The following is a 45,359-nucleotide window of genomic DNA, read 5'->3' on the forward strand; positions in this document are numbered from 1 at the left end:
AGGATTCAGGATTCAGGATTCAGGAAATGATGAGAGGTTGATATGAACGTATCAACCTCTTTTTTGTCTATAAAATAGAGTCATCTATAATAAACACACACCTAAAACAAAAGTCAGGTACCTTTTTATGAAAATCCTTATTTCCTCATTACTTTTGCTTTTCTCGTTCCATTCTTTTGCCGCACCAAAATCTGAGTTGTGGGACTATTGGAATATTAGTAACGAAAACAACCCAACGACAATTTCACACCAATACTGGCAACAAACACTCGACAAATACGTCGTGGCTGAAGGGGAGTACACACTTTTTGATTACGCCAATGTAACCGACGCCGATGAACGAACACTAAACAGTTATTTACGTCAAATGCGCCGTATTGATCCAAGAGAATATAAAAAAGCAGAACAATATGCGTATTGGGTGAATCTGTATAACGCCATCACCGTAAAAATTATTTTGGATAACTACCCAATTAAGTCAATAACTAAACTCGGAGGATTATTTAGCTTTGGTCCTTGGGATGAAAACGTGGTTACCGTTGCAGGTAAAACCCTAACCTTAAACGACATTGAGCATCGAATTCTTCGTCCTATTTGGAATGATCCTAGAACTCACTACGCCGTAAATTGCGCCAGCTTTGGCTGCCCTAATTTACAACAAAAAGCCTTTACCTCTAGAAACCGTGATCGTTTATTGGATAAAGCCGCAACCGAATTTATTAACAGTAAAAAAGGTCTTTATATTGGGACAGGAAAAGTGCAGCTCTCTTCTATTTATGACTGGTTTAGTGTCGATTTTGGAACCCAAGCAGAACTATTTAAACACTTAAAAAAATATCGCCCAGAATTAGAACCATTCAAAGGCGATATCAGTTATGACTACGATTGGAAGCTTAATAAACAATAATAGTGTAAATTAAAAGAAAGGGGTTATTTAATCCCTTTTGCTTTCTTAATTAAATCGTAGGCACCTTGGATTTCTTGTGCTTTTTCTTTTGCCATGTTCATCATTTCAGGTGGTAAACCTTTAGCCACTAACTTATCTGGGTGATGTTCATTCATTAATTTACGATGCGCACGTTTAATCGCTTTAGCATCAGCATCTTCACTAACCCCTAATAAATTATAAGCGTCCTTCAACTGATTCGCAGAACTTGCTTTTTGCCACTGCCCATTGCTTTGATGTGACCCACTCTGCTGACCAGAAAAACCACCGCCTTGTTGAAAACGAAAAGCGGCCTCTTGCATTTTTAAACGTTTTTCAAGTTGCGCGGCACTGAAACCAAGCTCTTCTGCAACAATGTGTAAAATATCTCTTTCACTCGGATGAATATCGCCATCCGCAAGAGCCGATGCAATTTGTAATTCCAAAAAGAACTGCAATAAATCATAACGACCACCCGTAATAGAACGGATTTTTTGTAATGTTTCTCTTAATGGAAAATTGTTTTCTTTGCCTTCAATGAACGCTTCTTGTGCTTCTTTCTTTTGAGCAGTACTTAAGTTCATACGCTCCATCATCATAGAAGCGAGCTGGATTTCTTGTGCTGTTACTTGCCCTTTTGCTTTAGCAACGTGCCCCATAACAGCAAAAGCAGCATGAAAAAACTCTGCTTGTTTCTCTGTTTGTGATGCTCCACCCGTTTGGAATGTAAAACCACTGTTTGCCATTCGTTTTGCTTTATCAAATTGATGGCCAATGAACACCCCTAAAGCAGCACCAAAGAAGCCGCCAAATAAGAATCCAAAAAAACCACCTAATATTTTGCCAAATATTTGCATTTTATATTCCAATTAATGAATTATTCTATTTTTACTCTGTCACACAATGAGCAAATGCAACCGCTTACTTTACAACCTATAATAGATGATATCGACATCTTAAGGTGGTTTGGGCATAGCTTTTGCTTTATTATAAAGGATTATCTCTATCTAGTATCTTTGAGTATATCAGCGGATTAATATAACAAACAGGAACGTCTAACTCGATGTCTTTTACCTCTCGCAGCTTACTTGCTTCATTTACTGGATGCCTTCTTTATGGATCCCCTGCCATTGCTGATGATGCAGGCCAATCCATACCTCCAGAAAACAATATTATTTTCCCTTTGAAAACTGATGCAGTGAATTCTTGTCAAGTCCCTGTAAAGATGTCAAAAGAGGAAGAAGATCAACAGCCTGTATTAATTCAAGCAGACAGTGTTGAAGCTCATAATAACTCAAAAGCCACCTATAAAGGTAATGTGCATGTCATAAAAGGACGCCAAGAAATAAAAGCGGACAATATTACATTGCACCAACAAGAAAACATCGCCATAGCCGAAGGTAATGTTGATTACTCAAGCATGGACATGAGATCAAAGTCAGATAAAGTCACAACGGATTTAAACACCGAAGACACCACGATGATCAATACATCATATAAAATGTCTTGTCAGCCTATTCGTGGTACTGCTAGCCGTGTATTAAAAACAGGGCAAGCTATTTATCAATTAGAAGATGCCTCATTTACTACCTGTCCTGCCGGTGATAAAAGTTGGCGCTTTAAAGCCAGTGATATCGAATTAGATCAATCTGATGAATGGGCAACATTCTACAATGCTCGCTTTGAAATTCTTGATGTGCCTATTTTATATCTTCCATATATAACCGTGCCCGTCGGTGATACCCGTAAAACAGGGGTGTTAATTCCAAGTGCAGGTTTAGACAGTAAAAATGGATTTGAATTATCCGTTCCAATCTATTGGAATATTGCCCCAAACTACGATGCAACAACCACCATTAATTACATGGAAAAACGTGGTACCCAATTAGAAGGGAATTTCCGTTATTTAACCGATTTTGGTTCTGGCGAAATCGATGCAGAATACCTCGGCGATGATGCGAAATACAAAGAAAAAGGCGCTCGTTGGGGAGCAAGCTGGAATCACTCAGGCATTTATAAACAAAACTGGAAATTTGAAGTTGAATACTCACAAGTCAGTGATATTACTTATTTCCAAGATTTAAACTCTAGCATTGGTACGCGTGACGAAGGTCAATTGCAGCAATCTGGTGAGGTCTCTTACCGAACTCAAGATTGGGATTTAACGATGCGTGTTCGTGATTTCCAAGTCCTTGTCGACAATAGTTATCCATACCGCTTGATGCCGCAAATGGAATTTAACTATTACGCACCTCAGTTTTATAATGAATTCGATTTCAATTTAAATAGCCATATAAGTAAATTTGAGACTGATGATCCAACAAAGCCGTCAGCCACTCGTGTTCACATGGAACCTAAATTAAGCTTACCATTAAGTGGGACTTGGTGGTCATTAACACCTGAAACGAGCTTACTTTATACTTATTACACCCAAGAATTTGACGCAACAAAAGATCCGTCACTATCTGATTTAGCGGCAGAAACTGACCGAACTATTCCAGAAGTCCGTATCAATGGTGCTATCTATTTAGACAGCACGCATAAATTCTTAGGTGAATACTTACAAACATTAGAACCGAAAATACAGTATTTATATGTACCAGAAGTCGATCAAAGTGATATTTATGGTGGTACCGGTGAAGGTGGTTACGACAGTAGTAAACTTCAGTTAGATTACTATGGTTTATTTAGAGATCGCCAATACAGTGGTGTTGATTATATTGCGGCAGCAAATCAATTCAGTATTGGGGCAACGTCTCGTTTTTATGATGATGCTTACAAAGAGCGAATGAACATCTCATTTGGTCAAATCCTATACATGAATGGATCTGGCACTTCAAATGAAGGCGATGATAAAAATTCATCGGCATGGGCGATAGAAAGTGATTTCAACTACGATGATTATCTTTTCTACCATGGTGGTATTCAATACGACTCTAATGTGGACGAGCTACAGGTTGCAAACAGCACCATAGAATACCGACACAGCAATGGTTATGTTCAGCTTAACTATCGTTATGTAAGTAAAAACTACATCGAAAGTAACGTAAACTTTCAAGATGACCTAGATAAAATAACTCAACATGGCATTTACCAAGCAGGGTTCTTAACGCAGTACAACATCAGTAATAGCTGGCAGCTCCAAGCACAATATTTTCATGATACAAAAGAAGACTACATGCTTGAAGCTCTCGTCGGTGCAACTTACCTAAGTGACTGTTGGTCATTTGGTTTAACTTATAGTGATCAGTTAATTGCACCAGAAACCTCCGGTTCTATTGGTAGTTATGAACCAGAATATGAAAGTAACTTAATGCTTTCTATTGCGATTCGAGGTTTAGGCACCAATACGGGTATTACATCAGGCACAGCAACCAATGCGTTAGGCTATGGTCGCCCATTCTATTTAAATAATTAATTATAGGGACACGAGTTAACGCTAACGGATATCGCTATCGTTAACTCTCTATACACTCTTGGATGACACTATGAAAAACTGGAAAATTCCATTTATTAGCAGTTTATTACTAATACTGACAATAAATGTACATGCCGCTCCCGTAGAGCTTGACCGCGTTATTGCCATTGTAGATGAAGGCGTTGTATTACAAAGTGATATTGAAACTTCATTAAAAACAGTAAAAATCAATGCTCAAGAAAAAGGACAACCGTTACCTGAAGAAAGCGTGCTGCGTGAACAAGTATTAGAAAAATTGATTCTTGATACCATTCAAAGTCAACAAGCGGAAAAAATGGGTATTCGTATTGACGATACTCGTTTAGAAGAAGCATTAAACAATATAGCAAAAGACAACAAAATGACCTTGGCGCAGTTACAACAAAAAGCGGCCTCTCAAGGCCTCGCTTATGCCGACTTCCGCGAACAAATTCGTAAAGAAATTGCAGCAAGTGAAGCTCGTAATGCACAAGTTCGTCGTCGTATTAATATTCTACCTCAAGAAGTAGAAAGCCTTGCTCTGTTACTTTCGGAAGAAACTCAAGCGACAGTCCAATACAAAATCAGCCATATTCAATTGCGTACTGATGGTGCCACTCAAGCAGAAAAAGAAGCTCTAGAAAAACAAGCTCAAGAACTGACTGAACGCTTAAAACAAGGCGCTGATTTTGCAACAATGGCGTACACCTATTCAAAAGGACCAAAAGCACTGCAAGGCGGTGATTGGGGTTGGATGAGAAAAGAAGAAATGCCAACGATTTTTGCTGATCAAATTACAGGTCAAGGAAAAAGCAGCATCATTGGCCCATTCCGCTCTGGTGTTGGTTTTCATATTATAAAGATTGACGATGTAAAAGGCCTAGAGACCGTTGCTGTTACTGAAGTAAACGCTCGTCATATCTTAGTTAAAACATCGGTTATAATGAGTGATGAAGGTGCAGAGCGACTATTGAACCAAATCACTTCAGATATAGCATCAGGAAAAGAAACATTTGCCGCGATGGCTCAACGTTATAGCCAAGATCCAGGTTCAGCAGCCGCAAATGGGGAATTAGGTTTCCAGACTCCAGACCTATATGTTCCAGAATTTAAACATCAAGTTGAAACTCTACCTGTTGGTCAAATAAGTAAGCCATTTAAAACAGTTCATGGTTGGCATATTGCTGAAGTATTAGAGCGTCGCCAAGTTGATAGAACTGATGCTGCGATGAAAAACAAAGCTTATCGAATTCTAATGAATCGCAAGTTTAACGAAGAGTCAGGCGCTTGGTTACAAGAAATCAGAGCGAGTGCTTATGTCGAAATCCTGCAAGATAATGATGACAGTGATGAAAATGAATAATATAAAACGCATAGCAATCACACCGGGAGAACCCGCGGGCATCGGCCCTGATCTTGTTCTTTCTATTGCTCAACAAGATTGGCCTCATCAATTGGTTATCTGTGGTAATCGAACGGCATTAGAACAAAGAGCAAAACAATTAAAGTTATCAATTAATATTGAAAACTACGATGTAAATACACCCGTAAAATCTCATCGTGCTGGGACATTAATTGTAGATAACATTGAATTAGGCACAGATGTTATTGCTGGCGAGTTAAACGAAGCGAATGGTCACTATGTATTAGAAACCCTAACGCGCGCCGCTCAAGGTAATATGGATGGTGAGTTTGATGCCGTAGTTACCGGCCCAGTACACAAAGGGGTAATTAATCGTGCAGGTGTTGCTTTTAGTGGTCATACCGAGTTCTTTGCCGAATTATCGAATACACAACAAGTTGTAATGATGCTAGCAACAGAAGGACTTCGTGTTGCGTTAGTAACTACTCACATACCTTTGGCTTATGTCGCTAAAGCAATTACTGATGACCGATTAAAACAAGTTATTCGAATCTTACATCAAGATTTAATCACTAAGTTTGGCATCACTAATCCAGCTATTTTTGTCTGTGGTTTAAACCCACATGCAGGTGAAGATGGCTGTCTTGGTCGTGAAGAAATTGATATCATTACACCCGCACTAAATGATTTACGTGAAAAAGAAAGCATGAACCTTATTGGTCCTTTGCCCGCTGACACGTTATTTCAAGATAAATACTTACAAGAAGCTGATGCCGTGCTCGCGATGTATCACGATCAAGGGCTTCCTGTGTTAAAATTTAAAGGATTTGGAAAGTCGGTGAACATTACATTAGGTTTGCCTTTTATCCGAACTTCCGTAGACCACGGTACTGCATTGGAATTAGCGGGTACTGGAAAAGCAGATGCAGGAAGCTTTATTACCGCACTTACCCATGCAATTGAACTGGTAGAAAATAAATGAGTACAAGAAATGATGTCCATTTAGGCCATAAAGCGAAGAAACGCTTTGGTCAAAACTTCTTAAACGACCCTTACGTAATCGATGGAATCGTATCTGCAATCAACCCTCTGCCAGGTCAAAACCTTGTAGAAATTGGTCCAGGTCTTGGGGCAATCACTGAGCCTGTTGGCCGTGAAATAGACAAATTTACTGTTATCGAACTTGACCGTGATTTAGCCGCTCGTTTACGTACTCACCCTGAATTGGGCAGTAAATTAACCATTTATGAAGGCGATGCAATGCGCTTCGACTTCACGCAGCTTATTCAAGAAGGCAATAAATTACGTATTTTTGGTAACTTGCCATATAACATCTCTACACCATTAATGTTCCACCTTTTTGAATTTCATAAAGACATACAAGATATGCACTTTATGCTACAAAAAGAAGTGGTTAACCGCCTAGCGGCAGGTCCAGGGACTAAAGCTTATGGCCGCCTAACAGTAATGGCTCAGTATTACTGTAAGGTAATGCCTGTACTTGAAGTGCCACCAACAGCATTTGTTCCGCCACCGAAGGTTGATTCTGCCGTCGTTCGTCTAGTGCCTTATGAGGTACTTCCGTTCCCAGCGAAGAACTTAAAATGGCTTGACCGCGTATGTCGTGAAGGCTTCAACCAACGCCGCAAAACAGTACGAAACTGTTTCAAAGCACTATTAACAAAAGAACAATTGGAAGCATTAGGTGTTAATCCTTCCCATCGTCCTGAAAACTTAACGTTAGAGCAGTTTGTTATCATGGCAAACTGGTTGAATGACAACTACCAAGCTGAATCAACAGAATCGGCTTAACTTAGTGGTTCATCATTAACGAACACAGTAAAATAAAAGGTGACTTCATTGTCACCTTTTTTCTATCTACTCCCATATTGATGAAAGGAAATATTCATGGCGACCTATTTTGTTGGCGATATTCAAGGCTGTCTAGACGAACTATTGTTGTTACTCGATCAGGTCAGCTTTGATAAAGAAAAAGATCAACTTTGGTTAACTGGAGATCTTGTTGCTCGTGGACCAAAATCTTTAGAAACTCTTCGCTTTGTAAAATCATTAGATAAATCCGCCGTGACCATTCTTGGCAATCATGATCTTCATCTGCTCGCGGTATCTCAAGGTATTTCACGCATAAAAGAAAAAGATAAAACGGCCCCTATTTTTACCGCGCCTGATAGTGAAGAATTACTTACTTGGCTACGCCATCAACCATTATTAGCGACTCACGCTCAGCATAATATTGTCATGACTCATGCTGGGATCTCTCCGCAGTGGAATATAGAAACTGCCACTGAATGCGCTCGTGAAATTGAATCTGTTTTAGTTTCTGACAAATGGGTATGGTTATTAGAAAACATGTATGAGAATCAACCTGATTTATGGCAAAGCGATCTTACTGGTATAAACCGTTATCGTTACATAATTAACGCGTTTACACGTATGCGTTTCTGTTACCCAGACGGACGTCTAGATATGGAATGCAAACAGCCACCACAAGAATTATCTTCAGACGATAAAGAAAAACTAATTCCGTGGTTTGATCTTAACTCTCGACGCCCTCTTTCTCACACTGTGATTTTTGGTCATTGGGCTGCATTGATGGGTTATGAAAACAATGGCGTAATAGCATTAGATACAGGCTGTGTCTGGGGGGAATATATGACGATGTATCGAGTCGATGATGGACAATATTTCACACAAAAGGCGATAAGCTAGAAACTATACGCTTCGCTAACTAGAGACTATAAAAGCAAAAGATAGACGGCTTCGCCTTGAGAGCGCTTCGCTATAAGACGCAACAAGTTGTTTGAGGGGTAAGAAGCTCAAAAGCGAGAGCTCCTGAAACCTGCTTTTCTCTTTGCTTTTATTCCTCAGGGCGCAGCCTCCTTAAGCGAAGCGCCCTTTAGAACGAAGTTCGTCCTACTCTTACCTTTCTAACACCACAAATTCCATATCGTACTGATTCTTTTCATCTTTCAAATACATCTCAGAATGCGTCTGGTTCCACCCCTCTCCCCAATCAGGGAATTGAGTATCTCCATCAATATCAGCATCAATAAAGGTAAGATAAAGAGTATCAGCATCAGGTAAACACGCTTTATAGATAGAGCCACCACCAATGATCATTAGTTCTTCAATATCGCCTGCTGCCGTTTTCGCATCATTGATTGAAGTAACACAAGTTACCCCCTCAATATTTAAATTCTCATCACGACTTAATACGATATTTAAACGACCCGGTAATGGACGACCAATGGATTCATAAGTTTTACGCCCCATTACGATTGGCTTCCCCATTGTCGATTTTTTAAACCACATAAAATCAGCGGGTAAATGCCATGGCATTGTATTATCAATACCAATAATTCGATTCTTCGCCATTGCCGCAATCATACTAACTTTCACTGAATTTCCTTCTCATTAATTTTATTTATACGATTGATTTTCTTCGATAAAAAAGCAAACCAGGCATCGCTAACCCAATCGCTAGTGCTGCAATCGTAAATAAGGTTTTAATTAAATTATCGATCATCAGAGCCCACAATTCAGGAGAGTATCCTAAGTGATTTATCTCAACAACCGCAATCATCGCCTTAAAAGCAAAAACACCGGGGATCATTGGAATTAATGCCGCGACAGTAAAAACTTTAGGGTGAGCTAAAAAACGATGTGACCAATGAACACCAATCATACCCACCACTGTTGCTGCACATAATGTAGCCCACTCTAATGGTGCGCCATAATGCATTAATAAAAATCGAGTTCCATGCCCAATGGCACCACCAATCGCACAATATTTTAATGCTTTCACTGGCACATTAAAAACTAAAGCAAAACCGATCGCGGGGATCATTGCAAAAAACATGTCATTCAATAAGGCGAGGAATAATTCAAAAATAGACTGCATAGTTATATTATCCATTAGTCAATCCACCCCCACACGCCGACTAAATTCATTGCACCTACAATGCCAATACTGGTCGCCAAAGTAAGTAAAGTCGCAAATGTCCAACGTGCAATACCCATATTAACGTAACCTTTCACCATATCAGCAACCGCGTTGATCAATGGAAAACCAGGAACGAGCATCAAAACAGAGGATGCCATGGCAAGAAAAGGCGTATTACCTATATGATAAATAACCGCTTGAGAAGAAATAAGCGTAGTAACAAAGGCTGTAATACCAAAGTTAAGTAAAGGATTGAAATGTCGGTGTCCGATTTCTTGACGAACAATCATGCCCAAAGAAGAGGCCAAAAATGTCATCATAAAAACAGGCCAATCTCCACCAGCTAAGCGACTAAAGCTCGCGCAAGACAATCCAATCATAACGACAACTAACCAACGATTGTAACGTTCAGGACTAATATTATTTAACTTATGAGTCGCTTCATGACGATCTAATAACCCTTTTTCGGACATAATGCATATCCGTTGTATTTCCGTTATTGCTCTCATATTAATACCGCGATCAGGCGCTCTTCTCGCCGTCGTCACGCAATGTTCATTTATTACTGTCGTTATTACCAACGAACTGGCTGATAATGATATTTCAACCTCATCAGCCCCAACTGCAATCCCTAACCGTCGGCTCACATCTGAAACTAAGCTGCTTTCAGCGCCATGCTGAAGTAACATTTGTCCTGCCTTAGCCACTAAACGTGATATTTCCCTTTGCTGTTCTTCCATTTGAATTCGCAATAAATAACTTAATATAAAATGATTCTAATCTTTTCTCTTCTTACTTTTAATGACTTAAATAAAAAAAACCGCAACAAGTGCGGTTTTTTATAATAATTGTCTTGATTAAGACTTAATCACGGGCATAGATAACGTGACCATCATCTTCTTCGTCATCCCAATCATCATCGTCGTCACCGTCTTCAGTAACCACGTTTTTACCAGACATTGCGTCTTTATGATAATCATCCCACATGAAGTCGACTTTAAGCGCCGCTTTTTCTTCATCTGTCATGATTTCTTTAGGTAACGTATCCATAAAGTCAGAAAGTTCATTACACACTTCTTGAGTACCTGTACGGCTTACCGCAGCAATTTTGAAGTGAGCGCCTTCCCAAGCTAATGCTTCAAGGATCTCTGCGATCTTCTCATCGGCTTCAGCTTCAAGTAAGAGATCCGTTTTGTTAAACAATAACCAACGAGGTTTTCCAGCTACTTTCTCACTGTATCGCTCTAACTCATCAATGATCGTTAGGGCATTTTGAACAGGATCACTGCCATCAATAGGAAGAATATCGATCACGTGAAGCAATACACGACAACGCTCAAGGTGCTTCAAGAAACGAACACCAAGACCGGCACCTTCAGCAGCACCTTCAATCAGACCAGGAATATCAGCAATAACAAAACTCTTATTACCACGAGCACGTACTACACCTAAACTAGGGATAAGCGTCGTAAACGGATAATCAGCTACTTTTGGTTTTGCTGCAGATACTGCACGAATAAACGTTGATTTACCCGCATTTGGCAAGCCAAGCATACCAACATCAGCAAGAAGAAGAAGCTCTAGACGAAGTTCACGAACTTCACCCTTTGTTCCCATTGTCTTTTGACGAGGAGCACGGTTAACTGATGATTTAAAACGAGTATTACCTAAACCATGCCAGCCGCCTTTAGCTACCATGATCTTCATACCGTGAGCCATTAGCTCTGCAACTTTCTCGCCAGTATCAATATCGATAGCGCGCGTACCAACAGGTACTTTCAATGTAATATCTTCACCACGTCGGCCAGTACTATTCGTACCACCACCATTTTTACCACGCTCAGCATCATAGAAACGGTTAAAACGGTAATCGATTAGGGTATTTAGGTTTTCATCAGCTTCTAGGTAAACATCACCACCATCGCCGCCATCGCCGCCATCAGGGCCGCCTTTAGCTACGAATTTTTCACGCCAAAAACTAACAGTACCGTTACCGCCGTCGCCTGCATCTACTTTAATTGTCGCTTCATCAACGAATTTCATTTTCTTCTCCGAGCTGTAGCGTAAATACTCTTGTCATTATTGGGTACGGTTGGCTTATTAACTGTAGACCAAAATGATATGGTGAGAGTGGATCGTCAATGATCTTTACGTTACGTAATATATCAATATAGTCACTAGGTAAGTATTCTAGCATTTAAACTCATTAGTTATACCAACCTAAAAGAAGTATAAACGACAAAATAGTTAACTGGTGACTATCCATAAATAAAAAGCCCCGCCAGGTGGCAGGGCTTTTAAAATTAGTTTTTAAAAACGATTATTCAGCGTCGATAGAAACGAATTTACGGTTTTTAGGACCTTTAACTTCAAACTTCACTTTACCTTCAGATAGAGCGAAAAGAGTATGGTCTTTACCGATGCCTACGTTAGTACCAGCGTGGAATTTAGTACCACGTTGACGAACGATGATGTTACCTGCAAGAACAGATTCGCCACCGAAACGCTTAACACCAAGACGTTTACTTTCTGAATCGCGGCCGTTACGAGTAGAACCGCCAGCTTTTTTATGTGCCATTTTTTATTCTCCTTAAATTAAGCGCTGATGCCAGTGATTCTGACTTCAGTGAACCATTGACGATGGCCCTGTTGCTTACGAGAATGCTTACGACGACGGAACTTAACGATTTTAACTTTATCGCCACGACCGTGCTGAACTACTTCCGCAGTTACTTTACCGCCAGCTACTAGAGGTGCACCAACAGTGATTTCTTCACCGTTAGCAATCATAAGAACGTTGTCGAAATCAACTGTTGCGCCAGTCTCAACGTCTAATTTTTCCAAGCGAAGAGTTTGACCTTCACTTACACGGTGTTGTTTACCACCAGATTGGAAAACAGCGTACATATTTTACTCCGCTACTTTCGCACTACCATATATTTTGTTTACTCAACAATTTAGGTGTGCGTTAAACTTGTCATCAATAGGGTCCGGATTCTACGCGAATGATTTCAATCTGACAACCCAAAAATGAAGAAAAATGATGAAAAGATCGCCGACATACTCAATAAGCAATAAGGAGGTAATTTTCGACTGTATTGCCTACCCTACTTTAGTGTATTATTTGTTTAATCACTTATTACATTTAAGCCTGACTTAGGCCCTAACCTTGCTGGAATAATAATGGATTTTAAAGCTATCCAAGCCCTCACGGCTGATGACATGGCAATCGTAAATGAAACCATCTTGGCACAACTAAATTCTGATGTTGCGCTTATCAACCAACTTGGTTTTTACATTGTAAGTGGAGGCGGTAAACGTCTGCGCCCAGTTCTTGCCATTTTATCTGCAAAAGCACTTGGATACGAAGGTAAAGACCACACAATGGCAGCCGCCTTTATTGAATTTATTCATACGGCAACATTACTTCATGATGATGTTGTTGATGAATCAGATATGCGTCGTGGTAAAGCCACTGCGAATGCTGAATTTGGTAATGCCGCTAGTGTACTTGTTGGTGACTTTATCTACACTCGTTCATTCCAAATGATGACGAGCTTAGGATCAATAAAGATCCTTAGCTTAATGAGTGAATCCGTCAATGTGATCGCAGAAGGTGAAGTGCTTCAATTAATGAACTGCAATGATCCTAATACAACTGAAGAAAGCTACATGCAAGTGATCTATTCTAAGACTGCACGTTTATTTGAAGCAGCGACGCAGATCGGCGCGATCCTAAATAATGCATCACCAGAAATAGAAACGGCTTTACAGAATTACGGTAAATATCTTGGTACCGCTTTTCAACTTATCGATGATGTCATGGATTACACCTCTGACGGCGAAGACATGGGTAAAAACGTTGGCGATGATCTCGCAGAAGGCAAACCAACACTTCCTTTATTACATGCCATGAACAACGGTAACGCTGAGCAAGCAGCAATGATCCGTCATGCTATAGAGCAAGGTAATGGACTGGATAAACTCGATCCTATTTTAGCCTGTATGAAAGAAGTGGGTTCACTAGAATATACAAAACAAAAAGCAGATGAAGAAGCGGACAAAGCAATCGCTGAACTTTCTATTATTCCAGAATCTGAATACAAAGAAGCATTAAAAGCACTTGCTCATCTTGCTGTTAAACGCAGCAAATAAGGCTTTTATATCAAGATAAAATAAAAGGGCTGATACTTTTAATAAGTATCAGCCCTTTTCTATTTAAAGATATCTACGTATGCATTAAGAATTTACTTAATAAATTCTTCGCCAATTTTAATATCCGCTTTTAACGTATCTAGCATGCTATCTAGTGCATCTTGTTCAAAAGTAGTTAATTCGCCATAGTGTTGAATCTCTTCAACACCATTTTTACCAAGAAGAATTGGTTGCGCGAAGAAACGAGCGTGTTCACCATTGCCTTCAACATACGCACATTCTACAACCCCTTTCTCACCACTAAGCGCTTTTACTAGTGATAAACCAAAGCGACATGCCGCTTGGCCCATTGAAAGTGTCGCAGAACCGCCACCGGCTTTAGCTTCCACAACTTCCGTTCCTGCATTTTGAATGCGCGGTGTTAATGCTGCCACTTCTTCAGCGGTGAACTCAACACCCTCAACTTGTGAAAGCAGAGGAAGAATCGTAACACCAGAATGCCCACCAATAACAGGAACACGGATCTCTCCTGGATTTTTACCTTTTAACTCAGCGACAAACGTCTCTGAACGGATCACATCCAGTGTGGTTACGCCAAACAATTTATTTTTATCGTATACCCCTGCTTTTTTTAATACTTCAGCAGCAATTGCCACGGTTGTATTAACAGGGTTAGTAATAATACCAATGCATGCCTTTGGACAAGTCACTGCAATTTTTTCAGCCAATGACTTAACAATACCCGCATTAATATTGAAAAGATCTGAACGATCCATTCCTGGCTTACGAGCAACACCAGCAGAAATTAAAACAACATCAGCGCCTTCAAGTGCTGGTGTTGGATCTTCTCCGCAATACCCTTTAATTGAAACTGGTGTTGGGATATGACTAAGATCCGCAGCAACCCCAGGGGTTACTGGTGCAATATCATAAAGAGCAAGATCCGAGCCGGCTGGTAATCGATTCTTAAGAAGTAATGCTAATGCTTGTCCGATGCCTCCAGCGGCGCCAATAACAGCAACTTTCATGTTCGTTCTCCTTGAGGTAGTAGAGGTATATTTTTTTATTATTAATTTATTTTCAAACTAAAAGTGACGTTATAGCAAGCTCAAATGAAATTCAATGCTATTCGCTTCGCTTTGCGACCTTACGCAATGACATACGATCCGTGCTACAAATTCTCTATCTATTATATAAATATAACATCGGTAATTATTCACAAAAACGACGTTTTGATTTGCCGATAGTTAAATATTTATGCGAGAATAGTAAGAATTATTGCAAAAAGAATCAAAACAGCATGCGAAATAATGAAAAACAAGAACGACTAGTTAAAGAATTTAAATCGATTCTAAAAGCAGAGCGATTTGGTTCCCAAGGTGAAATTGTCGATGCCCTTCGTATATCAGGTTTTGACAATATCAATCAATCAAAAGTATCTCGAATGCTCACTAAGTTCGGGGCCGTACGCACACGTAATGCAAAAATGGAAATGGTCTACTGCCTACCAATAGAGTTAGGCGTTCCAACGGTTTCTAGTTCTCTACGTGAACTGGTTATGGACGTTGATTACAACAGTGCATTAGTGGTTATCCATACCGGCCCAGGTGCTGCTCAATTAATTGCTCGTTTATTAGATTCCCTAGGAAAAGCCGAAGGTATTTTAGGCGTAGTTGCTGGTGATGATACTATTTTTATCACTCCTACGCGTAACATCGAAATTAAAACGTTATTTGATTCAGTCTGTGACCTTTTTGAATACAGCATCTAAATAAACCCTCACAAAAGATCACCTTTAATTTATAAACGTGATCTTTAGCTCTCCTCTTTTTCTTCACTCCCCCTTCAATCTAGTCATTAGATTGTTAAATAAATACGCAATATAAACAGTCAAAGCTATCAATAGTTGTTTATTTCACACTTTTGATAGTTTTTAATTAACACAGTTTTAAAATACTCGCATTAGTTTGGTATCATTCGTACGCCATTTCTGTAACAGGAAATTTAAAACACTTTGAATATGAAGTGAATAAATAATGCGTCTTACTTTCTACGATCTAATATTAAGAACGATGAACAGTAAAGAAGCAACATAATAAGGAAGGGAATAACATGGCATTGAAAAACTTAATTAAAGTAAGTGCAGTTGCAGCAGCAATGCTTGGTGCTGGCATGGGAACCGCAAGCGCTCAAGAATTTATTACAATTGGTACTGGTTCTGTCACCGGTGTTTACTACCCAACGGGTGGTGCTATTTGTAAGTTAGTGAATAAAGATCGTAAAGAGCATAATGTTCGTTGTTCTGTTGAGTCCACTGGTGGTTCAATTTATAACGTAAATACTATCCGTTCTGGTGAACTTGATTTTGGTATCGTGCAATCAGATTGGCAATACCATGGCTATAACGGCACAAGTAAATTTGAAGCTCAAGGTCCTTACAAGAAACTACGTGCAATGTTCTCTCTTCATACAGAACCTTTTAACATCATTGCTCGTTCTGATTCAGGTATCAACGACGTTTCTGATTTAGCAGGAAAACGCGTTAACATTGGTAATCCAGGCTCTGGTGACCGTGCAACAATGGGTGTTGTGATGGATGCAATGGGCTGGACAAACGACAGCTTTAAACTTGCATCGGAACTAAAAGGATCTGAGCGTTCACAAGCACTTTGTGATAATAAAATTGATGCCTTCATCTACATGGTTGGTCATCCAAATGGCTCAATCAAAGAAGCAACAACATCGTGTGATGCTAAATTAGTTCCTGCTACTGGTCCTAAGATCGATAAGATTGTTGCAGATAACCCTTATTACGCTTACACAACCGTTCCTGCTGGCATGTACCGCGGAACAGAAGGCGATGTAAATAGCTTTGGTGTTGCAGCTACGATGGTTACGACATCAGACGTATCAGATGAAGTGGCTTACAGTGTTGCAAAAGCAGTATTTGAAAACTTTAATACCTTCAAGCGTCTTCACCCTGCGTTTGCTACGCTGAAAAAAGAAGACATGGTTAAAGCGGGTATTTCTATTCCATTGCATCCTGGTGCGGTGAAATATTACAAAGAAGTTGGTCTACTAAAATAGTTCCCTTCTATACAACTCAACGTTAATTAAAAAACTGGGTTGTCTAAATCAAAGAGGCTAAATAGTCTCTTTGATTCTTCGCAACACCATCTGATCTTTTTACATAACGGACAACAATCAATAATAAAACGGATTTGAAGATCATCTCTTTTTAGCCTATACGTTGGCTTATATTCAACAATCTAATACTTAATGATTAAGTGTTAGCTTCGACCATCACTAAGGAAAAGTACATGACGCAGTCGTCTAATACGTCACAAGATGTGCAAGAAATGGTGGCCCAATCAGATACTGGTGCTCGTTCACCTGAAGGATTATCTGGCCGAATTTTATGGTTTGTTCCACTATGTTGGTCTTTATTCCAACTTTGGTATGCCTCCCCTTTACCGTTTATTTTCAATTTCGGCATACTGAATGATACTGAAGCTCGATCGGTGCATTTAGCCTTCGCCATCTTTTTAGCTTTTACTGCTTACCCTGCACTTAAAAACTCACCAAGAGATCGTATTCCCGTTATCGATTGGATACTTGCTTTTGCTGGTAGTTTTTCTGCCGCTTATATCTATATTTTTTATACTCAGCTCGCAGAACGCTCAGGGGCACCAACAACACCAGATATCATCGCCTCAGTCGTTGGCATGGTCTTATTATTAGAAGCAACTCGACGCGCTTTAGGCCCTCCATTAATGGTCGTGGCTGCCGTCTTCTTGCTTTACACTTTTGCTGGCCCACACATGCCTGATGTTATCGCGCATAAGGGAGCCAGTTTAAATAAAGCCATGTCACATTTATGGCTAACCACTGAGGGAGTCTTTGGTGTTGCCTTAGGTGTCTCAACCTCTTTTGTTTTTTTATTTGTACTCTTTGGTGCCATGCTAGAAAAAGCCGGCGCGGGTGCTTACTTCATTAAAGTTGCCTTTTCTCTGTTAGGTCATATGAAAGGAGGCCCAGCAAAAGCCGCCGTTGTGGCTTCAGGCTTATCAGGCCTTGTTTCTGGCTCATCGATTGCAAACGTCGTAACAACAGGTACTTTTACCATTCCATTAATGAAACGAGTCGGTTTCTCTGGTGAAAAAGCCGGTGCCGTCGAAGTTGCCGCCTCTACCAATGGGCAGTTAACGCCACCAATCATGGGTGCAGCCGCCTTTTTAATGGTTGAATATGTTGGTATTTCTTATGTTGAGGTTATTAAAGCCGCTTTATTGCCTGCTTTAATTTCTTATATTGCTCTTCTTTATATTGTTCATCTTGAAGCCTGTAAAGCCGGTATGAAAGGCTTACCTCGCCGCCATACACCAACCTTAGTTCATAGCCTATTATCCTTTACTGGTACGATTCTTGGCCTTTGTGTGCTTAGTGCTGCTGTTTATTATGGTATTGGTTGGACTAAAGATGTCTTTGGTGACGCCGCAACCCCTATTGTTACCGTTGCACTGCTACTTTCTTATGTCGGATTAACTAGCATCTCTGCTAAATACCAAGAACATGCGATGATGGCGATTGACGAAGAACTAACTGAAGTACCCGATCCAGGACCAACCATCAAGTCCGGTCTTCATTTCTTATTACCAATTGTCGTTCTCGTTTGGTGTTTAACGGTTGAACGCTTTTCGCCGGGTTTGTCTGCTTTCTGGGCATCCGTGTTTATGATATTCATTCTCCTGACTCAACGCCCATTAATTGGTTTCTTTACTAAAGAAGGCACACTTGTTAATCAAATAAAACAAGGGGTTGATGATCTGCTCGAAAGCTTAGTGTCTGGTGCCAGAAACATGATTGGTATCGGCGTTGCAACGGCGGCGGCAGGTATTGTCGTTGGTGTGGTTACCTTAACGGGCATTGGTCTTGTTATGACGGATTTTGTTGAATTTATCTCGGGTGGCAGCATTATTCTTATGTTGTTATTTACCGCGGTAATCAGCTTAATTTTAGGCATGGGGCTACCAACGACAGCAAACTACATTGTCGTATCAACCTTAATGGCCCCCGTTATCGTAACGCTAGGAGCCGCTCACGGATTAATTATTCCATTAATAGCAGTGCATTTATTTGTGTTCTATTTTGGTATTTTAGCCGATGACACGCCCCCCGTGGGTCTCGCCGCTTTTGCCGCTGCTGCCATAGCAAAATCGGATCCAATCCGTACTGGTATCCAAGGGTTCACTTACGATATTCGTACCGCTATATTGCCTTTCATGTTTGTCTTTAATACCCAATTACTATTAATGGGCATTGATTCTTGGTGGCATTTAGCATTAACCATTATTTCCTCCATCATCGCAATGTTAACTTTTTCCGCTGCGACACAAGGTTGGTGGTTTACGAAAACAAAATGGTGGGAAGTTGTTTTACTATTACTCATCACTTTCTCACTATTCCGTCCTGGTTTTTGGTGGGATCAAATCTATCCAGCCAAAGATTATTACCAAGGTATTGAGATCGCTCAACTTGCAGAAGAGTTAAATGTGGGACAATCACTCACCTTAGAAGTCTCTGGAGAAAATCTAGAAGGTAATATCGTAAGTAAAACGGTACGTTTACCTTTTGACGATCGAGCGGTAACTGGTGAAGAACGTGTAAGCTCTATGGGGCTAATGCTGTCTAAAGTCGATAATAAAATGATCGTCGACATGGTCGAATTCGGCAGTCCAGCGGAAGCTTCAGGAATAGATTTTGATTGGGAAATAACGAATGTGGTTCTTGATGCAGAGCGTCCACTAAAAGAATGGGTATTTATTCCAACTCTTCTTCTACTGTTTGCACTGGGCTTTAATCAGCGTCGCCGAGCGAAAAAGGAAAACTTGGCCGCATAAATTAATGAATGGAATCTAAGGGGAGAATAACTCCCCTAATTAGGTAATAAAAATTATGTATAAACAAATTTTGGTTCCAGTAGATTTAAACGATAAAGGCTTTGCTGATAAAGCGGTTGAAATGGCAGTTTGGCACGCAAAACACTCTAATGCTGAATTACATTTGCTTAACGTATTACCGGGGATCCATATGTCGATGGTATCGACCTATTTTCCTAAAGGTGCAGCGAAACAAATGAAAGAAGATGTATCAAAACAGTTAAATGAATTTGCGGCTAAATTTGTGGATGATGATGTGGTATACAGAGTGCATGTTGCCGAAGGGAAACCTTATGTCACTATTTTAGATTATGCTGAACGTTTAGGTGCCGATTTGATTGTGATGCCAAGCCATAAACGATCTAAAATTGATAAAGTTATGCTGGGTTCTGTGGCGAGTAAAGTTGTCGAAAACTCACCAATTAACGTGATGGTTGTCAAACCTCAAGGTTAATCCCCCCTATTTGATACAAAAAAGGAGCCTTTCGGCTCCTTTTTTTATTTTTAAATTCAACTATTGCTTAGGCAGTGTTTTGTAATCCGGTCTTACTGGAGCAATATCCATGGCATCTAGAACACCGGCTTTTGCTTCTGGATAAAACTCACAAGGAGCAAATAAACTGATGAATTTATCGGTCTCTGGATGATAAAAACTCAGTTCGGCAGAGTGTAATTGTAATCGGTCTGAGAACGCTAGAGCCTCTTTAGACGCGTAAAACTCATCGCCAACAATCTCATGCCCTTCTTCCATCATATGCACTCGTAGTTGATGAGAGCGTCCTGTAATAGGAAGTAAACGAACCAATGTCGTTTTCTCTTCAACTTGAATCACTTCATAACCCGTTTGTGACGATTTTCCGTGTTCATAGCAGACTTTCTGTCGTGGTCGATTTGGCCAATCACAAATCAAGGGTAAATCAATCTGCCCTTCAACCTTCTCAACATTCCCCCATACCCGTGCATAATACACTTTATGAGTTAACCGATATTGAAACTGCTTTTTAATGTGTCTTTCTGCTTCTTTATAAAGCGCAAATATCATTAACCCCGATGTCGACATATCCAAACGATGTACAAGTTGAGCATCAGGAAACTCAGCAACAACACGCGACCAAACACTGTCATAGTGCTCCGGTGCTCGGCCAGGGTTAGACAGTAACCCCGCCGGTTTATTCACCGCAAGAATCGCTTCATCTTGATAGACAATATCAAGCGGTTCCATTGGTGGATTATACTCAAGCATTGCCATGATTAGTTATGGCTCACAATAATCAAACGCAATGAATCAAGCTGTACCTGTGCTTTTCCAATATACGCAGAAAGTTCACTCATTTGAGTTTCGATCTGAGTTAACTCTTCATCTCGTATGTTTGGATTTACGGCCTTTAATGCTTGTAAACGATCTAATTCCGCATTTAACGCCGTTTTCATCTCAGCATTCGCATCAACACGAACGGCTTCAATTCGGTCTTCAATACTAACTTCTGCCGTATCAATCAATGCATGAATTTCTTTTTGCACTGAATTCACTAATTTACTCGCCATATGACGATTAACAGGACTTAGCTGACGGTTGAAGCTTTCAAATTCAACTTGAGCAGAAAGATCATTACCTTTACTGTCCATCATCAAACGAATAGGCGTCTTCGGTAAGAATCGTCCTATGCCACTTTTCTTAGGCGCTTGTGCATCTACCACATAAATCAATTCAAGCAATAGAGTACCCGCTGGTAAGGCTTTATTTTTCAATAAAGACACTGCAGTTGCACCTACGCCTTCAGTCAGAACTAAATCAATTCCCCCTTGGATCATTGGGTGTTCCCAGCTGATCAAGTTCATGTCTTCACGCGAAAGAGCCGTTTTACGATCAAACGTAATCGTACAACCTTCATAAGGAAGACCGGGGTAACTTGATACCAACATATTTTCAGCTGGCGTAACAACAATGGCGTTTTCACCTTTGTCGTCTTGATTCAAACCAATCGTATCGAACAGGTTCAAAGCAAAATTAACCAAATGTATGTCACCGTCTGTCGCAGCAATTTTCTCTGCAAGTTCTTTCGCTTTATTGCCACCGTTTGAATGCACTTCTAACAAACGATCTCGACCTTGCTCTAACTGCGCTTTTAATTCTTTGTTTAGTGCCGCAGATTCTTCGATCAGTGGCTCTAATCCATCTGATTTACCCGTAGCCAAAATCGCAATGATCGTATCAGAGAATTTTTCATACACAGCGCGGCCTGTTGGGCACGTTTCACCAAAAGCATTCAACCCTTCGTCAAACCAACGCGCTAATAATTCTTGAGATGTACCTTGCAAATAAGGAACATGAATATCAATATCACGCTTTTGACCAATACGATCCAAACGACCAATACGTTGCTCAAGTAAGTCAGGGTTGAAAGGTAAATCAAACATCACTAATTGATTAGCAAACTGGAAGTTACGTCCTTCTGAACCGATTTCAGAACAGATAAGAACCTGAGCGCCACCTTCTTCTTGTGCAAAGTAAGCCGCGGCTTTATCTCGCTCAATAATCGACATCCCTTCATGGAAAACAGTACCACGAATACCCTCACGTTCACGTAACGCTTGCTCTAGTTGCAACGCCGTTGAAGCTCGAGAAGCGATGATTAATACTTTCTCGTTACGGTTTTCTTTCAGCAATTCAAGCAACCAGTTAACGCGAGGATCAAACTGCCACCACGTTGCACTATCGCCTTCAAATTCTTGGAAGATCTCTTCTGGATACAACATTTTCATTGCACGAGCTTCATTACTCATGCGACCACCCATCATTGTCGCTACACGCATAGAGGTTGCGTATTGTGGTGGTAACGCCATTGGCATTAAATTGAGATTACGTTGTGGGAACCCTTTAATTGCCGCTCGTGTATTACGGAATAGCACACGACCAGTACCATGACGGTCCATTAAGTTATCGACTAATTCTTGACGTATTTGGCTTTGCTGTTCTTCAGAACCATCAGATTCAATAATTCTAAACAATGGCTCTACGTCTTGCTCTGAAAGCAATTCAGCAATACGATTCTTCGCGTCGTTTGATAATTTATCGCCACTCATCAACGCGGTAACCGCATCAGCAACTGGCTGATATTGGCGCTCTTCTTCAACAAACGCATCGTAATCATAGAAACGATCTGGATCTAATAGACGCAGACGAGCAAAGTGACTTTCGTGACCTAATTGCTCAGGTGTTGCCGTTAGCAGCAAAACACCCGCCGTTTCTTCTGCAATCGCTTCAATAACTTGATATTCACGGCTTGGTTTTGTTTGGTTCCATTCAAGGTGATGCGCTTCATCAACAACAAGAAGATCCCAATCGGCTTCAACCACTTGCTCAAAACGACGCTTACTTCTGCGAATAAAATCCAATGAACACAACACTAATTGCGCGGTATCGAATGGATTTTCAGAATCCGCATACGACTCAATACAACGCTCTTCATCAAAAATAGAAAAATGAAGATTAAAACGACGCATCATTTCAACAAGCCATTGATGTTGTAGTGTTTCAGGAACAACGATCAATACACGCTCAGCACGACCAGAAAGCACTTGCTGATGAATAATCATACCCGCTTCAATCGTTTTACCTAAACCGACTTCATCAGCCAATAAAACACGAGGGGCATAACGACGCCCTACTTCATGAGCAATGAATAACTGATGTGGGATCAAACCTGCACGCATACCACATAAACCACGCATTGGGTTTTTATGTTGCTCATACTGGTTTTGAAGTGCACGAAAACGCAATGCAAAACGATCCATACGATCAATTTGGCCTGCAAATAACTTATCTTGAGGTTTATTAAAACGGATCTGATGACTTAATAACGTTTCACGAAGAACAACGTTCACTTCATCCGTGTCTGTACGAGTTCCGATGTACGTTAATAGTCCACCGTCTTCAATAACATCTTCGACTTCAAGTGACCAACCTTCGTGACTTTCAATTGTATCGCCCTTATTGAACGTCACTCGAGTAATAGGTGCATCATGTTTTGCGTATAAACGATTTTCTTCTGATGCGGCAAAAAGGACAGAGACGGTTCTATCGTCAACAGCAACCACTGTTCCTAAACCCAAATCACTTTCTGTATCACTAATCCAACGTTGGCCCAAAGCAAATGACATAGTGGTAACGCACCTCAAAATTAATTAATTTATTTTATATAGAGTGAGAATTTTATGATGAACCGAGAATAGACAACCGTAAATGGCGAGGTTCAAAAGGGCGCTAATGTTACTGTATGACAGCACTTAGGTCACGCCTATTTATCATAAAAGTGAGTGTAGTTGATTATACTAAACTTGAGTCGAAAAAGTTTACTTAACCGCTTGTAAATATCGGGTTAATTCAGGGGAAGTATCTTGTGTCATTATCTCTGACATTTTGCCATAACTGAGTATTTTATGATGACAAACAAAGGCATAACCTGACGCTAATTCCTTCGCATCTTGTAAGCTATGAGTAACCATTAATACCGTAAGTTGTTGAGTTTTAATCAAGGTTCTGATTAATACAATCATCTCTTCTCGTAACATAGGATCAAGTGCAGAAAACGGCTCATCTAATAACAACACAGGCTTGTTATGGACCAAACAACGAGCTAACGCGACACGCTGCTTTTGGCCTCCAGAAAGTTGCTCAGGTAAACGCAGTAATAGTTCGTCAACACCAACCTGTTGAGCCGCATAAATAACGCATTCTTTTTCTTCATCATTGAGACGAAGATTCGCTTTAATTCCCAATCCAATATTGTCCGCTATCGATAAATGCGCAAACAAATTATGCTCTTGAAATAACATAGACAAAGGGCGCTGATGAGGCGCAAGGGAAAGAACAGAATGGCCGTTAATGGCAATATCACCCAATTCTGGATTAATGAACCCAGCCAATAAGCTAAGCAGTGTACTTTTCCCTGCACCACTAGGCCCAAGAATAGCAACGACTTCACCTTGTTTAACTGACATATCAAACTCAAAAATCTCAGAATGATAGCGATATTTTACATTAGAAAAAGTCAGCATTACACATTCTCTCTTTGTAGATTCTTTGATGAAAAAAGCCATTCAACCGTACTAAACACACCCACACTTAATAAGAGTAAACAAAGTGAAACCACCGCAGCCGCTTCCATTTGATAACTGCCTAATAATTGAAATAAATATAGCGGCAATGTCCTAAAATCCTGACTACCAAAAAGCGCTATCGCACTTAAATCACCCATTGATAAAATAAAAGCAATGGCAAAGGCATGAGCCATCGGTTTTCTTAACCCTCTCCACTCAATTAAGCGAAAACGAGTAAAACCATTAAGTCCTAAACTCGCACACAATAACTGATATTGCTGTGCCATATGCAATAAAGGTTGAGCAAGCGTCTTTATGACGTATGGAAGCGCCATAAGTGCATTGACTAAAATGACGATCCAAATAGCCATACTAAATACATCAGTGATGTTTCTAAGCAACAAAAACAACCCCGTGCTAATAACCAATCCTGGGGTAACTAAAATCATAGTACCAATTAAATCTAATTTATCCGCCAAAAAACGCTGATGATTAAGCCTTAACGCTCGGGTGGTATGAAGCAATAAAACCCCAAAAATCATCGCTAATAGCGCCGCACAGAAAGCAACAATGAATGAATTAGCAAATGCTGACCAAAAAGCACTAGAAGTCATCACCGTAATAACTTCAGAATTTATCCCACTAATAACAACCATGAGTAATGGAGGTAAAATAAACAGAGTAAGTAATATGATCCACCCTTTATCCCACAACTTTTGTCTCTTTGAGTCTTGATAGATAATGGGCTTACCTAGCGTTGCACTGTCAACGGCAATCGACGTAGAAAACCGTTGAATACACAGCGATAATCCTGCGCATAACAACATTTGCCATAACGCTAAAATAGCGCCGGCCTGTAAATCAAAATCAAATTTAATGGCTTGGTAAATAGCAAGTTCAATCGTGGTTGATTTTGGTCCTCCACCTAATGCCATTACGGTTGCAAAACTGGTAAAGCAAAGCATGAACACCAAGCCTGCAACATGCGGAAATTGTTGTTTTACTCTTGGCCATGCAACAACGTTAAATTTATTCCACCCAGTCAATCCTAGATGAGCAGAAAGCTGATGTTGCTCCATCGGTATACTGTCTAATGATTGTAAAAACAAACGAGTTGCAAAAGGATAATTAAAGAATACATGCGCGAGTAAAATGCCATTTAATCCATAAATAGAAAACGGCAATTTACCACCAAAAAATGCAAACACCTTAGCTAAGAGACCGCTGTTTCCATAAATAGCAAGTAAACCAAAAACCCCCACTAACACAGGCAAAACCAAGGTCGTCGCACACAACTTTAATAACAGACCGCGTCCTAAAAAAGAGCGACGAGATAGTGCATATGCTGTCGGAACCGCAAGTACCACACTAAACAACGTAGACAGGGTTGCTTGATAAAAACTAAATTTGGTTATATGAATATAATAAGGATCGGACCAAATTAAACTGACATTGATACTCGGTGACGCGATTAATAATGCACCAATAGCTCCGCCAACAAAAATAACAATCACAGCAGCGATCATATAGCCGGTATAGGGAATGGCATTTAAGGGATTCGTTTTCATCATGTTATCTATCTGTCCCAAAAAGAAACGTACGCATCATACGCTCTTTTCAGTGCATCGATTAAAAGATTAATGCGTGTTGCCATTCGCGAATCCACGACTTTCTTTGTTTCGCAATCTCCGCAGAACTAAATGACAACGCTTTAGTCGGAACCTTAAGGTCTTCAAACCCTTTAGGTAACGTAATATTAGTCACTGGATACATCCAATTTCCCGTTGGCATCGCTGATTGAAATTCCTTACTAAGAATAAAAGCTAAGAACTCATCAGCTAACGCATTATGCTGCGTATTTTTTACTTTCGCCGCCACTTCCACTTGCATGTAATGACCTTCTGAAAAATTAGCCGCTGCAAATCGATCGTCTTTTTCAGCAAGTAAATGGTATGCCGGAGACGTCGTATAAGACAAAACAAGATCAGATTCACCCTCTAAGAACATACTGTAAGCTTCTGACCAGCCTTTAGTGACGGTGACGGTTTTCTTTGCAAGTTGTTTCCATGCTTGAGCAACATCATCCCCATACACCGACTTCATCCATAACAATAAACCTTGGCCCGGTGTAGAGGTTCTTGGATCTTGATAAATAACGGTTAAATCATCTCGTTGTTCTACTAATTCTTTTAGACTCTTAGGTGGGTTCTTTACTTTTTCTTTGTTATATACGAAAGCAAAATAACCATAATCATAAGGAACAAAGGTCTTATCACTCCAACCATTAGGTATCGTCACTGAGTCCGTATTTACATTATGTTCAACCAGTAAACCCGTTACTTTCGCTTCTGCCATTAAATTATTATCGAGCCCTAAAACAATGTCCGCTTTTGAATTTCTCCCTTCTAAACGAAGACGATTCAAAATAGAAACGCCATCATCCAAAGCGACAAGATCAAGATTGCAGCCACACTGTTTTTCGAAAGCCGTTTTAATTGTTGGACCAGGGCCCCAATCGGCAGCAAAAGAATCATAGGTATAGACTGTTAGCGTTTCAGAAGCAGAAGCAGAAAAAGAAGAGAGAGAACTAACAGCTAAAGCGATAGGTAATGTTTTAAGTAGAGGGGATATATAACGTGTTTTCATTATGCGCTCTTTGTCCTTTTGAGCGACACAGGGTTAAGTTGATATACTCGATGAGAATGTCATCTCAATCCCTACGTCAGCATTATCTGATTCAGGTAGTACGGGTTTAAGTAAGCATTATCCAATGTTTACTAATCTCAGCTAGTCGCTCCCCGATGAGAGGCCATATTGTATGTGTGAATGCATTAATGAGCCAGAGGTTTATTAACTCTTCTGACGCTGATCATAACCCCATCGAGGAACAAGTCCCTGTTCTACACCTAGGTGATCCAATATACGAGCGACCATAAAATCGATTAAATCTTCAATCGATTTTGGTTGATGATAAAATCCAGGCGCAGCAGGCATTATCGTTGTCCCCATTTGAGATAGCTTCAACATGTTTTCTAAATGCAATGTAGAAAATGGCGTTTCTCTAACCACCATAATTAACTGACCGCGCTCTTTTAATACCACATCAGCAGCCCGTTCAATCAAATTATCTGAAATACCATGAGCAATAGAAGCGACGCTCCCTGCAGAGCATGGGCATACCACCATTTGTTTTGGTGCTGCCGACCCAGAAGCCACTGGAGAAAACCAATCTTCTTTACCGCACACAATTAACTTATCGGCATCACAACCTAAGTGTTCAACTAAGACCGCTTTCATTGCATCAGGACCACTTGGCAATTTTAAATTATGCTCGGTTGCCATCACAACTCTTGCTGCAGATGAGATAAGAAAATAAACTTGATAATCAGCAGCCAACAAACACTCCAATAGACGTAATCCATAAGGGGCACCAGAGGCACCAGTCATTGCTAAGGTGATTGTTTTCTGTTTTTTATACATCCTAAATAGCCTTTTGCTCTAATGCTGATAGTAATTTACCGTGAATGCCTTCAAAGCCACCATTACTCATGACTAGAATTTGATCACCTTCTTTTGCTTCAGCCACAATCATATCAACAAAAGCGTTAATCTCATGATGAGTATAGGCGGGTTGAACACATTGTTTAGCGACATCATCAACGGACCAAGAAATATTATCAGGTTGGAAAAGATACACCGAATCTGCGGCATGAAGCGAACCGGCTAAGGTGTCTTTATGAACCCCTAGTTTCATCGTACTAGAGCGAGGTTCTAATACTGCGATAATTTTATTATCACCCACTTTATTACGTAAACCGCTTAACGTTAGATCAATTGCAGTAGGGTGATGAGCAAAATCGTCATATACCGTAACCCCATTAACCTCACCTTTAAACTCTAATCGACGCTTAGTATTGATAAAGGAGCCCAATGCTTCACAAGCTAAATCTGGGGTAACGCCTACATGGCGAGCCGAAGCTACGACCATAAGAGCATTACTTACATTATGATCACCGACTAAATTCCAGTTTACCTGCCCAACATTTTCATCATTGAAATAAACGTCAAATTGGCTGCCGTCTTTCTTAAGTTTACTCGCTTTCCATTCTCCTTCTTCACCCGTAAATTCAATCTCACTCCAACATCCTTGCTCTAGTACTTCAGCTAAGGGTTTATCTTGTTTAGGGGCAAAAATACGACCACTACTAGGCACCGTTCTTATAAGATGATGGAACTGACGTTGAATTGCAGCAAGATCATCAAAAATATCAGCATGATCAAATTCCAGATTATTTAATACTAACGTTCGTGGACGGTAATGAACAAACTTAGAACGCTTGTCAAAAAAAGCACTGTCATATTCATCGGCTTCAACCACAAAAAACATGCTTTCACCTAATCGTGCCGATTCCCCAAAGTTACCAAGTACACCACCGACGAGAAAACCAGGTTTATATCCACACTCTTCTAAGACCCAGGCTAGCATGCTTGATGTCGTCGTCTTACCATGAGTTCCTGCAACAGCCAGTACCCAGCGATCTTGTAATAGGAACTCTTGCAACCATTGAGGTCCTGAAGTGTATTTTAAATTTTTATCTAAAACATACTCCACACATGGGTTACCACGACTCATCGCATTCCCAATGACAACAAGGTCTGGCGCAGGATCTAACTGACTAGGATCAAAGCCTTCAATGATCTCAATACCTTGAGATTCTAATAACGTACTCATTGGAGGGTAAACGTTCGCATCACTACCTGTAACCTTATGTCCAAGTTGACGAGCTAAAGTTGCGGCTCCTCCCATGAAGGTGCCACAGATGCCAAGGATATGAATATGCATAATAAAAACCGTCTTATATTAAATTAAGTGAGTAATCCCGTTCTCGAGTTACTTCAATACTCTTAAAAAGTTCTGTGCTATAGAATGAATTACAGTAAACAGTAACACAACCATTATAAAGATAAATTGCACTCGTTTTATATTGGATTATAAATTGTAACTGACCCCATCCACCGTTGATATCTAATAACATGAGAATAAAAGGAATAACCCATGTCAGAAATAAGAACTTTAGGTGAGTTTATCGTCGCTAAACAGCACGATTTCCCTCATGCAAGTGGAGAGTTGTCATCATTAATCGGTTCCATTAAATTGGCAGCCAAAATAGTAAACCGAGAAATAAATAAAGCAGGGCTGGTTGATATTACAGGGGCTTCTGGTGATGAAAATATTCAAGGTGAACAACAACAAAAATTAGATATCTACGCCAATGATAAATTTAAAGCCGCATTAGAGAATCGAGACCAAGTGTGTGGCGTCGCAAGTGAAGAGGAAGATGAAGCAGTTGCGTTTAATAAGGAACTGAATAAAAACGCAAAGTATGTCGTGTTAATGGATCCATTGGATGGTTCTTCAAATATCGATGTTAATGTTTCTGTCGGTACTATTTTCTCCATTTATCGTCGTATTTCACCAATTGGCTCACCGGCAACCGAAGAAGATTTTCTACAGCCAGGAAATAAACAAGTTGCTGCTGGTTATATTATTTATGGTTCTTCTACCATGCTGGTTTATACCACAGGGAACGGAGTTCACGGCTTTACTTACGATCCATCTCTTGGTGTCTTCTGTTTATCTCATGAAGACATGAAAATCCCACAAGATGGTAATATATACTCCATTAATGAAGGGAATTACATACGTTTCCCTGAAGGAGTGAAGCAATATTTAAAATATTGCCAAGAAATAAAACCTGCGGAAAATCGCCCATATACATCACGTTATATCGGATCTCTCGTTGCTGATTTCCATCGTAATCTACTAAAGGGAGGGATTTATCTGTACCCAAGTACTCAAGCTTACCCAAATGGAAAATTAAGATTACTTTATGAATGTAATCCAATGGCAATGTTAATTGAAGAGGCGGGAGGAAAAGCGACAAGTGGAGAAGAACGGATCTTAGATATTACTCCGACCGAATTACATCAACGTGTACCTTTCTTTGTTGGTTCAATCAATATGGTCGATAAAGTACAAAATTTTCTTGATGAATGGCAAGATTAACAATATTTAGATACAAAAAAACCGAGTCCTAAGACTCGGTTTTTTATTGAAACTACTTACTAATTACTCAGCTGCAGCTTCTACTTCTGGGCGATCTACAAGCTCAATGTATGCCATTGGAGCTTTATCACCTGTACGGAAACCGCACTTCAGAATACGAGTATAACCACCAGCACGTTGTGCAAAGCGTGGACCTAACTCGGTAAATAGTTTTGCTACAACTTCGTTATCACGAGTGCGAGCAAATGCTAGACGACGGTTAGCAACACTGTCTGTCTTAGCTAATGTAATCAAAGGCTCAACTACACGGCGAAGCTCTTTTGCTTTTGGTACAGTCGTCTTGATAATCTCGTGACGAACCAAAGAGCAAGCCATATTGCTAAACATAGCTTTACGGTGGCTGCTGTTGCGGTTGAGTTGACGACCACTCTTACGATGGCGCATGACCTAATCCTTCTAACTAGATAATTAGTGAACTGATTAATCTTCAGCGATAGACGCTGGTGGCCAGTTCTCTAGGCGCATGCCTAAAGAAAGACCACGTGAAGCTAGAACATCTTTAATTTCAGTTAAAGATTTCTTACCAAGGTTTGGAGTTTTAAGTAACTCAACCTCAGTGCGCTGCACCAGATCACCAATGTAGTGAATCGCTTCTGCTTTCAAACAGTTAGCAGAGCGAACCGTTAGTTCAAGATCGTCTACAGGACGCAGTAGGATCGGATCGAACTCTGGCTTTTCTTCTTTTTCTTCAGGAACTCGTACATCACGAAGATCTACAAATGCATCCAATTGTTCAGCTAAAATTGTAGCTGCACGACGGATAGCTTCCTCAGGATCAAGCGTACCATTCGTTTCCATATCGATAACGAGTTTGTCTAAGTCAGTACGTTGCTCTACACGTGCCGCTTCAACCGCATAAGATATTTTATCTACTGGGCTATAAGTTGCATCGACAAGCAAACGACCGATTGGACGCTCATCTTCTTCAGTATGGATACGAGCTGTTGACGGTACATAGCCGCGACCACGCTCTACCTTGATTCTCATGCTGATTTCAGCATTGTCATCAGTTAAGTGGCAGATTACATGCTCTGGGTTCGCAATCTCAACATCACCATCATGGGTGATGTCACCTGCAACAACAGGGCCTGCACCAGACTTGTTAAGAGTAATGATAACTTCATCTTTACCCTCAACCTTAACGGCCAGGCCTTTAAGGTTTAGAAGGATTTCAAGGATATCTTCCTGAACACCTTCTTTGGTGCTGTACTCATGTAATACGCCTTCGATTTCTACTTCAGTTACGGCACAACCCGGCATTGAAGATAGTAAAATACGACGTAGAGCGTTACCTAGAGTATGGCCGAAACCACGCTCTAATGGCTCAAGAGTTACTTTTGCGTGAGTCAGGCTAACTTGTTCAATGTCAACTAGACGCGGCTTTAGAAATTCTGTTACAGAACCCTGCATTGTGTCCTCTCTTTATTTAAACTTTACTTAGAGTAAAGCTCGACGATCAAGTGTTCGTTGATGTCGGCAGACAAATCAGAACGTTCAGGAAGACGCTTAAACGTACCTTCCATTTTGCCAGCATCTACTTCAATCCAAGTTGGCTTTTCGCGTTGTTCAGCAACTTCTAGAGCAGCTTTAATACGTGATTGCAGTTTAGCTTTTTCACGAATTGAAACAACATCGTTAGCCGAAACTTTGAAAGAAGGAACGTTAACTACTTTACCATTAACTAGAATAGACTTATGACTAACTAGTTGACGAGATTCAGCACGTGTAGAACCAAAACCCATACGGTAAACTACGTTATCTAGACGACCTTCAAGAAGTTGAAGTAGGTTTTCACCTGTGTTGCCTTTAATACGAGCAGCATCTTTGTAGTAGTTACGGAATTGTTTTTCTAGTACGCCATACATACGACGAACTTTTTGCTTCTCACGAAGCTGAACGCCATACTCAGATAGACGACCGCGACGAGCGCCGTGTACACCTGGAGCGTTATCGATCTTACACTTGGTATCGATCGCACGTACGCCTGATTTAAGGAATAAATCAGTGCCTTCGCGACGGCTAAGCTTCAGCTTAGGACCCAAATATCTTGCCATGTTCTTTCTCCAATATTCCTAGAAACGAAACTTAAACGCGACGTTTCTTAGGTGGACGACAACCGTTATGAGGGATCGGAGTAGCATCAACAATATTTGTGATGCGGTATCCAGCAGCGTTTAACGCACGGATAGTTGACTCACGACCAGGACCAGGGCCCTTAACCATAACTTCAAGGTTCTTAACGCCATATTCTTTGGCCATTTCACCACAACGTTCAGCAGCAACTTGTGCAGCAAACGGAGTAGATTTACGAGAACCACGGAAACCAGAACCACCTGCAGTAGCCCAAGCTAGTGCATTACCTTGACGGTCAGTAATGGTTACGATTGTATTATTGAAAGAAGCATGGATATGCGCTACGCCATCCGCTACTTGCTTACGAACGCGCTTACGAGCGCGAGTTGGTTGTTTTGCCATTGTACTCTCTACCTTATCCGATTATTTTTTGATCGGCTTGCGCGGACCTTTACGGGTACGTGCGTTGGTTTTAGTACGCTGTCCACGCAACGGTAGACTGCGACGGTGACGAAGACCACGATAACAGCCAAGGTCCATAAGACGCTTGATGTTCATCGATACTTCACGACGTAAGTCGCCTTCTACAGTGTATTTGGCAACACCATCACGCAGAATATCAATCTGCTCATCATTCAGTTCACTGATCTTAACATCTTCAGCAATACCAACTGCAGCTAAAATAGCTTGCGAGCGGGTCTTACCGATGCCGTAGATTGCAGTAAGTGCAATTACAGCGTGTTTATGATCAGGAATGTTAATGCCTGCTATACGGGCCACTATTCACTCCTAGTACTTTTTCTTAAGAAGAGTCGCAACAAAGCCCGATGAGGATACGTTGCGACTATAACTACTTCTTTTGCACACAAAAGGTAGGCCGAGAAATATACTCGGCCTAGCTTAATATATCAAGTAAAAATTTCTGCTAATTAACCTTGGCGTTGTTTATGCTTTGGTTCAACACAAATTATACGCACAACACCGTTGCGCTTAATAACTTTACAGTTGCGGCAGATTTTCTTAACGGAAGCACGAACTTTCATTGCTAAACTCCGTAAATGGATCTGAAATTAACGGCCATAGCCTTTCAGATTAGCTTTCTTCAAAACGGACTCATACTGCTGAGACATCAGATGAGTCTGAACTTGTGCCATAAAGTCCATAATAACTACAACTACGATTAGTAGTGAAGTACCGCCAAAATAGAAGCGTACGTTCCATGCAATCATCATAAACTCAGGGATCAGACAGATGAAGGTAATATACATTGCGCCCGCTAGGGTTAACCGTGTCATCACTTTATCTATGTATTTCGTTGTCTGTTCACCTGGGCGGATTCCGGGTACGAATGCACCAGACTTCTTCAAGTTATCAGCTGTTTCACGCGGGTTAAAAACCAACGCGGTATAGAAGAAACAGAAGAAGATAATTGCTGCTGCATAAAGCATTACATATAATGGCTGACCAGGGCTTAACGCCATGGAAACATCAGTTAACCAACCGAATGTTCCTTCGCCATTACCACCAAACCACTGAGCCAATGTCCCAGGGAATAGTATAATACTAGATGCAAATATTGCAGGAATCACACCAGCCATATTAATTTTAAGTGGCAAGTGAGTACTTTGAGCTGCAAATACCTTACGGCCTTGCTGACGTTTTGCATAGTTAACGACGATACGACGTTGACCACGCTCCATGAACACTACAAAGTAGATAACTGCAAACGATAACACTGCAATTAGTAATAGAAGAAGCACGTGCAGTTCACCTTGACGCGCCTGCTGGATCGTTTCACCAATAGCTGGTGGTAAACCTGCAACGATACCTGTGAAAATAATCAAAGATATACCGTTACCGATGCCACGCTCAGTAATTTGTTCACCTAACCACATTAAAAACATGGTACCGGTAATTAAACTTACTGTCGCTGTTAGATAGAACATCATGTCAGGGTTAGAAACTAACCCTGGAATCATGCTTGGTAATCCGGTTGAAATCCCAATTGCTTGGAATGTCGCCAGAACCAAGGTGCCATAACGTGTGTACTGATTAATCTTACGACGACCAGACTCACCTTCTTTTTTCAATTCTGCTAGAGGAGGATGTACAACTGTTAACAGTTGTACAACGATAGATGCCGAAATATACGGCATAATACCTAGAGCAAGAATTGAGGCACGCGACAGTGCACCACCAGAGAACATGTTAAACATTTCAATGATGGTACCCTGCTGCTGTTCGAAAAGATCAGCAAGGACAGCAGCGTCAATCCCAGGAATTGGCACAAATGAGCCCGCACGGAACACTAAAAGCGCACCTATCACAAATAAGAGACGCGATTTCAGTTCAGCTAAGCCGCTCTGAGCACTATTTACTTCTTTTCCTGGTTTCTTTGCCATTGTACCTCATCCTTCGAGGATTATTCCTCGATCTTACCGCCTGCAGCTTCAATCGCAGCTTTAGCGCCTTTCGTTACGCGTAGACCTTTAACAGTTACAGCAGTAGCGATTTCACCAGAAAGTACAACTTTCGCGAACACAATGTTCTTAGTGATTACGTTAGCAGCTTTAAGGCTGTTTAGATCGATAACGTTACCTTCAACTTTAGCAAGTTCGCTTAAACGAACCTCTGCAGTCACTAGGCTCTTACGTGAAGTAAAGCCAAATTTAGGTAAACGTTGTTTCAGAGGCATTTGACCGCCTTCAAAACCAACGCGAACTTTACCGCCAGAACGTGATTTTTGGCCTTTATGACCACGGCCACCAGTTTTACCTAGGCCCGAACCGATACCACGACCAACACGCTTCTTAGAAGGGTTTGATCCAGCAGCCGGTGATAGAGTATTCAAACGCATTACTGATTACTCCTCAATCTTAACCATGTAGTGAACTTTGTTGATCATGCCGCGTACGCAAGCAGTATCTTCAAGTTCCACAGTGTGGTTGATGCGACGAAGGCCTAGACCTTTAAGACACAAAACGTGCTTAGGTAGGCGACCGATAGAGCTTTTAGTCTGAGTTACTTTGATAGTTTTAGACATGGTTCTTACTCCGAAATAGCTTCAACAGTTAGACCACGCTTAGCAGCTACCATCTCAGGTGACTTAACACTAGTTAGACCAAGAATCGTTGCACGAACAACGTTAATTGGGTTAGTAGAGCCGTAAGCTTTAGCTAGTACGTTGCGGACACCCACAACTTCTAGTACTGCACGCATAGCACCGCCAGCGATGATACCAGTACCTTCTGAAGCTGGTTGCATGTACACTTTAGAACCAGTGTGGCGACCTTTAACAGCGTGGTGAAGAGTACCTTCGTTAAGAGCGATCGTAAACATGTTACGACGTGCTTTTTCCATTGATTTTTGAATCGCAGCTGGTACTTCACGGGCTTTGCCGTAACCGAAACCAATGCGACCATTACCGTCACCAACAACTGTTAGTGCAGTAAAACTAAAGATTCGACCGCCTTTAACCGTTTTAGAAACACGGTTAACAGCAATTAGCTTTTCATTCAAATCTGTAGCTTGTTGTTGTTCTTTAGCCATCTTCCAACCCTACCTTAGAATTTCAGACCAGCTTCGCGAGCAGAATCTGCTAGCGCCGCTACTCGGCCGTGGTATTGGAAACCAGAACGATCGAAAGCAACATTAGTAATGCCTTTTTCGATAGCGCGCTCAGCAATTAATTTACCAATTGCTACAGCAGCTGCTTTGTTACTAGTATTTCCAACTTGCTCACGGATTGCCTTTTCTACAGTAGAAGCGGCAGCGATAACCTCTGAGCCGTTTGGTGCGATTACCTGAGCATACGTATGACGCGGAGTACGATGCACTACAAGGCGAGTTGCACACAGTTCAGCGATCTTACGACGTGCACGTGTAGCACGACGGATGCGAGATGCTTTCTTATCCATAGTGATACCCTACTTCTTCTTAGCTTCTTTAGTACGCACGATTTCATCGGCGTAACGAACACCTTTGCCTTTATAAGGCTCAGGTTTACGGTATGAACGAATATCCGCAGCAACTTGACCTACTACTTGCTTATCGCAACCAGTAATAATGATCTCAGTTTGAGTTGGACATTCAGCTTTAATACCTTCCGGAAGAGCATGCTCAACAGGATGTGAGAAGCCAAGAGTAAGGCCTACTGCGTTACCTTTCATGGTAGCACGGTAACCTACACCTTTAAGAGTTAGCTTCTTAGTAAAGCCTTCATTAACACCAACAACCATATTGTTTACTAGTGCACGAGCTGTACCAGCTTGTGCCCAAGCATTGGCAACGCCTTCGCGTGGACCAAATACAATAGAGTTATCTTCTTGTGAAACAACTACAGCGTTATTAAGTACGCGAGTTAGTTCACCTTTACCACCTTTGATAGTGATTTCCTGGCCGTTCAGTTTAACTTCTACGCCAGCAGGAAGAACCACAGGTGCTTTAGCAACACGAGACATATCCTACTCCTATTAAGCTACGTAGCAGATAATTTCGCCACCAAGACCAGCTTTACGCGCAGCGCGGTCAGACATAAGGCCTTTTGATGTAGAAATAACAGCAATACCAAGACCACCCATAACAGATGGTAACGCGTCGTTCTTCTTGTATACACGAAGACCTGGACGAGAAACTCGTTGGATTTGCTCGATAACTTGTTTAGCTTGGAAATACTTTAAAGTGATTTCTAGCTCAGGTTTGATGTCGCCTTCAACAGCGAAATCAGCGATGTAGCCTTCAGCTTTAAGTAGTGCAGCAATTGCAACTTTAAGCTTTGAAGAAGGCATTTTAACAGCAACTTTATTTGCTGATTGACCGTTGCGAACGCGGGTCAGCATATCCGAAATCGGATCTTGCATGCTCATATGATGTACTCCAAATGATTAAGTGGCAACTACCAGCTAGCCTTACGAAGACCCGGAATCTCGCCTTTCATGCAAGCTTCACGAACCTTAATACGGCTTAAACCGAACTTACGTAAATAACCATGTGGACGACCAGTTTGGTTACAACGATTGCGTTGACGAGATGCACTTGAATCACGTGGTAGTGATTGCAGTTTAAGAACTGCATTCCAACGATCTTCTTCAGAAGCATTTACATCGCTAATTAGAACTTTTAACGCAGCGCGCTTTTCAGCGAACTTAGTTACAAGTTTTGCACGTTTAGCTTCACGTGCTTTCATAGATTGTTTAGCCATAACAGTAACCCTTCACCTTACTTACGGAATGGGAAGTTAAAGGCAGCCAGCAGAGCTCGGCCTTCCGCATCTGTATTCGCAGACGTCGTGATAGTAATATCAAGACCGCGTACACGATCAACTTTATCATAGTCGATCTCAGGGAAGATGATTTGCTCGCGAACGCCCATGCTGTAGTTACCACGTCCGTCAAAAGACTTAGCGCTAACTCCACGGAAATCACGTACTCGAGGAAGTGCAATAGAAACTAAACGCTCTAAAAACTCCCACATACGTTCGCCACGCAGGGTTACTTTACAACCGATTGGGTAGCCTTCACGGATTTTAAAACCAGCAACAGATTTACGTGCTTTAGTAATCAATGGCTTTTGGCCAGAGATAATTGCCATATCGGCAGCAGCGTTTTCTAGAAGCTTTTTATCATTGATTGCTTCACCAACACCCATATTTAGGGTGATTTTTTCAACCCTAGGGACTTGCATGACGCTTGAGTAGCTGAACTCTTTGGTAAGCTCAGCGACTACAGACGACTTGTAGTAATCATGCAGTTTCGCCATAGTAGAACTCCAAATTGCTTCTATCTATTAGTTAGAAATGGTTTCACCGTTAGATTTGAAGAAACGCACTTTTTTGCCTTCTTCAAAACGGAAACCGATACGGTCCGCTTTACCAGTTGCATCGTTGAAGATTGCGATATTTGAAGCATCAATTGCTGCTTCTTTCTCAACAATACCACCTTGCTGACCAAGAGCCGGTACAGGCTTTTGGTGCTTTTTAACAAGGTTGATACCTTCAACAATAACTTTACCAGTTTCAAGAACCTTAGTTACTTTACCTTTCTTGCCTTTATCTTTACCGACAAGAACGATTACTTCGTCATTACGACGGATTTTAGCTGCCATTTTTCGCTCCTTACAGAACTTCGGGTGCTAGTGAAACGATTTTCATGAATTTCGCATTACGAAGTTCACGAGTCACTGGACCAAAGATACGTGTACCGACTGGTTGCTCAGTAGTGTCATTCAACAATACGCAAGCATTACGGTCGAAGCGAATGATAGAACCGTCTGGGCGACGAACGCCTTTACGAGTGCGCACTACTACCGCCTTCAGAACATCACCTTTTTTAACTTTACCGCGAGGAATTGCTTCCTTAACAGTAACTTTAATGACGTCTCCGATATGTGCATAACGGCGGTGAGAGCCACCCAGAACCTTAATACACATTACCTTGCGCGCACCAGAGTTATCTGCAGCGTCAAGTGTACTTTGCATTTGGATCATTGTTAGTGCTCCGCTAAATATTTAAACTAGACCCATCACGGGTCGGGCTGCCTCTTTAAAAGAGATGGGGATTATATCACCATTTTTTTTATAAAGGTAGTCAAAAAATAAACGGCTCTAAAAAAATTCAGAGCCGCTTAAAGTCGCTATAGAATCAACAAATTAAGCTTTTGCTTTTTCTACAATGTTTACCAATGTCCAAGACTTAGTCTTAGAAAGAGGACGACATTCACGAATTACAACTAAGTCGCCTTGGCCACATTCGTTGTTTTCATCATGTGCGTGAAGCTTAGTCGTGCGCTTGATGTATTTACCGTAGATCGGGTGTTTCACCATGCGCTCAATAGCAACAACAATAGACTTGTCCATTTTGTCGCTAATTACACGACCTTGCATAGTACGAATTTTCTCGCTCATTATGCGCCAGCCTTCTCATTCAGTAAAGTTTTAACACGTGCGATATCACGACGTACAGCTTTTAGAGTATGAGTCTGCTGTAGTTGACCAGTCGCAGCTTGCATACGCAAGTTAAACTGTTCACGTAGCAAATTCAAAAGCTCTTCATTTAGCTCTTCAACGTTTTTCTCGCGTAGATCTTGTGCTTTCATCACATCACCTGCTTAGTTACAAAAGTAGTTTTGATAGGCAGTTTACGTGCCGCTAGGCGGAACGCTTCACGTGCCAACTCTTCAGGTACGCCGTTCATTTCGTACATTACCTTTCCAGGTTGGATTTGGGCTACCCAGTACTCAACGTTACCTTTACCCTTACCCTGACGAACTTCAAGCGGTTTTTCTGTGATAGGTTTGTCTGGGAACACACGGATCCAGATTTGGCCTTGACGTTTAACATGACGTGTCATAGCACGACGTGCCGCTTCGATCTGACGTGCAGTTAGACGACCACGGCCTACAGCTTTAAGACCGAATTCGCCGAAGCTTACTTCAGTGCCTTTAGCAAGACCACGGTTACGACCAGTCATAACCTTACGGAACTTAGTACGTTTTGGTTGTAGCATCAGTCAGCTCCTTACTTACGGCTTCTACGCTGCTTCTTAGGCTTGTCAGCCTTAGGCTCTACTGCATTAGCAGCTGGCATACCGCCTAGAACTTCACCTTTGAAGATCCAAACTTTAACGCCAATCACACCATATTGCGTATGAGCTGAAGCAGTTGCGTAATCAATGTCAGCACGTAGAGTATGTAGAGGTACACGACCTTCACGATACCACTCAGAACGTGCGATTTCAGCACCGCCTAAACGGCCGCCTACTTGTACTTTGATGCCTTGAGCGCCTAGACGCATTGCATTTTGTACCGCACGCTTCATAGCGCGACGGAACATAACACGACGTTCTAGTTGAGAAGCAATGCTATCAGCTACAAGGTGAGCATCTAGCTCAGGCTTGCGAACTTCTGCAATGTTGATTTGCGCTGGAACACCTGCGATTTTAGCTACGCCTGCGCGTAGTTTTTCTACGTCTTCGCCTTTCTTACCGATTACTACGCCTGGACGAGCAGTGTGAATAGTCACACGGATGCTCTTCGCAGGACGCTCGATAACGATGCGAGATAGAGATGCTTTTTTCAGTTCTTTAGTAAGATACTGACGTACCTTGAAGTCGCCGTCTAGGTTGTCAGCGAACTCTTGGCTACTAGCAAACCATGTAGCATTCCAAGGCTTAACGATGCCAAGACGAATACCATTAGGATGTACTTTTTGACCCATTTGCTTAATCTCCTAGTCTTTAACGATCAGCTACAACGATAGTGATGTGGCTTGAACGCTTCAAGATGCGATCTGCACGACCTTTAGCACGAGGCATAATACGCTTCATGATTGGGCCTTCGTCTACGAAGATTTTAGCGACATTTAGATCGTCGATATCTGCACCTTCGTTGTGTTCAGCGTTTGCGATAGCAGACTCAACAACTTTTTTAATAATTACTGCAGCTTTTTTGTTGCTGAAAGTAAGAATTTCAAGAGCCTGGTCTACTGATTTCCCACGAATTTGGTCCGCAACTAAGCGAGCCTTTTGTGGAGAAATGCTGGCAAAACGATGTTTAGCAATAGCTTCCATATTCTACCTCCTAACGCTTTTTAGCTTTCTTATCTGCAGCGTGGCCGCGATAAGTACGAGTAGGTGCAAATTCGCCCAGCTTGTGACCAATCATGTCTTCTGTAACGAAAACTGGTACATGCTGGCGACCATTATGGACAGCGATGGTCAAATTGATCATAGTTGGGATGATCATTGAACGACGGGACCAAGTCTTAATAGGCTTTTTGTCTCCGCTTTCCACCGCTTTCTCTACCTTCTTCAGCAAGTGTAGGTCAATGAAAGGACCTTTCTTGAGAGAACGTGGCATGGCGATTCCTCTTTATAGATTATTTGTTACGACGACGTACAATGTACTTGTCAGTAGATTTATTCTTACGAGTCTTGAAGCCCTTAGTAGGCATACCCCAAGGTGATACTGGGTGACGACCGCCTGATGTACGACCTTCACCACCACCGTGTGGGTGATCCACTGGGTTCATTGCAACACCACGTACAGTTGGACGAACACCGCGCCAGCGTGTAGCACCGGCTTTGCCTAGCTCACGTAGCATGTGTTCAGAATTACCAACTTCACCGATAGTCGCACGACCTTCAGAAAGAACTTTACGCATCTCACCAGAACGTAGACGTAATGTCACGTAAGCGCCATCACGAGCGATGATTTGTGCGTATGCACCAGCAGAACGTGCAACTTGCGCGCCCTTACCAGGTTTTAATTCAACACAGTGAACAGTAGAACCTACTGGGATGTTGCGCAATGGTAAGCAGTTACCTGCTTTGATTGGCGCATCAACACCTGATTGTACTGTATCGCCGGCTTTAAGACCTTTTGGTGCGATAATGTAACGACGCTCACCGTCTGCGAACAGAACTAGTGCAATATTTGCACTACGGTTTGGATCGTATTCTAAACGTTCAACGATAGCTGGAATGCCATCTTTAGTACGTTTAAAGTCAATTAGACGGTAGTGTTGCTTATGACCACCACCAACGTGACGTACTGTAATACGACCGTTATTGTTACGACCACCAGATTTAGAATTTTTCTCTAAAAGAGGTGCGTATGGCTTACCCTTATGTAGGTCAGCGTTAACGATTTTTACAACGTGACGACGACCAGGGGAAGTCGGCTTACATTTAACAATAGCCATTTTTAACTACTCCTGTTATTCCGCGCCGCCAACGAAGTCTAGGTCTTGACCTTCTTTCAAGATTACGTACGCTTTTTTCACGTCTGAACGACGGCCTTGGCGTGCACCTTGACGTTTGGTCTTGCCCTTAGTGATAAGGGTATTTACAGACTTAACTTCAACTTCAAACAACTTTTCTACTGCTGCTTTAATCTCTTTTTTTGTTGCATTGATTACTACTTTGAAAACAATAGTGTTATTGCCTTCAGCAGTCATCGTTGCTTTTTCAGAGATATGTGGGCCACGTAGAACTTTTAGTAGACGCTCTTCACTGATCATGCCAGCATCTCCTCAACTTGCTTAACTGCAGCAGCAGTCATTAGAACCTTGTTGAATGCAACAAGACTTACTGGATCAATACCAGCAACGTCACGTGCGTCAACTTTATATAGGTTACGAGCAGCTAAGAATAGATTCTCGTCTACTTCGCCAGTTACGATAAGAACATCGTTAAGCTCAAGTTCTTTAAGCTTAGCAACTAGCTCTTTAGTTTTTGGTGCTTCAATTGAGAAGTCTTCAACAACGATCAAACGATCTTGACGAACTAACTCAGAAAGAATGCTTTTAAGAGCACCACGGTACATTTTTTTGTTTACTTTCAAGCTGTGATCTTGTGGTTTCGCAGCGAAAGTAACACCACCTGAACGCCAGATTGGGCTACGAATAGTACCCGCACGAGCTCGGCCTGTACCTTTTTGACGCCATGGCTTAGCGCCACCGCCAGATACTTCAGAACGTGTTTTTTGAGCGCGAGTACCTTGACGAGCACCTGCTGCATACGCAACAACTACTTGGTGTACAAGAGCCTCGTTAAACTCACGTCCGAAAGTAGTTTCGGAAACAGTTAGTGCCGCAGCACCTTTAACCATTAGTTCCATTACATACTCCTAAGACGTTATGCTTTAACAGCTGGTTTAACGATCACGTTGCCACCTGTTGAGCCTGGTACTGCACCTTTAATAAGAAGCAGATTGCGCTCAGCGTCAACACGTACGATCTCTAAGTTTTGAGTAGTACAACGCTCAGCACCCATGTGACCCGCCATTTTTTTGCCTTTAAATACGCGACCTGGAGTTTGACATTGGCCAATTGAACCCGGAGCACGATGAGACAAAGAGTTACCGTGAGTCATATCTTGAGTAGCGAAGTTCCAACGCTTAATTGCGCCTTGGAAGCCCTTACCTTTAGATGTACCAGTAACGTCTACTTTTTTGATTTCGTTAAAGATTTCAACACTTAGCTCAGCGCCAACTGTGAATTCTTCACCGTTTTCTAAACGGAATTCCCAAAGACCGCGACCTGCTTCAACACCTGCTTTCGCAAAGTGACCAGCTTCAGGCTTAGATACGCGGTTAGCTTTCTTAGAACCACAAGTAACTTGAATTGCGTTGTAGCCATCAGTTTCTACAGTTTTCACTTGAGAAACACGGTTAACTTCAACTTCAACAACAGTTACTGGGATAGAAACGCCTTCTTCGGTAAAGATGCGGGTCATGCCCACTTTACGACCGACTAGACCAATCATAATAATCTCCCCTTAACCTAGGCTAATTTGAACATCAACGCCAGCAGCAAGGTCTAAACGCATTAGTGCGTCAACAGTTTTATCTGTTGGCTCAACAATGTCGATTAAACGCTTGTGAGTACGAATTTCGTACTGGTCACGTGCGTCTTTGTTAACGTGAGGAGAAGTAAGAACAGTAAAACGCTCTTTACGAGTAGGTAGTGGAATAGGACCACGAACCTGAGCGCCAGTGCGCTTAGCTGTTTCAACGATCTCCGCTGTAGACTGATCGATTAGTTTGTAATCAAAAGCCTTTAGGCGGATACGAATACGTTGGTTCTGCATGAGACAGAGCTCCAATAATAAATACACAAACAATATCGCCACTCAATCTCGAATAAACGAGAGAATGCCGATTGATTTATGTGAAACCATAGGTCCAAAATTAGGACACATTGTCAGTTAACTTATATTAGAGATTAATTCAATGATTACTCATCAAGGTAAGCTCTAATAATATTAACCGCGAACATAAGCTGAGTATTCATTCTAAGTTCTAATCTTACATTGTAAGTAATTAGAACTTTCCTCGCTGCTCATTGGTTCACAACTGACTTAAGCCAGTGCGATGCATTATACAGATCACACTTTTAGATGCAAGTGTTGTTTGAAAATTAAACGAAACATTTTTAAAAGAGAGTAAATAAGAAGAGAATTGGAGATGTATTCAGTTTGAACTGATTTTGTTATTTCAACATAACACGTTAATAAAGAAACCCGGGGATTGCTTTTTATTGACCTTCAAATTTTAACTCTCTAAGTAACCGCCCTATTCTCTATACGCCAAACAACAAAAAGGGAAGCCTAAGCTTCCCTTTTTTAGTTATGCGATTATCGCAAAATCTTTAGCTATTAAGCGAAGATTTTAGCAACAACACCAGCACCAACTGTACGGCCACCTTCACGGATTGCGAAGCGTAGACCTTCGTCCATTGCGATTGGAGCAATTAGCTCAACCGTCATTTGAACGTTATCAC

General features: G+C 41.3%; 56 protein-coding genes, 1 pseudogene and 1 riboswitch. Of the genes and pseudogenes, 12 read left to right on the plus strand and 45 right to left on the minus strand.

Annotated elements, in window-relative coordinates:
* Nucleotides 1-127 precede the first annotated feature (127 nt).
* On the plus strand, nucleotides 128-907 hold the full coding sequence (locus AACV33_RS10650) for a DUF547 domain-containing protein (protein WP_017021521.1): 780 nt from the start codon (nucleotides 128-130) through the stop codon (nucleotides 905-907).
* A 23-nt stretch (nucleotides 908-930) separates the two neighbouring features.
* Here AACV33_RS10650 and djlA read toward each other — a convergent pair whose 3' ends face one another.
* Nucleotides 931-1,782, minus strand: coding sequence for a co-chaperone DjlA (gene djlA, locus AACV33_RS10655; RefSeq protein ID WP_012549199.1), 852 nt, complete (start codon nucleotides 1,780-1,782; stop codon nucleotides 931-933).
* 206 nt (nucleotides 1,783-1,988) lie between these two features.
* Between djlA and lptD the strand changes: the two genes are divergently transcribed.
* From lptD to AACV33_RS10680, 5 genes are all read left to right on the plus strand, one after another.
* On the plus strand, nucleotides 1,989-4,343 hold the full coding sequence (gene lptD / locus AACV33_RS10660) for an LPS assembly protein LptD (RefSeq protein ID WP_017021522.1): 2,355 nt from the start codon (nucleotides 1,989-1,991) through the stop codon (nucleotides 4,341-4,343).
* A gap of 70 nt (nucleotides 4,344-4,413) precedes the next feature.
* Nucleotides 4,414-5,724, plus strand: coding sequence for a peptidylprolyl isomerase SurA (surA, locus tag AACV33_RS10665; RefSeq protein WP_017021523.1), 1,311 nt, complete (start codon nucleotides 4,414-4,416; stop codon nucleotides 5,722-5,724).
* Nucleotides 5,717-6,706 carry a 4-hydroxythreonine-4-phosphate dehydrogenase PdxA gene (pdxA, locus tag AACV33_RS10670; protein WP_083199086.1) on the plus strand — a complete coding sequence of 330 codons (990 nt, stop codon included), beginning with the start codon at nucleotides 5,717-5,719 and terminating at the stop codon, nucleotides 6,704-6,706. Before surA ends, pdxA begins: the two co-directional genes overlap by 8 nt.
* Entirely contained in the window at nucleotides 6,703-7,536 is an 834-nt protein-coding gene (gene rsmA / locus AACV33_RS10675) for a 16S rRNA (adenine(1518)-N(6)/adenine(1519)-N(6))-dimethyltransferase RsmA (RefSeq protein ID WP_012549195.1), read from the plus strand. The genes pdxA and rsmA overlap by 4 nt, the downstream gene beginning before the upstream one ends.
* A gap of 96 nt (nucleotides 7,537-7,632) precedes the next feature.
* A complete protein-coding gene (locus AACV33_RS10680) occupies nucleotides 7,633-8,454 on the plus strand; it encodes a symmetrical bis(5'-nucleosyl)-tetraphosphatase (protein WP_065611985.1) in 822 nt (273 codons plus the stop codon).
* A gap of 210 nt (nucleotides 8,455-8,664) precedes the next feature.
* On the opposite strand, the gene folA is transcribed toward AACV33_RS10680, so the two are convergent.
* From folA to rplU, 7 genes are all read right to left on the minus strand, one after another.
* Nucleotides 8,665-9,144, minus strand: coding sequence for a type 3 dihydrofolate reductase (gene folA / locus AACV33_RS10685; protein ID WP_065611984.1), 480 nt, complete (start codon nucleotides 9,142-9,144; stop codon nucleotides 8,665-8,667).
* A 25-nt stretch (nucleotides 9,145-9,169) separates the two neighbouring features.
* Nucleotides 9,170-9,661 (minus strand): threonine/serine exporter family protein, encoded by a 492-nt coding sequence (locus AACV33_RS10690; RefSeq protein ID WP_065611983.1) that lies wholly within the window; start codon nucleotides 9,659-9,661, stop codon nucleotides 9,170-9,172.
* Nucleotides 9,661-10,428, minus strand: coding sequence for a threonine/serine exporter family protein (locus AACV33_RS10695; protein ID WP_065611982.1), 768 nt, complete (start codon nucleotides 10,426-10,428; stop codon nucleotides 9,661-9,663). Before AACV33_RS10695 ends, AACV33_RS10690 begins: the two co-directional genes overlap by 1 nt.
* Before the next feature lie 124 nt (nucleotides 10,429-10,552).
* The gene (cgtA, locus tag AACV33_RS10700) at nucleotides 10,553-11,731 is read right to left on the minus strand and encodes an Obg family GTPase CgtA (RefSeq protein WP_012549190.1); all 1,179 of its coding nucleotides are present in this window, start codon (nucleotides 11,729-11,731) and stop codon (nucleotides 10,553-10,555) included.
* Nucleotides 11,718-11,885, minus strand: a complete 168-nt coding sequence (locus tag AACV33_RS10705) for a hypothetical protein (protein ID WP_023604396.1) — start codon at nucleotides 11,883-11,885, stop codon at nucleotides 11,718-11,720. Before AACV33_RS10705 ends, cgtA begins: the two co-directional genes overlap by 14 nt.
* A gap of 123 nt (nucleotides 11,886-12,008) precedes the next feature.
* On the minus strand, nucleotides 12,009-12,266 hold the full coding sequence (gene rpmA / locus AACV33_RS10710; RefSeq protein ID WP_012549189.1) for a 50S ribosomal protein L27: 258 nt from the start codon (nucleotides 12,264-12,266) through the stop codon (nucleotides 12,009-12,011).
* A 17-nt stretch (nucleotides 12,267-12,283) separates the two neighbouring features.
* Nucleotides 12,284-12,595: a 50S ribosomal protein L21 gene (gene rplU / locus AACV33_RS10715; protein WP_012549188.1), complete on the minus strand. Its 312-nt coding sequence runs from the start codon at nucleotides 12,593-12,595 to the stop codon at nucleotides 12,284-12,286.
* A gap of 276 nt (nucleotides 12,596-12,871) precedes the next feature.
* Here rplU and ispB point away from each other — a divergent pair, with 276 nt between their 5' ends.
* Nucleotides 12,872-13,843 carry an octaprenyl diphosphate synthase gene (ispB, locus tag AACV33_RS10720; RefSeq protein WP_017021529.1) on the plus strand — a complete coding sequence of 324 codons (972 nt, stop codon included), beginning with the start codon at nucleotides 12,872-12,874 and terminating at the stop codon, nucleotides 13,841-13,843.
* Nucleotides 13,844-13,935: 92 nt separating this feature from the next.
* On the opposite strand, the gene mdh is transcribed toward ispB, so the two are convergent.
* Nucleotides 13,936-14,871 carry a malate dehydrogenase gene (gene mdh / locus AACV33_RS10725; RefSeq protein WP_182700202.1) on the minus strand — a complete coding sequence of 312 codons (936 nt, stop codon included), beginning with the start codon at nucleotides 14,869-14,871 and terminating at the stop codon, nucleotides 13,936-13,938.
* A gap of 272 nt (nucleotides 14,872-15,143) precedes the next feature.
* Here mdh and argR point away from each other — a divergent pair, with 272 nt between their 5' ends.
* From argR to AACV33_RS10745, 4 genes are all read left to right on the plus strand, one after another.
* Nucleotides 15,144-15,614 carry a transcriptional regulator ArgR gene (gene argR, locus AACV33_RS10730; protein WP_012549185.1) on the plus strand — a complete coding sequence of 157 codons (471 nt, stop codon included), beginning with the start codon at nucleotides 15,144-15,146 and terminating at the stop codon, nucleotides 15,612-15,614.
* A gap of 341 nt (nucleotides 15,615-15,955) precedes the next feature.
* On the plus strand, nucleotides 15,956-16,930 hold the full coding sequence (locus tag AACV33_RS10735; RefSeq protein ID WP_017021532.1) for a TAXI family TRAP transporter solute-binding subunit: 975 nt from the start codon (nucleotides 15,956-15,958) through the stop codon (nucleotides 16,928-16,930).
* A 233-nt stretch (nucleotides 16,931-17,163) separates the two neighbouring features.
* Nucleotides 17,164-19,743 carry a TRAP transporter permease gene (locus AACV33_RS10740; protein ID WP_023604394.1) on the plus strand — a complete coding sequence of 860 codons (2,580 nt, stop codon included), beginning with the start codon at nucleotides 17,164-17,166 and terminating at the stop codon, nucleotides 19,741-19,743.
* Between the two features lie 55 nt (nucleotides 19,744-19,798).
* A complete protein-coding gene (locus AACV33_RS10745) occupies nucleotides 19,799-20,236 on the plus strand; it encodes a universal stress protein (protein WP_012549182.1) in 438 nt (145 codons plus the stop codon).
* 60 nt (nucleotides 20,237-20,296) lie between these two features.
* Here AACV33_RS10745 and AACV33_RS10750 read toward each other — a convergent pair whose 3' ends face one another.
* From AACV33_RS10750 to mpl, 7 genes are all read right to left on the minus strand, one after another.
* Nucleotides 20,297-21,031 carry a pseudouridine synthase gene (locus AACV33_RS10750; RefSeq protein WP_023604393.1) on the minus strand — a complete coding sequence of 245 codons (735 nt, stop codon included), beginning with the start codon at nucleotides 21,029-21,031 and terminating at the stop codon, nucleotides 20,297-20,299.
* A 2-nt stretch (nucleotides 21,032-21,033) separates the two neighbouring features.
* Nucleotides 21,034-23,943 (minus strand): RNA polymerase-associated protein RapA, encoded by a 2,910-nt coding sequence (gene rapA, locus AACV33_RS10755; RefSeq protein WP_182700203.1) that lies wholly within the window; start codon nucleotides 23,941-23,943, stop codon nucleotides 21,034-21,036.
* A gap of 192 nt (nucleotides 23,944-24,135) precedes the next feature.
* Nucleotides 24,136-24,840, minus strand: coding sequence for a thiamine ABC transporter ATP-binding protein (thiQ, locus tag AACV33_RS10760; protein WP_182700204.1), 705 nt, complete (start codon nucleotides 24,838-24,840; stop codon nucleotides 24,136-24,138).
* On the minus strand, nucleotides 24,840-26,450 hold the full coding sequence (gene thiP, locus AACV33_RS10765; protein WP_182700206.1) for a thiamine/thiamine pyrophosphate ABC transporter permease ThiP: 1,611 nt from the start codon (nucleotides 26,448-26,450) through the stop codon (nucleotides 24,840-24,842). The genes thiQ and thiP overlap by 1 nt, the downstream gene beginning before the upstream one ends.
* Before the next feature lie 61 nt (nucleotides 26,451-26,511).
* Nucleotides 26,512-27,528, minus strand: a complete 1,017-nt coding sequence (gene thiB / locus AACV33_RS10770) for a thiamine ABC transporter substrate binding subunit (protein WP_182700205.1) — start codon at nucleotides 27,526-27,528, stop codon at nucleotides 26,512-26,514.
* Between the two features lie 51 nt (nucleotides 27,529-27,579).
* Nucleotides 27,580-27,693: riboswitch (TPP riboswitch) on the minus strand.
* Between the two features lie 39 nt (nucleotides 27,694-27,732).
* The gene (locus tag AACV33_RS10775; RefSeq protein WP_065611977.1) at nucleotides 27,733-28,362 is read right to left on the minus strand and encodes a flavin prenyltransferase UbiX; all 630 of its coding nucleotides are present in this window, start codon (nucleotides 28,360-28,362) and stop codon (nucleotides 27,733-27,735) included.
* Between the two features lies 1 nt (nucleotide 28,363).
* A complete protein-coding gene (mpl, locus tag AACV33_RS10780) occupies nucleotides 28,364-29,725 on the minus strand; it encodes a UDP-N-acetylmuramate:L-alanyl-gamma-D-glutamyl-meso-diaminopimelate ligase (RefSeq protein WP_012549175.1) in 1,362 nt (453 codons plus the stop codon).
* 213 nt (nucleotides 29,726-29,938) lie between these two features.
* Here mpl and fbp point away from each other — a divergent pair, with 213 nt between their 5' ends.
* The gene (gene fbp, locus AACV33_RS10785) at nucleotides 29,939-30,949 is read left to right on the plus strand and encodes a class 1 fructose-bisphosphatase (protein ID WP_012549174.1); all 1,011 of its coding nucleotides are present in this window, start codon (nucleotides 29,939-29,941) and stop codon (nucleotides 30,947-30,949) included.
* Nucleotides 30,950-31,012: 63 nt separating this feature from the next.
* On the opposite strand, the gene rplQ is transcribed toward fbp, so the two are convergent.
* The 29 genes and pseudogenes from rplQ to tuf all read right to left on the minus strand — a co-directional run.
* A complete protein-coding gene (gene rplQ / locus AACV33_RS10790; protein WP_012549173.1) occupies nucleotides 31,013-31,393 on the minus strand; it encodes a 50S ribosomal protein L17 in 381 nt (126 codons plus the stop codon).
* A gap of 36 nt (nucleotides 31,394-31,429) precedes the next feature.
* Entirely contained in the window at nucleotides 31,430-32,419 is a 990-nt protein-coding gene (locus tag AACV33_RS10795) for a DNA-directed RNA polymerase subunit alpha (protein WP_012549172.1), read from the minus strand.
* A 23-nt stretch (nucleotides 32,420-32,442) separates the two neighbouring features.
* Nucleotides 32,443-33,063, minus strand: coding sequence for a 30S ribosomal protein S4 (gene rpsD / locus AACV33_RS10800; RefSeq protein ID WP_012549171.1), 621 nt, complete (start codon nucleotides 33,061-33,063; stop codon nucleotides 32,443-32,445).
* Nucleotides 33,064-33,094: 31 nt separating this feature from the next.
* Nucleotides 33,095-33,484, minus strand: coding sequence for a 30S ribosomal protein S11 (rpsK, locus tag AACV33_RS10805; RefSeq protein ID WP_005303517.1), 390 nt, complete (start codon nucleotides 33,482-33,484; stop codon nucleotides 33,095-33,097).
* Between the two features lie 21 nt (nucleotides 33,485-33,505).
* Nucleotides 33,506-33,862, minus strand: coding sequence for a 30S ribosomal protein S13 (gene rpsM, locus AACV33_RS10810; protein ID WP_012549170.1), 357 nt, complete (start codon nucleotides 33,860-33,862; stop codon nucleotides 33,506-33,508).
* A gap of 149 nt (nucleotides 33,863-34,011) precedes the next feature.
* Complete coding sequence (gene rpmJ, locus AACV33_RS10815; protein WP_044583162.1) at nucleotides 34,012-34,125, minus strand: 50S ribosomal protein L36; 114 nt, start codon at nucleotides 34,123-34,125, stop codon at nucleotides 34,012-34,014.
* Nucleotides 34,126-34,152: 27 nt separating this feature from the next.
* Complete coding sequence (gene secY, locus AACV33_RS10820) at nucleotides 34,153-35,484, minus strand: preprotein translocase subunit SecY (protein WP_012549169.1); 1,332 nt, start codon at nucleotides 35,482-35,484, stop codon at nucleotides 34,153-34,155.
* A 20-nt stretch (nucleotides 35,485-35,504) separates the two neighbouring features.
* Nucleotides 35,505-35,939 (minus strand): 50S ribosomal protein L15, encoded by a 435-nt coding sequence (rplO, locus tag AACV33_RS10825; protein WP_012549168.1) that lies wholly within the window; start codon nucleotides 35,937-35,939, stop codon nucleotides 35,505-35,507.
* Nucleotides 35,940-35,945: 6 nt separating this feature from the next.
* Nucleotides 35,946-36,125, minus strand: coding sequence for a 50S ribosomal protein L30 (gene rpmD / locus AACV33_RS10830; protein ID WP_012549167.1), 180 nt, complete (start codon nucleotides 36,123-36,125; stop codon nucleotides 35,946-35,948).
* Between the two features lie 5 nt (nucleotides 36,126-36,130).
* Nucleotides 36,131-36,631 (minus strand): 30S ribosomal protein S5, encoded by a 501-nt coding sequence (rpsE, locus tag AACV33_RS10835; protein WP_012549166.1) that lies wholly within the window; start codon nucleotides 36,629-36,631, stop codon nucleotides 36,131-36,133.
* A gap of 14 nt (nucleotides 36,632-36,645) precedes the next feature.
* On the minus strand, nucleotides 36,646-36,999 hold the full coding sequence (gene rplR / locus AACV33_RS10840) for a 50S ribosomal protein L18 (RefSeq protein WP_012549165.1): 354 nt from the start codon (nucleotides 36,997-36,999) through the stop codon (nucleotides 36,646-36,648).
* Between the two features lie 9 nt (nucleotides 37,000-37,008).
* A complete protein-coding gene (gene rplF, locus AACV33_RS10845; RefSeq protein WP_012549164.1) occupies nucleotides 37,009-37,542 on the minus strand; it encodes a 50S ribosomal protein L6 in 534 nt (177 codons plus the stop codon).
* A gap of 12 nt (nucleotides 37,543-37,554) precedes the next feature.
* Nucleotides 37,555-37,947 carry a 30S ribosomal protein S8 gene (rpsH, locus tag AACV33_RS10850; RefSeq protein WP_012549163.1) on the minus strand — a complete coding sequence of 131 codons (393 nt, stop codon included), beginning with the start codon at nucleotides 37,945-37,947 and terminating at the stop codon, nucleotides 37,555-37,557.
* Between the two features lie 29 nt (nucleotides 37,948-37,976).
* The gene (gene rpsN / locus AACV33_RS10855; RefSeq protein WP_012549162.1) at nucleotides 37,977-38,282 is read right to left on the minus strand and encodes a 30S ribosomal protein S14; all 306 of its coding nucleotides are present in this window, start codon (nucleotides 38,280-38,282) and stop codon (nucleotides 37,977-37,979) included.
* 17 nt (nucleotides 38,283-38,299) lie between these two features.
* Nucleotides 38,300-38,839: a 50S ribosomal protein L5 gene (gene rplE, locus AACV33_RS10860; protein ID WP_012549161.1), complete on the minus strand. Its 540-nt coding sequence runs from the start codon at nucleotides 38,837-38,839 to the stop codon at nucleotides 38,300-38,302.
* A gap of 27 nt (nucleotides 38,840-38,866) precedes the next feature.
* Nucleotides 38,867-39,184, minus strand: a complete 318-nt coding sequence (rplX, locus tag AACV33_RS10865; protein WP_012549160.1) for a 50S ribosomal protein L24 — start codon at nucleotides 39,182-39,184, stop codon at nucleotides 38,867-38,869.
* A 10-nt stretch (nucleotides 39,185-39,194) separates the two neighbouring features.
* Complete coding sequence (rplN, locus tag AACV33_RS10870; RefSeq protein ID WP_012549159.1) at nucleotides 39,195-39,566, minus strand: 50S ribosomal protein L14; 372 nt, start codon at nucleotides 39,564-39,566, stop codon at nucleotides 39,195-39,197.
* 162 nt (nucleotides 39,567-39,728) lie between these two features.
* Nucleotides 39,729-39,983 (minus strand): 30S ribosomal protein S17, encoded by a 255-nt coding sequence (gene rpsQ, locus AACV33_RS10875; protein WP_012549158.1) that lies wholly within the window; start codon nucleotides 39,981-39,983, stop codon nucleotides 39,729-39,731.
* Nucleotides 39,983-40,174, minus strand: coding sequence for a 50S ribosomal protein L29 (gene rpmC / locus AACV33_RS10880; RefSeq protein ID WP_005417238.1), 192 nt, complete (start codon nucleotides 40,172-40,174; stop codon nucleotides 39,983-39,985). Before rpmC ends, rpsQ begins: the two co-directional genes overlap by 1 nt.
* The gene (gene rplP, locus AACV33_RS10885; RefSeq protein WP_012549157.1) at nucleotides 40,174-40,584 is read right to left on the minus strand and encodes a 50S ribosomal protein L16; all 411 of its coding nucleotides are present in this window, start codon (nucleotides 40,582-40,584) and stop codon (nucleotides 40,174-40,176) included. Before rplP ends, rpmC begins: the two co-directional genes overlap by 1 nt.
* An 11-nt stretch (nucleotides 40,585-40,595) precedes the next feature.
* On the minus strand, nucleotides 40,596-41,294 hold the full coding sequence (gene rpsC, locus AACV33_RS10890) for a 30S ribosomal protein S3 (protein ID WP_012549156.1): 699 nt from the start codon (nucleotides 41,292-41,294) through the stop codon (nucleotides 40,596-40,598).
* A 19-nt stretch (nucleotides 41,295-41,313) separates the two neighbouring features.
* A complete protein-coding gene (gene rplV, locus AACV33_RS10895) occupies nucleotides 41,314-41,646 on the minus strand; it encodes a 50S ribosomal protein L22 (RefSeq protein ID WP_012549155.1) in 333 nt (110 codons plus the stop codon).
* Nucleotides 41,647-41,656: 10 nt separating this feature from the next.
* Nucleotides 41,657-41,935, minus strand: a complete 279-nt coding sequence (gene rpsS / locus AACV33_RS10900) for a 30S ribosomal protein S19 (protein ID WP_012549154.1) — start codon at nucleotides 41,933-41,935, stop codon at nucleotides 41,657-41,659.
* A gap of 19 nt (nucleotides 41,936-41,954) precedes the next feature.
* The gene (rplB, locus tag AACV33_RS10905; RefSeq protein ID WP_012549153.1) at nucleotides 41,955-42,779 is read right to left on the minus strand and encodes a 50S ribosomal protein L2; all 825 of its coding nucleotides are present in this window, start codon (nucleotides 42,777-42,779) and stop codon (nucleotides 41,955-41,957) included.
* 15 nt (nucleotides 42,780-42,794) lie between these two features.
* A complete protein-coding gene (gene rplW / locus AACV33_RS10910; RefSeq protein WP_012549152.1) occupies nucleotides 42,795-43,097 on the minus strand; it encodes a 50S ribosomal protein L23 in 303 nt (100 codons plus the stop codon).
* A complete protein-coding gene (gene rplD, locus AACV33_RS10915; RefSeq protein WP_012549151.1) occupies nucleotides 43,094-43,696 on the minus strand; it encodes a 50S ribosomal protein L4 in 603 nt (200 codons plus the stop codon). Before rplD ends, rplW begins: the two co-directional genes overlap by 4 nt.
* 17 nt (nucleotides 43,697-43,713) lie before the next feature.
* Complete coding sequence (gene rplC, locus AACV33_RS10920) at nucleotides 43,714-44,343, minus strand: 50S ribosomal protein L3 (protein WP_012549150.1); 630 nt, start codon at nucleotides 44,341-44,343, stop codon at nucleotides 43,714-43,716.
* Between the two features lie 12 nt (nucleotides 44,344-44,355).
* The gene (gene rpsJ / locus AACV33_RS10925; RefSeq protein ID WP_005417222.1) at nucleotides 44,356-44,667 is read right to left on the minus strand and encodes a 30S ribosomal protein S10; all 312 of its coding nucleotides are present in this window, start codon (nucleotides 44,665-44,667) and stop codon (nucleotides 44,356-44,358) included.
* A 567-nt stretch (nucleotides 44,668-45,234) separates the two neighbouring features.
* A pseudogene (tuf, locus tag AACV33_RS10930) lies at nucleotides 45,235-45,359 on the minus strand (elongation factor Tu); the annotation flags it as partial.

It is taken from the genome of Aliivibrio sp. SR45-2 (assembly GCF_963890165.1).
GTDB classification, from domain to species: Bacteria; Pseudomonadota; Gammaproteobacteria; order Enterobacterales; family Vibrionaceae; genus Aliivibrio; species Aliivibrio salmonicida.

Bases quoted from the DNA above. Each gene is read 5' to 3' on its own strand.
- mpl (WP_012549175.1), bottom strand. From the start codon at position 29,725: ATGCATATTCATATCCTTGGCATCTGTGGCACCTTCATGGGAGGAGCC.
- rpmJ (WP_044583162.1), bottom strand. From the start codon at position 34,125: ATGAAAGTTCGTGCTTCCGTTAAGAAAATCTGCCGCAACTGTAAAGTT.
- AACV33_RS10795 (WP_012549172.1), bottom strand. From the start codon at position 32,419: ATGCAGGGTTCTGTAACAGAATTTCTAAAGCCGCGTCTAGTTGACATT.
- rplP (WP_012549157.1), bottom strand. From the start codon at position 40,584: ATGCTACAACCAAAACGTACTAAGTTCCGTAAGGTTATGACTGGTCGT.
- rpsE (WP_012549166.1), bottom strand. From the start codon at position 36,631: ATGGCTAAAGAACAACAACAAGCTACAGATTTGAATGAAAAGCTAATT.
- pdxA (WP_083199086.1), top strand. From the start codon at position 5,717: ATGAATAATATAAAACGCATAGCAATCACACCGGGAGAACCCGCGGGC.
- rsmA (WP_012549195.1), top strand. From the start codon at position 6,703: ATGAGTACAAGAAATGATGTCCATTTAGGCCATAAAGCGAAGAAACGC.
- AACV33_RS10680 (WP_065611985.1), top strand. From the start codon at position 7,633: ATGGCGACCTATTTTGTTGGCGATATTCAAGGCTGTCTAGACGAACTA.
- rplE (WP_012549161.1), bottom strand. From the start codon at position 38,839: ATGGCGAAACTGCATGATTACTACAAGTCGTCTGTAGTCGCTGAGCTT.
- rapA (WP_182700203.1), bottom strand. From the start codon at position 23,943: ATGTCATTTGCTTTGGGCCAACGTTGGATTAGTGATACAGAAAGTGAT.
- rpsC (WP_012549156.1), bottom strand. From the start codon at position 41,294: ATGGGTCAAAAAGTACATCCTAATGGTATTCGTCTTGGCATCGTTAAG.
- rplF (WP_012549164.1), bottom strand. From the start codon at position 37,542: ATGTCTCGTGTTGCTAAAGCACCTGTGGTTCTTCCTGCTGGCGTAGAA.
- rplQ (WP_012549173.1), bottom strand. From the start codon at position 31,393: ATGCGCCATCGTAAGAGTGGTCGTCAACTCAACCGCAACAGCAGCCAC.
- rpmD (WP_012549167.1), bottom strand. From the start codon at position 36,125: ATGTCTAAAACTATCAAAGTAACTCAGACTAAAAGCTCTATCGGTCGC.
- rpsJ (WP_005417222.1), bottom strand. From the start codon at position 44,667: ATGCAGAACCAACGTATTCGTATCCGCCTAAAGGCTTTTGATTACAAA.
- rplV (WP_012549155.1), bottom strand. From the start codon at position 41,646: ATGGAAGCTATTGCTAAACATCGTTTTGCCAGCATTTCTCCACAAAAG.
- djlA (WP_012549199.1), bottom strand. From the start codon at position 1,782: ATGCAAATATTTGGCAAAATATTAGGTGGTTTTTTTGGATTCTTATTT.
- AACV33_RS10740 (WP_023604394.1), top strand. From the start codon at position 17,164: ATGACGCAGTCGTCTAATACGTCACAAGATGTGCAAGAAATGGTGGCC.
- cgtA (WP_012549190.1), bottom strand. From the start codon at position 11,731: ATGAAATTCGTTGATGAAGCGACAATTAAAGTAGATGCAGGCGACGGC.
- rplR (WP_012549165.1), bottom strand. From the start codon at position 36,999: ATGGATAAGAAAGCATCTCGCATCCGTCGTGCTACACGTGCACGTCGT.
- AACV33_RS10695 (WP_065611982.1), bottom strand. From the start codon at position 10,428: ATGGAAGAACAGCAAAGGGAAATATCACGTTTAGTGGCTAAGGCAGGA.
- argR (WP_012549185.1), top strand. From the start codon at position 15,144: ATGCGAAATAATGAAAAACAAGAACGACTAGTTAAAGAATTTAAATCG.
- rplB (WP_012549153.1), bottom strand. From the start codon at position 42,779: ATGGCTATTGTTAAATGTAAGCCGACTTCCCCTGGTCGTCGTCACGTT.
- AACV33_RS10745 (WP_012549182.1), top strand. From the start codon at position 19,799: ATGTATAAACAAATTTTGGTTCCAGTAGATTTAAACGATAAAGGCTTT.
- AACV33_RS10705 (WP_023604396.1), bottom strand. From the start codon at position 11,885: ATGCTAGAATACTTACCTAGTGACTATATTGATATATTACGTAACGTA.
- fbp (WP_012549174.1), top strand. From the start codon at position 29,939: ATGTCAGAAATAAGAACTTTAGGTGAGTTTATCGTCGCTAAACAGCAC.
- AACV33_RS10735 (WP_017021532.1), top strand. From the start codon at position 15,956: ATGGCATTGAAAAACTTAATTAAAGTAAGTGCAGTTGCAGCAGCAATG.
- rplX (WP_012549160.1), bottom strand. From the start codon at position 39,184: ATGGCAGCTAAAATCCGTCGTAATGACGAAGTAATCGTTCTTGTCGGT.
- ispB (WP_017021529.1), top strand. From the start codon at position 12,872: ATGGATTTTAAAGCTATCCAAGCCCTCACGGCTGATGACATGGCAATC.
- surA (WP_017021523.1), top strand. From the start codon at position 4,414: ATGAAAAACTGGAAAATTCCATTTATTAGCAGTTTATTACTAATACTG.
- rpsN (WP_012549162.1), bottom strand. From the start codon at position 38,282: ATGGCTAAACAATCTATGAAAGCACGTGAAGCTAAACGTGCAAAACTT.
- rpsS (WP_012549154.1), bottom strand. From the start codon at position 41,935: ATGCCACGTTCTCTCAAGAAAGGTCCTTTCATTGACCTACACTTGCTG.
- AACV33_RS10690 (WP_065611983.1), bottom strand. From the start codon at position 9,661: ATGGATAATATAACTATGCAGTCTATTTTTGAATTATTCCTCGCCTTA.
- rplC (WP_012549150.1), bottom strand. From the start codon at position 44,343: ATGATTGGTCTAGTCGGTCGTAAAGTGGGCATGACCCGCATCTTTACC.
- rpsD (WP_012549171.1), bottom strand. From the start codon at position 33,063: ATGGCAAGATATTTGGGTCCTAAGCTGAAGCTTAGCCGTCGCGAAGGC.
- rplW (WP_012549152.1), bottom strand. From the start codon at position 43,097: ATGATCAGTGAAGAGCGTCTACTAAAAGTTCTACGTGGCCCACATATC.
- thiQ (WP_182700204.1), bottom strand. From the start codon at position 24,840: ATGCTGACTTTTTCTAATGTAAAATATCGCTATCATTCTGAGATTTTT.
- lptD (WP_017021522.1), top strand. From the start codon at position 1,989: ATGTCTTTTACCTCTCGCAGCTTACTTGCTTCATTTACTGGATGCCTT.
- rpsK (WP_005303517.1), bottom strand. From the start codon at position 33,484: ATGGCAAAACAACCAACTCGCGCTCGTAAGCGCGTTCGTAAGCAAGTA.
- rplU (WP_012549188.1), bottom strand. From the start codon at position 12,595: ATGTACGCTGTTTTCCAATCTGGTGGTAAACAACACCGTGTAAGTGAA.
- rplO (WP_012549168.1), bottom strand. From the start codon at position 35,939: ATGCGTTTGAATACTCTATCACCGGCTGCTGGATCAAACCCTTCTAAG.
- secY (WP_012549169.1), bottom strand. From the start codon at position 35,484: ATGGCAAAGAAACCAGGAAAAGAAGTAAATAGTGCTCAGAGCGGCTTA.
- rplD (WP_012549151.1), bottom strand. From the start codon at position 43,696: ATGGAACTAATGGTTAAAGGTGCTGCGGCACTAACTGTTTCCGAAACT.
- rpsQ (WP_012549158.1), bottom strand. From the start codon at position 39,983: ATGAGCGAGAAAATTCGTACTATGCAAGGTCGTGTAATTAGCGACAAA.
- AACV33_RS10775 (WP_065611977.1), bottom strand. From the start codon at position 28,362: ATGTATAAAAAACAGAAAACAATCACCTTAGCAATGACTGGTGCCTCT.
- AACV33_RS10750 (WP_023604393.1), bottom strand. From the start codon at position 21,031: ATGGCAATGCTTGAGTATAATCCACCAATGGAACCGCTTGATATTGTC.
- thiP (WP_182700206.1), bottom strand. From the start codon at position 26,450: ATGAAAACGAATCCCTTAAATGCCATTCCCTATACCGGCTATATGATC.
- rpsH (WP_012549163.1), bottom strand. From the start codon at position 37,947: ATGAGCATGCAAGATCCGATTTCGGATATGCTGACCCGCGTTCGCAAC.
- mdh (WP_182700202.1), bottom strand. From the start codon at position 14,871: ATGAAAGTTGCTGTTATTGGCGCCGCTGGAGGCATCGGACAAGCATTA.
- rpmA (WP_012549189.1), bottom strand. From the start codon at position 12,266: ATGGCACATAAAAAAGCTGGCGGTTCTACTCGTAACGGCCGCGATTCA.
- thiB (WP_182700205.1), bottom strand. From the start codon at position 27,528: ATGAAAACACGTTATATATCCCCTCTACTTAAAACATTACCTATCGCT.
- rpmC (WP_005417238.1), bottom strand. From the start codon at position 40,174: ATGAAAGCACAAGATCTACGCGAGAAAAACGTTGAAGAGCTAAATGAA.
- rplN (WP_012549159.1), bottom strand. From the start codon at position 39,566: ATGATCCAAATGCAAAGTACACTTGACGCTGCAGATAACTCTGGTGCG.
- AACV33_RS10650 (WP_017021521.1), top strand. From the start codon at position 128: ATGAAAATCCTTATTTCCTCATTACTTTTGCTTTTCTCGTTCCATTCT.